We start from the raw sequence: 57,671 nt of genomic DNA, 5'->3' as shown, positions 1-57,671 counted from the left end.
CCCGAGTCCAAGGCGTCCGGCGTCCACGACACCGGCCACCACCCGGTGGTCTGGTACCGCCGCTCCCTCGATCTGCGCCGGCCCGCCTCCGGCCGCCTGCTGCTGCACTTCGGCGCGGTGGACTACCGCGCCGAGGTGTGGCTGGACGGGCGGCCGGCAGGGCGGCACGAGGGCGGGCACACCGGGTTCACCTGCGACCTGACGGACGTTCTCGACGGCGACGGCGAGCATGTGCTCGTGGTCCGCGCGGAGGACCAGCCGCTGGACGCGGCGCAGCCACGGGGCAAGCAGGACTGGCGGCGCGACCCGCACGTCATCTGGTACGAGCGCACCACCGGGATCTGGCAGCCGGTGTGGCTCGAAGAGGTCCCCGAGGAGCACGTCACCGTCCTGCACTGGCTGCCCGACGTCGCCCACGCCCGGGTCGGCTGCCGGGTCCGCCTCAGCCGCTGGCCGCGCGGCCCGCGCGACCTCACGGTCCGCCTCACCGTCGGCGAGCGGGTGCTGGCCGAGCAGCGGATCCGAACCGAGGGCCAGGAGACCGCCTTCGACATCTCCGTCCCCGCGCTGCGGCACGGCCAGGACCTCGACGACCTGCTGTGGCGCCCGGAGAAGCCGCACCTGGTGGACGCCGCCGTGACGGTCACCGACCCCGCCGACGGGACCCGCCTCGACCAGGTCTCCTCCTACCTGGGCCTGCGCGACCTCGGCTGGGACGACGGCGTCTTCCTGCTCAACCACCGGCCGTACTTCCTGCGCATGGCGCTCCAGCAGGGCTACTGGCCCGAGTCCCACCTCGCCGCGCCCGGGGAGGCGCTGCGCCGGGACGTGGAACTCGCCAAGGAACTGGGGCTCAACGGGCTGCGGATCCACCAGAAGATCGAGGACCCGCGGTTCCTGTACTGGGCCGACCGGCTCGGCCTGCTGCTCTGGGAGGAGATGCCGTCGGCCTACGTGTTCGGCGCGCCGACCGTGGAGCGGGTGGCGCACGAGTGGACCGAGGCGATCCGCCGGGACCTCAGCCATCCCGCGATCGTCGCCTGGGTTCCGGTCAACGAGTCCTGGTCGGTGCCGAATCCGGCGCTGGTGCCGGAGCAGCGGCACTTCATGGACGCGCTGTACCACCTGACCAAGGCGCTCGACCCGACCCGGCCCGCCGTCTCCAACGACGGCTGGGAGCTGTCGGCGGCCGACATCTGGGGCGTCCACGACTACACCCAGCACGCCTCGGTCCTGGCCGACCGCTACGGCCACGCGGCCCTGCGCCAGGGCGCGTTCACCGAGCGGTGGCCCGCGGGCAAACGGCTCACCCTGGAGGGCGTACGCCACCAGGGCCAGCCGGTGGTGCTGAGCGAATTCGGCGGCGCCACCTTCGAACCGGCCGACGGCGAGAACTGGTTCGGGTACGACACGGTGGCCACCGAGGAGGACTTCACCGCGCGCCTCGACGCCCTGGTGACCGCCGCCGTCGACTCCGGCCTGGCCGGCTTCTGCTACACCCAGTTGACCGACACCCTCCAGGAGACCAACGGCCTGCTCACGGCGGAGCGCGAGCCGAAGGTGCCGACGGAGACGGTGCGCGCGATCGTGGGACGGCCGCGGACGCTCGGATGAGACGGAGGGCGCCGCCCAGACGCCGCCCCGACGCCGCTCAACCGGAGCCGGGGCGGCGTCGGGGCAGGCGTCGGGTGCGCCACCGCTCTGCGGCGTCGGTCAGCCGCCGGTCGTGAAGACCGGTTCCAGATCGGCCCACCGGTCGGCGGTCGCGTACACGGGAATGAGGTCCACCGGCGCGGCCCGTTCGACGACCCGGCCGCCGGTGTGGGTCCGCCCGGTCCAGACGTCGACCCAGTCGCCCTGCGGCAGATAGACCTCACGGCCGGTGGCGCCCGGCTCGGTGACCGGGGCGACCAGGAGCGCGGAGCCGAGCCGGAACTGGTCGGGGAAGTCCCAGATGCGCCGGTCCCGGGGATCGTCGAAGAACAGCCCGCGCATCAGCGGCTTCCCCTGCGCCAGACCGGTGCGGGTCTCCTGCGCCAGGTACGGCACCAGCCGCTCGCGCAGGTGGGTGTACGTCCGGGAGATCTCCAGCACGCGCGGGTCGCCGGAGCGGTCCGCGATGTTCCACGGCGTACGGTCGCGCAGCGGCAGCCGGTGGTGGTTGTACTCCGAGTGGTACTGCATGATCGGCATGAAGCAGGACGCCGCGAGGGCCCTGACGTACAGCTCGGCGTCCGGGACGTCCCCGGAGAACCCGGCGATGTCCCAGCCCCAGTAGACGATGCCGCAGGCCGAGGCGGTGATGCCGGCGGTGAGGGAGTGCCGGTAGGCGTCCCAGGTGGAGTCCTCGTCGCCCGCCCAGAAGACGCCCGCGTTCTGCGAGCCGGTGAACCCGGCACGGCTGAAGGTGACCGGCGCCTTGCCGCACTCCCGCAGCAACTCGCCGTACGCGCGCGGGTATTCGACGGTGAACAGATTGTTGGTCAGCGCGCCCGTCGTGCCGTCGTCGTACCGCAGGTCGTCGCCCCAGGCGTGTTCGCCGCCGTCCGTCTTGAAGCCGTCGACGCCGACCTCCTCCACCAGATAGCGGCGCTTGGCGAGCCACCACTGGCGTGCCTTGGGGTGGGTCAGGTCCGGCATCAGCGCCTGGGGGAACCACCAGCCCCTGTTGCGGTAGGGCCGCGTGCCGCCCTCCTCCATGACGGTGTACCCGTGCTCGATCATCGCGCGGGCGTCGGCGGCGGCCTGGCCGCGCGGCGCCGGGCGCGTCTTCATCAGCGGGATCTGCCAGAGCAGCACCTTGATGTCGCGGCTGTGCAGCTCGTCGACCATGCCCTTGGGGTCGGGCCAGGCGCCGTCCGGCGGGAAGGTGAAGTCGGCCAGGCGGTGCGGAGCGCCGTCCTCCGTGACCGGGTACCGCGCGTCCCGGAAAGCGGTGAAGGTCGCCTCGTCGCTCCACGCCTCGATGACCAGCGCTCCGACCGGGATGTCCTCGTCGCGGTGGCGGTCCATCTCGGCCATCACCCTTTGCTGGGTGTTCCATTCGTTGCCGCTGGCCCACAAGCGGAAGACCCAGTCGGGCAGTTCCTCGGGACGTCCGGCCTCGTCCAGGAAGGCGGACAGCAACTCGTGGGGCGCGCCGCCGAAGCAGACCGTCTCGACCGCGCCGTCCGGCGGGGTCTGCGCCTCGATCCACAGCAGGTCCGGGTCGCTCGCCGCGATGTCGTACCAGGTGCGTCGCGAAGTGCGGACGTGGAAGGCCCAGTTGTCCGCGCCGTCCCCGCCGAGCACCATCGCGAACGGCATGGGCAGGTACGTACGGGTGGTGAAGCCCTGCCCCTTGTACTGCTCGAAGACCTGGGCGTCCAGGGTGTGTCCGCGTTGGTCGACGGCGTTGTAGCGCTCGCCGAAGCCGACCACATGCGCGTCGGGCGCCAGCCGCAGCGCGAAGCGGACCCGCAGCACCGTGCCGTCGGCGGCCACAAGCCTGGAGGCGGACCCCTCGACCAGGCGGCCGGTGTCCGCCGTGACCCGCAGCAGCGCGGCCCCCTCGCGCCACACCGCGGGGGCGACGGTGTGCCAGGACGTGGCACGGGTGCGGCCGTCGCGGTGCCTGGCCACGAAGCGGTAGCGGGCGGCCGTGCCCTCGGCGAGCGGGGCGGGGCGGACGACCCAGCGGGTACGGTCGCCGCGCCCGCTCGCGGCCGCCGCGAGGTGACTGTCCGAGTCTCCGCCGTTGTCACCGGCCGGGTCGGTGCCGCCTTCGACGGCGGCGGTCAGCGCGGTGACGCCGTCACCGGCGTCCCACTCGCACACCACGGCCTCGACATCGGCTCCGGTGGAGGCGCGTACCTCGAACGGCTCACCCGCCGACGGGATCACGGGCACGCGCTGGTCGTCGGTCGGCTCGTAGGGGTGGCCCGAGCCGTGCGGACGGTGGCGGATCATACGGAGACTCCGAGTTCATGGGCGAGGATGAGGTACATGGCGTGGGACCAGAGCAGCGGGGTGGCGTTCGGCCCCCACCGCTCCTCCCACTGCGCGAGGTGTTCCGGCGCCAGCAGGCGTACGCCCGGGGCCTGTTCCGGCAGCAGTCCGTCGGCGGTGGACCGCGAGGCGATCCACTCCAGCTCGCGCAGGGCGTCGCCGGTACGGCCGACGCGTGCGTAGTGCCACCCGAGCAGCCCGGCGAGCACGGGCCACTGGCCGCCGCCGTAGAAGACGTCCTGGAGGTAGCGGTGCACGCCGCCTTCGGGCTCCACCAGGTCGCGCTCGATCGCGGCGAGCGTCGCGCGCGCGACCGGTCCCGCCGGGTCCACGGAGCCGAACGGGGTCAGGCAGGCCAGCAGGCTCGCGTCCACCGCCGCCCCGCCCAGCCACTTCGCCAGGCCGCCGCCGTACAGGCCCTGTTCGCGGACGAGGGTGTCGATCCGGGTGACCGTGGGTCCGCAGCGCCCCGCCGTGTCGAGCCCTGCCGCGCCGACTGCCGCGAGGCCGCCGCGGATGGCGCCGAGGGTGGCCCCGTGCCGGTGCTCCTTGGACTCCTCCCACCAGTCGTAGCAGGGCAGGTCCCAGGTCGCGGCGAGGTAGCCGACGGTGAGGCGGATCGCCTCGCGGTAGGGGGCGGGGTCGCCGCCGTGCCGGCGCAGGTGCTCGGTGAGCGCCCACAGCCAGGTGCCGTAGCCGTCGGTCTGGAAGTCCCACCAGCCGACGTCCCCGGTGTCCGCGCCGTCCAGGGTGTACCGGGTGGGCAGCAGATCGGCCTCGGCGGGCTGTCCTCCCGCCGCCCGTACGGCGATGATCCGCTCGATACGGGAAGCGCGGTCCGTGATCACCTTGGCGCACCACCGGTGGAAGGCGTCGGCGGAACCGGTCGCGCCGTACCGCGAGGCGGCCTCCGCGACGAACGAGCCGTCGCGGAACCACGAGTAGCGGTAGACCTCGTAGCCGGGGCAGGCCGGGTACGCCCCGGAGGCCGCCTGATGGGCGGTGATCACCTCCAGGCTGCGGCGGGCGAGGCGCGCGTGGCCGGGTGACTGCGTCGTGGAGGTGGACAAGGCTGGTGTCTCCTAAGCGGGCGATACGGGTGTCGCCGGGTGTGGCGGAGGGGTGCGGGGAGCGGGGGGTTCGGGCGCCCGCGTGAGTGTCAGGTCTCCCGCGGGCGCCCGAAGTCTCACTTCAGCAGGGCGGTGACCTGCGCGGCCGCCTGCGACAGCGCCTTGGCGACGTCGGTCCGGCCGGCGGCGGCGTTGATGAGGGCGTTGTTGATGATGTCCTGCATCTGCTGCTGCTTGGCGATGACGGGCGAGGCGGCCTGGTTCTTCAGGGAGTCGAAGACGGCCTGGCGGTTGGCCGGCTTGCCCGCGGTGAGGTATCCGGCGACCTTGCCGGTGTCGGACAGCGGCGGGAGCTCCCAGGAGGAGTCGACGCGGGTCTTCGCGGTGATGTCGGACGTGGTCAGGTAGTTCAGCCACTTGAAGGCCGCGCCGGAGTGCGCGGTGGCCTTGGAGACGGCGACGGAGTTCTGGAAGACCGCGCTGGCCTTGTGGGTGTCACCGGGCTCGACGGCCACGTCCCAGCCGAAGGGGACGTCCTTCAGGGCGCTGAACTGCCAGTTGCCGTTGTGCCACATGGCGAGCTTGCCGGCCTTGAAGAGGTTGGTGTCGAAGTCGGGGGTGCTCGCGCTCTTCGCGGCGTCGGGCATCGTCCGGTTGTTCTTGCCGATCAGCCATCTCGCGGCGGCGACGCCCTGTGGGCTGTCGAAGGTCGCTCTCGCGCCGTCGGCGGAGAAGAAGGAGCCGCCCGCCTGGTCGAGGGCCTTGGTGAACTCGTTGAAGCTGATGGGCTGGTAGTCGCCCCATACGCCCTTGGCGCGGTCGGTGAGCTTGAGCGCGGCGGCCTGCTCGTCCTTCCAGGTCCAGTCCGCGGTGGGGACGGGGACGCCGGCCTTGGCGAAGAGGTCCTTGTTGTAGATGAGGACCACGGTGGAGAAGGACTCCGGCAGCGCGTACTGCTTGCCCTTGTACTGTGCCGCTTCGAGGTTGGCCGGGGCGTACGCCGACGCCTTGTAGGCCGGTTCCTCGGCGGCGGGGTCCGTCAGGTCGAGCAGGGCGCCGGAGGAGGCGTAGGTGACCAGGCTCTGCTGGTCGAGTTCGAAGGTGTCGGGCGCGGTGCCGCCGGCGATCGAGGTCTGGAGCGTCGTGGCGTAGTTGGCGTAGGGGACGGCCTGGACCTGGATCTTGATGGTGGGGTACTGCTTCTCGAACGCGGCGACGATCGTGTCGAGGTCCTTGGTGTGGTCGGGGGCGGAGGAGAACGTCATGTAGCGGACGGTGGTCACACCGTTGTCCGAGGTCGTTCTGGTGGCGGAGCCCTGGGAGCAGGCACTGGTCAGGGCCAGTGCCGCGAGACCGGTGGCGAGGGTGATGTGGCGGGTGCGCATGGCGGATTCCTCGGGGTGGTGGCGAGTGGGAGGGTGTTCGGGAGGTGCGCCGGGGGGCGGGGCCGCTCGGGCGGCCGGCTACTTCAGGCCCGACTGGGCGACGCTCTGGACCACGTGCTTCTGGGCGAAGAGGTAGATGGCCATGATCGGGAGGGTGCTGAGGACCGATCCGGCCATCACCACGTTCCACTGGGTGCCGAACTGGCCCTGGAGGTCGGCCAGTGCCAGCGGGAGGGTCTTGAACTCCGGCGAGCGGATGATGACCAGCGGCCACAGGAGGCTGTTCCAGCTGGCCATGAAGGCGAAGACGGAGAAGGTCGCGAGCGACGGGCGTACCAGCGGCAGCACCACAGAGCCGAAGATCCGCAGGTGTCCCGCGCCGTCCAGCCGGGCCGCCTCGTCCAGTTCGCGGGGTACGGCGTCCATGGCCTGGCGCAGCAGGAAGACTCCGAAGCCCGAGGCGAGGGTCGGGGCGAGCAGGGCGAAGTAGGTGTCGACCAGATTCAGGGCCTTCATCTCCGCGAAGAGCGGGACGATCAGGACCTGGAGCGGGATCATCATGGTGGCGAGGTAGAGGGCGAAGACCAGGCCCCTGCCGCGGAAGCGCAGCCGGGAGAAGGCGTACGCGGCCATGGAGCTGGTGATCAGCTGCACGACCGTCGAGACCAGGGCCAGGCAGAGGCTGTTGACGGCGACCCGGGTGAAGGGCATCGCGCGGAAGAGGCTGCGGTAGCCGTCCGCGCTGACGGTGTCGGGTATCAGGGAAGGGGCGGAGATCCCGCTGCCGTGCGGTTGCAGCGAGGTGATCAGCACCCACAGGAACGGGAAGAGCATTCCGGCCGCCCCGAGGACGACCAGGGCGGTGACGCCGGCGGCCCGCAGCCGTCGGCGGGTGCTCGTGCGCGGGCCCCGGTCCGCGGTACGGGACGGCGGGACGCGAGGGAGGTCCGCCGCGGGCACGGGCTGTCGGGCGGGGGTCGTGGTCAGTTCAGGCATGGGTCACCCACCGCCGCTGGACTCGGGTCATGACCGCGGTGACGGCCATCATCACGGCGAAGAGCAGCCAGGACAGGGCCGAGCCGCCGCCGACCTGCCCGTACCGGAAGGACAGGTCGTAGACCTCCTCGACGACGGTGCGCGAGGACCCGGCGGGGCCGCCGCCGGTCATCACGAAGACCTGGTCGAACACCTGGAAGCCGTTGATCAGGGAGATGAGGACGACGAAGTAGGTGGAGGGCGAGAGCAGCGGAAGCGTGATGCGCCGGAACCGCTGCCAGGCGTTCGCTCCGTCGATGGTGGCCGCTTCGTACAGCTCCCGCGGGATCGCCTGGAGCCCTGCCAGCAGGATGACCATGACGAAGCCGAGGTCCTTCCACGCCGAGGCGAGGATCACCGAAGGCAGCGCCCAGGTCGGTGAGGCCCACCAGTCGGGGGTGGGCAGGCCCACGCCGCCCAGGACCCGGTTGAGCAGTCCCCCGTCGGGGCTGAGGATCCACTTCCAGGTCAGCGAGACCATCACCCAACTGGTGATGACCGGCAGGAAGTAGACCGACCGCAGGACGCCGCGGCCCCGCATGCGGCGGTTGAGGGCGAGCGCCAGGACCAGGCCGCCCACGTACACCAGCGGGAGGTAGCCGGCGATGAAGTACACGGTGTGCAGGAACGCGACCCGGGTGTCGCCGTCGCCCAGCAGGTGGCGGTAGTTGGCGAATCCGACCCAGCGCATCGGGGAGATCAGGTCCCAGGAGTGGAGGCTGATCCACAGCGAGGAGACCATCGGCGCGAAGGTGAACAGCAGCAGCGGGACGGCGCTCGGTGCCAGGAAGAACAGCACCGCGCCGCGGTTGCGCCACCTCCGCCGTCGGGCGGCGGCGGCCGCCGGGACGGACGCCGGGGCGGACACCGGTCCCCGGCCAGGGCGTACGGAAAGGGGGCCGATGGTCATCTGGCGCTCCGTTCGACCGCCGCGCCGCCGAGCCCGTGGATCCGTCGACGCGGATCGACGCTGCCGACTCCGCCGTCCAGGGACGCGGCGAGCACCAGGGCGGCGGCGCCCTGCGCCCAGATGGTGTCCGTGTACGGCTCGACGGTGATCGCCAGTTCCCGGGCGCGGCGGGGTGCGTGACGTTCGAACGCCTCCCGGACGCCCGGTTCCCACCAGGGCCAGGAGCGGGTCCCCTCCCCCATGACCACGATCTCCTGCGGGTCCAGGAGCGTGGCGAGTCCCGCCAGTTGGCGGCCCAGGAGCTGTCCGGCCTCGCGCAGGATGCGACGCGCCGTCGCCGTACGGTCATCGGTGCCGCCCGAGTCGTTGGTGCCGTCCGCACCGTTGGCGCCGCCCGAGCCGTTCGCGAGGTCCGCGAGGTCGGCGGGCGTGGCGCCCTCGCCGAGGATGCCGGCCGAGTGCGCCGTACGGAGCAGGACGTCATCGCTGATCAGGGCTTCCAGGCAGCCGCGATTCCCGCAGGTGCACGGCGGCCCGTCCGGATCGACCGGGACGTGGCCGAAGTCTCCGGCGCCCCCGTGGGCGCCCCGGTAGACATGCCCGCCCGCGACGACGGCCAGGCCGATGCCGCGGCCGATGGTGACCACCAGGAAGTCGTTGAGGCTGCGTCCCCGCCCGTACAGGCGCTCACCGCTGCCCAGGGCGTTGACGTCGTTCTCCACCAGGACGGCGAGCCCCAAGGAGGCGCCGAGCATGGTGCCGAGCGGCACGTTCTCCCAGTTCAGCATCGCCGCGTCCACGACCCCGCTGTCCGGGCGGTCGACGGTGCCCGGCACGCCCACTCCTATCCCCAGCAGCGGGGGCACCCCCTGCGCGGACTCGGTGAACGGCCGCAGGAGTTCGGCGATCGCGGGCACCGCCTCCAGCGCCGTGGCGTCGAAGGGGACCGTCATGGTCTCCGTGACCCGTCCGTCCAGCCGCATGTCGACCAGCGCGACGTGGTCGACGGCCACCTTGACGCCCAGCGCCCGGCCGGCGCTGCCGACCAGACCGATCAGCCGACCGCGACGGCCGCCCCGGGAGGGCTCCTGCCGGTCGAGCTCTTCGATCACTCCTTGCGTCAGCAGCCGCCGCGTCACCTGGGTCAGCGTCGCCGGACTCATCCCGAGGTCCCGCGCGAGCGCGGCCCGCGACATCGGCCCTGCCCTGCCCAGCAGTGCCAGCACGGCGGTACTGGTGAGATCCTCGCCCGACGACCCGTTCATTCGCACTCTTTCTTTACTGGATAAATAAACTGCCTGAACGTTAGAGCGGGCTCACGACCACGTCAACCCCCGGTTTCCATGACGTTTCGGCCACCGCCGGGCGCGCGTCCGCCGCGGCCCGCGCACCGGCGCGCCCGGTGGGACGCCTGGGGCGTCAGTGCTGCCGGAGTGCGGGCTGTCGGACGGTGTTGGCGCGGCCTATAGTGCGGTTGCGACGATGCGACGCGGAGGAAACCACGACGTGAATCGCAGTCGTGGAACCGCGCGCGTGCCGTGCGGGGCCGGGGCACCGCCTCCTGGGAGTTCCGTGATGGACAACGGTCGTCTGAGGGTTGAGACGCTCGGGCCGCTGCGCGCGTACGCGGCGGGACGGGAACTCGCTCTCGGCCCGCCGAAGCAGCGCGCGGTCTTCGCCGTCCTCGCGCTGAGCGGCAACGCGGTCGTCTCGCGCGACCGTCTGATCGACGGGGTGTGGGGCGAGTCGCCCCCGACCACGGCCGTCGGCAGCCTGCACACCTACGTGTCCGGTCTGCGCCGGGCGCTGGACGGTCTCGGTGAGGCGCTGACGAGTTCGGCGGCGGGTTACTCGCTGCTGCTCGACCCCGACGGCCTCGACGTCACGGTGGCCGAGCGGCTGGCGGCGCGGGCCAGGTCCCTGGCCGCCGGGCGGGAACCGGCCGCCGCGGTCACCGTCTTCGAGGAGGCGCTGGCCCTGTGGCGCTCGGGCACGGCGCTCGGCGGTCTGCCGGGACCGTTCGTTGCGGAGCACCGCGCCTGGGCGGCCGACCTTCGGTTACGGCTGGTGGTGGAGCACGCCGAACTGCTTCTGGAACTGGCCCAACCCGCCGCCGCGGCCGACCGGTTGGCGCTCCACGTGGCCGACCATCCCTACGACGAGCGGCTGCGCGCCCTGCTGATCACGGCCCTGAGCCGCAGCGGCAGGACCGCCGACGCGCTCGCCCGCTATCACGATCTGCGCAAACTCCTCGCCGAGGATCTGGGCATCGACCCGTCGGCCGAACTGCGGTCGCTGTACGCGTCGTTGCTGGCCGACAGCGCCGGTGCGGACACCGCGCCCGCCGCCCCCGCTCCCGCCGCGGCCCCGGTGCGCCCCGCACAACTGCCGCGCGAGGTCGCCGACTTCATCGGCCGGGAGGACGCGGTGCGCCGGGTGCTGGACGCGGCGCGGGACGCCGCGCCCGACGGCGGGGGCGCGGCCGCGCCCCCGCGGATCGTGATGGTCGTCGGGGTCGGGGGCGTGGGCAAGACCGCGCTGGCGGTGCGGTGCGCCCACTTGCTGGCCGACGCGTACCCGGACGGCCAGTTGTATGTGAACCTGCGCGGCTTCGACCCCAAGCGCCCGGCCCGCTCCCCCGCCGACGCCCTGCACCACCTGCTCGTCTCCTCGCACGCGGGGACGGTCCCGACCGACCAGGAGGAGCGGGTCGCGCTGTGGCGCAGCATCGTCCGGGACAAGCGCATGCTCATCGTGCTGGACAACGCCGAGTCGGCCGACCAGGTCGAGGACCTGCTGCCGGGCGACGGCCCCTCCTTCGTCGTCGTGACCAGCCGCAACCGGCTCAGCGGCCTCGCGGTGCGGTACTCGGCGCACCGCGAGACGCTCTCCCCGCTCACCGCCGACGAGTCGCTGAGCATGCTGCGCACCTCGATCGGGGACGCGCGGGTCGGCGCCGAACTGCCCGCGGCCCGGCGGCTGGCCGAGCTGTGCGACCGCCTGCCGCTGGCCCTGCGGATCGCCTCGGAGCAGGTGACCTCCGGGTCGTCCCAGGTGCGGATCGCCGACCTGGCGGCCGAGTTGGAGGACGTGCGGTACCGGCTCGACGCGCTCCAGATCCCGGACGACGAGCTGTACTCGGTGCGCGGCGTGCTCTCCTGGTCCTACGCCCGGCTGGACGCGCGGGCGGCGCACGCCTTCCGCACGCTGGGGCTGTTCCCCGGGGTGAGCATCCGCGCGGAGGCGGCCACCGCGCTGCTGGACGTCCCGGCGCCGGTGGCCGCCGCCGCGCTGCGCAATCTCGCCGCGCAGCACCTGATGGAGACCACCGGCAACGGCTACTGGATGCACGACCTGACCCGTATCTACGCCGAGGAGGTCTCCGGCGACGGCGAGAGCGCCGAGTCCCGCAAGGGGGCGCTGCGCAGGGTGCTGCACTGGTATGTGCGGACCCTCACGCAGGACTACAAGTCCAACGCGGTCAAACTCCCCTTCACCCTCGACCCGGTGGCCCCGCACGCGCCGCTGCGCTTCGCGGACCAGAAGGAGTTGGTGACCTGGTGCGTGCAGGAGTGGGACAACATCTCCCCGCTCCTGCGCACCGCGCAGCGCATCGGCTGCCACGACGAGGCGTGGCAGTTAGCCTATCTGCTCTTCGACTACTTCTACGCGGCCGGGCAGACCAAGGACTGGGTCGAGGTGCTGCGGCTCGGGGTGCGCAGCACCGAGATGGTCGAGGACCGGCGGGCCCAGGCGGTGCTGCTCAACCATCTGGGCGTGGCCTACTCCCGGTTGGGGGACAACGAGGCCGCGGTGCACGAACAGCGGCGCGGTCTGCGGCTGTTGGAGGACCTGGGCGACGACGTCCTGCGCACCAGCCTGCTGGGGAATCTGGCGTCCACGCTCCGTGAGGCCAAGGAGTACCGGGCCGCGCTGTCCTACGCCAGTCAGGCCCTGGACCTGGCCCGCCACAGCGGCCACGAGTACTACGAGGCGGGCTGCCTGGACGTGCTGTGCGAACTCCACGCCGAGCTGGGCGAGTTCGAGGACTCGCTCTGGTACGGCACCTTCGGCCTCGCGGTGTCACGGCGCTGCGGGAACGTCCTGCTGGAGGCCAACATCCTGATCAATCTGGGCGGCGCCGAGTACGGGCTCGCCCACGACGAGAAGGCGCTGCGGTACTTCCAGGAGGCGTTGACGCTGTGCGAGTCGAGCGGCGACCACTACCACGAGGCGCTGACGCTGTTCGGTCTCGCCAAGGTGAAGCGGGCCAGGGCGGAACCGGACTCCGCCCGCGCCCTCGCGGACCGGGCGCTGTCGCGCCTGAGGGAGCTGGGCGCGGAGGAGGTCGGCGACGTCACGGAGTTCCTGCGCGCTCTGGACGCGGGACCGCGGGAAGCTCCGGCCGAGCAGCCAGGACCGCGCGCCGGTCGGTACCGTCCCACGGTCCGCGCTGTCCCCGCTGCCAGATCAGCACCGCCTCGACCCGGCTCTCGGCACCCAGCGACCTGAAGATCCGGTTGATGTGGTTCTTCACGGTCTTCTCGCTCACGTGCAGGCGCGCGGCGATCTCGGCGTTGCGCGCGCCTCGGGAGACCAGGGCCATCACTTCGTGCTGACGGCGGGACAGGGCCGGGGCCGGGTCCTCGGGGGCGGTGTCCTCGGGGGCCGCGGGCGCGTGCGGCCGTACATCCAGGGCCGGTGGTCCCGCGGGCGGCAGGCTCTCCACCGCGACCGCGCTCAGCCGGTACTCCGCGCACAGCCGGCGCGGGTCCTGCCCAATCTGAGGGACCGCGGGCGCGGCGGCGGGGGCGACGGCCACCTCGACGTAGGGCATCCGCAGGAATTCCACGTCGAGGTTCTTACGGGCGAAGACCTGGCGGATCTGGGCGAGGATGTCCGGGCTCACGATGGCGATCCGCACCCGGGTCGGGCTGATCGGCGCGGAAGTGGCGACGACTGTCATACGACCAGCGTGGCCGGGGCCGCTTCATACTTTCTTCGCGTTCGGTTCACGCGCCGGAGGCGTCGGCCGACGGCTCGCTCCGCGCGGAGGCCGACGAGCCGGTCGGCTGCTGATCCGGTGCGGGCCGGTCCATCTCGGCCAGTTGGGCCAGCACCTCGTCCTGGGTGGGGACGTCGACGCGGTTCGCCCAGCGCAGAGTCGTGACGATCATGTCGAAGAGCAGCACGACGGCCTGTACGGGTTCCGCGTCGATGTCGCCGTCGGTCAGCACGGTGAAGGTCAGCAGCCCCCAGGTGCCGGGCGCGTCGGGGTTCGAGACGTAGTACGAGACCCGCCAGGACGGCGCCTTGCGGCCGACCCGGCTGCTGTCCACCACCGAGGCGACCCGTACCGCCGGGGCTCCGCCGATCTCCAGATAGGTGCCGTCGGCCCCGGCGTCGGCGAGGAGGGAGGCCAGCAGCTTCTCCGGGTCCTCGGTCTCGTCCTGGCTCTCCAGGACCGTCACCAGCATCGATCCGGGCAGCCGGACGCCGCTGAACTCCTGGAGCGGGAGCAGCACCGAGCGGGCGTTCTGCCGCGCGGCCTCCTCCGTCGCCTCCGTCAGCTCCTTGCGCAGCATCCGCCGCCACGGGCCCGCCGAGTCGCGCGGCAGCGAGTCCGGCACATGGTGGCGGATCACCGCGTCGACGGTCCTGCGGCGCAGCGCGGTCGTGTCGGGCGTGGTGGGAATCTGCACCCAGCCGTCGGGGAGGACGAGTTCGAAGTCGATCACCGCTGGCTCCCCTCGGTGGTGGTGGCGAACCCGAGCCTGGCCGGGCCCCCGTCGGCCGGGGGCGCGCAGTCGTGGGCGATCTGCTGCATCAACTGCTCCACGCCCGCGCTGATCAGCGCCATCAGCCCCATCTCGAAGACGACCGTGGTCAGGACGACGTCGGAGCTGACGCTCGCGGCGCCGCCGACCGGCGGCACGTCCAGGCGCATCGCGGCTTCGGCGCGTCCGAACGCCGCGCCCTCCGGGGTCCGTCCGAGGGCGAAGACCTGCACTCCGTCGCCGATCGGGGTCGTCACGTAGTCGATCGTCGGCTGCCGGGCGTCGCCGTCGCGGCCGGAGGCGCCGACGACCTCCATCAGGTAGTTGGGGTCCTCCTCCCGGGGGCGGCGGAATTCCACCACCACCGGGACCGGCGCCCAGCGCGCGCTGCCCTGCACGAATGCCGCGCCCCAGGCGAGCCGGGACCACGCGGGCAGTTGGCCCGCCCGGTGCAGCAGCCATGCGGCGGCGCCCTGCCCCACCATGTCGGACGTGAAGGGGAATTCGACGCCCGCCTCGGCGGGCCAGGCCAGCCGCGCCGCGTCCAGGCCCTCGGACGTCCAGTCGGCGAAGAGCGCCACGATGTGCGCGGTCCAGGCCGCGTACTCTTCGTCGTCCGGCCGGATGTCGGGCACCCATTCCCAGTGCCAGGGCAGTCCGTCCGGCGCGGCCAGGTCGTCGCTCATGTCGTCTCCCCTGGTCATGAGGCGGCCACACCGGGCGGGTTGACCGCGGGAATCCAGCCGACCAGGCGTCCGCCGGTGTAGATCAGACCGCCCATGCCGAAGGCGCCGTTGAGGCCGCCCCAGACGTACCAGAGCGGGGAGATCTTGCCGCCGATGGCCGCCATGACGGCCGACAGGTCGCGGAAGCCGCTCAGACCGCCGATGACACCGGCCCAGTCCTTGGCGAAGTTCAGCGGATCGGTGAACAGCTTTCCCCACATCGCGCCGGCGCCCTTGAACTGAAGTCCCGCCGACTCCCAGAAGCCCAGTTCGGGGGTGATGGCCCCGAATTTGCCCAACAGCCAGTTGGTGGCGGGGTTGTTGAACCAGTCCGACATGTTCGTCCAGCCGGTGGCCGGGTTGATCGGCATGACGAAGTCGCCGGGCACGGTGTTCACCCCGCCGATCACGCTCGGCCCGGTGCGGGTGCCCGCGCCCGCCGCGGGCCCCATCGGGGTCAGCTCGATCGGCGCACCGGGACCCCAGTGCAGTTGCGGGGGGTTGGTCGTCACCGGGCGGGGCCGGCCGGCCAGCTGGCCGAGCGTCTTGGCCGCGTTGGCCAGGCCCTTGGCGGCCAGCGAGGCGATGGCGCCGATGCCCGCGAGGCCGAGACCGACCGCCCCGAGGATCACGTCGACCAGGCTGCCCTTGCCGTGGGCGTACAGCACGATGTTGGCGACCAGGGTGATCGCGCCTGCCACCACTCCGGCGATGATCAGCGCGTTCACGCCGGGGATGAGGATCGCGAGGACTCCGAGGATCATGCCGATGATGGCGAAGATCTGGCTGATCTTGGCCATGACGGCGTCGAGCTTGTCCTTCCAGGAGTCGGTCAGGCCGTCGTCGTACTTCTTGCAGTTGACCGCGTCGCCGAAGCGCTTGCCCGCGACGTTCAGCGCGTCCATCGCGTTGGTCAGCCGCGTCTTGGCCGCCGCCAGCTTCCCGTCCGCGTCGGCGTTCGCCTTGTCCTTGTCGGAGCCCTTCTGCTGCTCCTCGGGGGTGGTGGTGCCGTCCGACTGCTTCTGCGGGTCGGGCATGGCGTGCGCCTTGGTCTGGTCGTTCTTGGCATCTTCGGCGTCGGTGCGCGCGGCGGCCGTCTCGTTCAGCCCCTGTTCGAGGTCGGGCTCGTACTTCTTGATCTCCGCGGCGACGTCGTGGTAGCGCACCGCGGCCTTGGTGAGGCTGTCCTTGACGCTGGTCGCCTCGGACCTCAGGCCCTCCACGTACTGGCCCGCCAGGCTGTCGCTGTCGGTGTCGACGATCCGCTGGAGCTTGGTGATCGCGTCGTCGATGGTGTCGGCGATGTGCTGGTAGCGCGTCTGCGCGCCGCTCACCACGTCGAGGTCGGTGTGGATCGGGTCCGAGTGCCGGTCCAGTGGCGACCAGTCGAGGTTTCTGATGGACATGCGGTTCTCCTTGTGACGCTCGTCAGCCGTCCTGGCGCTCAGCCGTAAACCCAGCCGTGGGCCCGGCCATGGACCCAGTCATCGGCTCAGCCGTCCTCGAACGAGTCCAGCAACTGCTGGTCCGCCTGCGCCCACGCCTCGTCGACCTTGTTGACCTTGTCGCGCAGGCTCTTCATGGACTTGACCATCGCGTCACGGTGCACGGTCCAGTTGTCGGCGAAGTCGCCCATCGACAGGTTGGCGTTGAGCTGACCCCACAGGCCCTTGTCGTCGTTCTGGAAGTCCAGCGCTCCCTCGAACTGACCGATCAGCTCGCTGAGGTCGCTCGCGAGGCTCTGGAGGTCCTTCACCACGAGGTCCGCCATCACTGCTCCCTGTTGTCGTGTGCGGAGTTGTCGCGTGCGGGCTCGCCGGCGGCCGGCGGCAGCGGGATCTGGGCGGGCAGCAGGCTGCCGCTGCCCAGGTGCACCAGGGCGGCGCCCGGTACGACCCTGGCGGCGAGCTGGGAGCGGGACAGCCGCACCCCCACCAGGTCGCCGTCGTTCAAGGTGGGCGGCGACAGCAGGACGCCGCGCCGGTTGCGCTTGACCTCGGACTGCCAGCCGGAGAAGCCCATCGCCACCGAGGCGACGTCCCCGCCGAGGACCACGCCCCGCCTGCTTCCCGACGCCTTCTTCACGAACGCCTTCAGCCAGTCGCGGCACGGCAGGTCGCGCCAGGTCTCGGCGTCGTCGACCACGAGGACGACGGGCCCGTCACCGGGGTTCAGCAGATCGGAGAACTGCTGCTCGGTGGGGGCGTCCGCGGTGATGACACCGCGCACCCCGGTCCTGCCCTCGAAGGCCCGCAGCGGTGAGTTCATGGGAGCGCCGATGACGATCTCGACGCCGCCGCGCAGCAGCGACTCGGTCATGACGGTCAGCGCGGTGCTCCGCCCCGACCTGGACGGTCCCGCGACCAGGAAGGTCGGCTGATCGCCCATCAGGTCGGCGCCGACGGGTTCGAGGTCGTCGCCCGCGACGCCCACCAGCGCCCACATGGGCTTCGGCGTCTCCTCCACCATCTCCCACGCCTGGTCGAAGGAGAGTTGGGTGGGCAGCACCGCGATCCGGTTGGGGCGGGCCGATTTGGGGACTCCCGCCTCGCGTTCGGTGAGCCGGGCCGCCAGCGCGTGCACGGCGGCGGCCTGCGCGGGGCCCGCCGGGTCGTCCGCCACGAGCCCGACCTGGGTCTCGATCGCGCTGGGCGCGCGGTAGCCGCGGCCCGGCGGCAGATTCTCCGGGATCTTCCGCGAGTTCAGCCCCGCCAGGCCCATGTCGCTGCGGTCGGAGAGCCGCAGCACCAGCTTGTCGTCGCACAGCGAACTCATCCGGCCGCTCAGCAGCATGTGGTCGCCCGCGATGACCAGGTGCACCCCGGCGCTCGCGCCTTCCCGGTGCAGGGTCTGGATCAGATTGGTCAGCGACCCGCTGTCGTACTCGCTGAGGGTACCCATGAACCCCTCCCAGCGGTCGAGCAGCAGCACGATGTGCGGCAGCCGTTCGACCTCGGGCCGGGCCGCCCGCTGCTCGGTCACATCGGCGAACCCGCCTTCGCCGAGCAGTCGTTGACGGTTCTGCACCTCGGCGTGCAGCCGCCTGAGCAGCCGGGCTGCGCGGTCGGTCTCCGAGCGCTGCACCACCGCGCCGCAGTGCGGCAGCCGGGTGAGCGGCAGCAGGGCGCCGTTGCCGCAGTCGAGCCCGTACAGGTGCAGGTCGGCGACGGTGGACTGGCTGGCCGCCGCGGCGGCGAAGGTGCGCAGCGCCATGGAGCGGCCCGAGCGGGGCGCGCCGACGATGTGCAGGTGGCCGAAGGTGGCCAGGTCCACCGTCACCGTCTCCTGGCGCTGCCGCATCGGCAGGTCCTGGATGGCCCACGAGAAGGACGGGTCCTGCCGGGAGCCGCGGACCGGGTCGGCCGTCAGGTCGACCACCGCGGACAGCGGCAGCGGCGGCAGCCACGGGCGGCGCTGCGCGGCGATGCCCAGCATGGCGTTGGCCTGGCCGATGGCCGACACCAGGACCGACAGGTCGGTCACCTCGTCGGTCTCGGCGACGGTGCGCGGACGCTGGGGCGCGGGCAGGCCGAGGTCGAGCCAGGAGACCGGGCGCAGGAAGGGCGCGGCCGTCGCGGCGGTCCTGTCGGCCATCGGACGGCGGCCCCCGACCCGGCCGGTCTGGAACGGGATCAGCGAGCTGTGCCCGAGCCGCGCGTACGCCCGTCCGGGCGTGGCCGTCGTGATGGCCGCGGCCTCCCGGGCGTCGATGACGTCGGTGCTCTCCCCCGCGTCGGTCACCCGCAGGGCGACCCGCAGGTTGGTGTTGGCGCGGATCTCCGCCGACACCACGCCGGACGGGCGCTGCGTCGCCAGGATCAGGTGGATGCCGAGAGAGCGCCCGCGCTGGGCGATGTTGACCAGGCCGGTGACGAAGTCGGGCAGTTCACGCGCCATCGAGGCGAACTCGTCGATGACGATGACCAGTCGGGGAATGGGGGGCAGTTCCGGCCTGCGGCCCGCGTAATCGAGGTAGTCCTCCAGGTCCTTGGCGCCCGCCGCCGCCAACTGGTGCTCGCGGTGGGTGAGTTCGGCGCTCAGCGAGGTCAGGGCCCGCTCGACGAGGTGCGGGTCGAGGTCGGTCACCAGGCCGACGGTGTGGGGCAGGTCGACGCAGTCCTTGAACGCGGCGCCGCCCTTGTAGTCGACCAGGACGAAGGTCATGGCGTCCGGGCGGTTGGCGACGGCCAGCGAGGCCACCAGGCTCTGCAGGAACTCGGACTTGCCCGAGCCCGTGGTGCCCGCCACGAGTCCGTGCGGGCCGTGGTTGACCAGGTCCAGGGCGAACGGCCCGTTGAGCGAGTAGCCGACGACGGCCTTGGTGCCACGGCCGGAGGAACGCCAGCGGGCGGCGATCGCCGCGGGGGTCGGCTCTTCGAGGCCCAGGATCTCCAGCAGCCGCGCGGAGGCGGGCAGGGCGGCGTCGCCCTGGTTCTCGCTGACGTCGCGCAGCGGCGCCAGTCTGCGTCCGGCCGAGGCGTACCAGCTCTCCGGGACCTCGTCGGAGACGATGCCGTCGACCTGCGCGGCGCGCTGTCTGCGCAGGGTGGCCGGCCGCGAGCCGCCGCCGATGACGACGGTCGCGCACTCCTCGGGCAGTGTCCGCTCGTCGGCGTCCACGCAGATGCTGTAGACGCCGACCGCGGGGCCTTCCTGGAGGATCGCCACCACTCCGGGCAGCGCCCGCAGCCGCCGGGCGCCGTCCATCAGCACGACGACGTCGGGATCCGCGAACGCGGCGCCGACCCCGGCGTTGAGCCGGGCCTGCTGGCGTACGTGGATGAGTTCGCTCAGTTCCGCGACCCGGCGGCCGAGGGTCTCGGCGTCGGCGCCCATCAGGGACAGGGCCTGCTGGCCCAGCAGCGGCCGGGAGTGCGGCAGCCAGGCGGCCCACTCCCACAGGGACTCGCCCGCCGGGTCGGTCAGGATGTACAACTGCACGTCGCGGGGGCTCTGGAGGACGGCGAGCTGTCCGGTCAGCCAGCGCGCCATGTGCCGCGGCCAGCCCTCGGGTCCCACGACGCCGACGACTCCGGCCTCCGCGATGGAGAAGGCGGCCGGTACGTCGGGGGCCGCGCGCAGGTCCCGGCCGCGCCGCGTGCCGTCGCCCTGTTCGACGGCGATGGCCGTGGGCAGGTCGGCGATGCCGACCCTGACCAGCAGGTGGTCGGGGTCGGTGCGGCGGCGTTCCCAGAGCCGGGACCGCGGGCCGGTGGCGATGACGAGCAGTTCGGCGGGGTCGGGGCTCGCGGCGCGGCGGTCGCGGCGCTCCTGTTCGAGCGCCGTCGCGATCTCGGCCTCGGTCGCCTCCAACTGGGCTCCGTACTCGGCCACTTGGCGGCGGTGGCTGATCCGGCCCTGCCGCCGTCCGGTGAACCAGCTCCCGAGCATCATGACCGGCGACATCGCCGCCATCATCAGGAACATCGGGTTGTGGAACATCACCGCGATGAGGCTGCCGAGGACGGCGGGCAGGGCCGCGGTCAGCCACGGCAGCGCGTTCAGGGAGGGCGGCCTGGGCTGGGACGGCAGCCGGAACACGGTGTGCTGCACGGGGGGAAGCAGCCGGGGAGGGCGGTTGTAGTCGAGGTACTCGCCGTCGGGCGAGGGCTCGACGACGGCGTCGGGGCGCAGCAGGGGGTGCGCCTCCAGGAAGGTCTCCCCGACCAGGAGTTGGACCGTCTCCGGCCAGGCCATGTCGTGGTCGGGCAGGGCGACGCGGTCGAGCAGCGCGGAGTGCCCGACGGCGCGCACCCGTACCGAGGCGTCGAGGGAGATCCGGACGACGGCGGCCACCGGCGGCCCGCCGCCCACGTCGACCTGGCAGTCGGCGCCCGATCCGACGCGGTACTCGCCCGCGCCGAGGAACCAGATCCGTCCCGCGCCCGCGCCCGCGACGGCCCGGACGGTCACCAGGCCGACGGGCGGGGTCTCCGCGGGTCCGGGCCGGTCGAGCCAGAGCACGGTGCCGTCGTGGATGCCGCTGCCGGCCAGGGGCAGCGAGAGGTCGAGCGGCTGGTCGGCGAGGTAGACCGCCGCCTCCGCCGGGCCACCGAGCGTCGGGGGCCGCGACCCGTCGAGACTGTCCAGCAGGTTCTTGACGACATCGCGGAGCGGGGTGGTGGGATCGGCGTCCACCGCGACGTCGGCCGACCAGTCGGGGGATCGGGCGATGGTGATCATCATGGGCATGGTTCCCCCCTCGTGGATCGGACGCCCGCACGCCCGGCGCGGGGTGCGGGCGGCGCCGGTGGACCGGCCGCGGCCCGCTTACTTCTGGTTGAGCGAGCTGGCGAGCTGGGTGTCCATGTCCTGCATCGCGTCCACGGCCTTGTCGAGCCACTGCGACAACTGGTCCAGCGTCTCCATGGCCTGGTTGGCCGACGTGACGAATTCGGTGTGCACCTCGTCGAACCTGCCGGACGCCTGGTCGGTGACGAACCCCGAGCCGGTGAGGTTGTCGACGATGTTCTTGCACTCGGTGAGCTTCTGGTCGATGTCAGCCTTGTTGTTGCGCATCTTGCTCGCGCTGTCCGACATCTCCTGATACGTGATGTTCAGATTCGTCATCGTGCGTCCCTTCTGACGTTGCCGGGCTTGCCGGTACGCGGCGGCACGCCGGGCCCGGACGCGGTCGATGCTAGGAACGGCTCCGATGCCTGGTCCAGGGCTCGCGGGCGACCTTGGGCCCCTGGGCCCAAGGGGGCGCCGCCGCCCCGCGCCCGGCGTTGACACCCCCGTGGCGGGCTACCACCGTTCACAGGACACAGCGTGCGCGGCACACCGCGGGCGCGGCGCGACCGTCCCTGTGACGACGTGAGTGAACGTGCTGACGGCGTGGGCGGACGCGAGTGAAGACGTGAGTGAAGGAGACACAGGTGACACCCCCGTCCCGATCCGCCGATCGCCTTCCTCGCCGCACCGACTGGAGCGCCCGGCTGCGCCGGTCGCGAAGGTCCGGGCAGCGACCGGGTTCGGCGCCGCGTGCCGATCACGGTCTGTGGACCGTGGACCGGGTCATCCGCGTCCTGGCCACCGCCTGCGACCGCGAGAACCGCGCCGTTCCGGTGGCCCATGTGGTGGTCGTCGGGCCCGAGACCGTCTGGTTCCACCTCAGGACGCCCGATCAGCGGCCACCGGCCGGGTGGACCGCGGACCAGGACGGGCGGACCTGGCACGCCCAGTTGCGCTGGCTCCAGAGCGCGAGCGTGGCGGAGTCGCTGCCGGAGCCGTATCCGCGGCTGGTCCCGCTCGGCAACACCGGCAAGGGCTTCGTGCTGCTCAACCTCGGCGAGGTCGGCGGGCTCATCGGTCTGGAGGGCGACGCCCGGCAGGCGCGGGCCCTGGCCCACGACTGGGCCCGCGAACTGGCCGCCAGCCCCTGGTCCCGCGAGGTGCGCGTGGTCCGCGTCGGCTTCAAACCGGTCCCCGGCGCGGGGGCGCCGGCCGAGCCGCAGGAGCCGGCCGACACCGACGCGGCGCTGGAGGACGAGGCGGGCGGGGTGCTGCTGCTGGGCGGCTCGCCCGGCGGCCGGGACCGCGAACGCTTCCAGCGGCTGGCCGACGACCCGGACGGCCGGTGGACGGTCGTCGTCGTCGGCCGCACCGATCAGCCCCGCTGGCGCTTCACCATCGACTCGGCCGGCGTCGTGGACACCGGGCTGCTGGACGAGCGGGTCGCGCACCGGCTCGACCCGGACGCGGAGTTGCCCCCGTCCCAGGAAGGCGACGACATTCCCGTCGGCCGCACGGCCGGGAGGCCCGCCGAGCCCGGCCCGCGGACCAAACCCGTCGTCACCCGGGGCCGGGTCGTCGTCGCGTCGGTCGCCGTGCTCTGCCTCGCGGGGATCGGGCTCGGGCTCGCGCTGCACGGCTCCTCCTCGCCCTCGACCACGGTCGCGCACGCCTCCGACACCACGACGGCGCCCGCGCCGACCACGGCCGGTCCGTCGCCGTCGGCGGCCTCGCCGTCCGGTGCCGCGCCGGGCTCGGCGCCGCCCGCGTCCGCACCGCCCGCGTCCGCGCCGGCCTCGGGACCGGCGTCGGCGGCCAACGCGCCGAAGCCGCCGGGGGCTCCGCTGAAGAACGCGGCGACCGGCAAGTGCCTCACCGCGGGCGCGGGTACGGACGGCACCCCGCTGGCGCTCGCGGCGTGCGACGACAGCCTCGTCCAGCGGTGGCACATCAGCCCCGACGGGACCATCCGCGCCAACGACCTGTGCATGGACGCCGCCTGGGGCGGGACCACCCCCGGCACGGTCGTCCAGGTCGCGAATTGCAGCGGCAACGTCGCGCAGAAGTTCTCACTGCGCGGCAGCACCGTCTACTCCGCTCACGCCGCCCTGTGCCTGAGCGAGGTCGACAACGGCACCGGCGTCCGTCTGGCCCCCTGCGGCGCGGGCGGCCCCGAAGCCTTCAAACGGCCCTGACCCGAACCTCGGCCCCTCTCCGCCGCCCGGCCGCCGCGATGGCCGGACGGCGGACAGGGGCCCTGTCACACCCCCGCTGTCGACCCTCCGCCTGTCCCGGCCTGTCGTCGGCGGGCGGGAAGAGGCAGGCTTGGCCGGACAGGACAAGATCGCCGCCGTCCGCCAGGAGAGAAGAAGCGATGAAGCACATCACCCTGCGTGACCTGGACGTTGCCCGGATCGGCCTGGGCGCGATGGGCATGTCCCACGCCTACACCGGCGCGGGAACCGACGACACGGAGTCGGTCCGTACGCTGCACCGCGCCCTGGAACTGGGCGTCACGTTCATCGACACCGCCGAGGTCTACGGCCCCTACACCAACGAAACGCTCGTCGGCCGGGCGCTGAGGGGCCGCCGCGACGAGGTCGTGCTGGCCACGAAGTTCGGGCTGATCTCGCACACCGGCCGCCAGGGCGCGGACAGCACTCCCGCGAACATCCGCGCCGCCGTCGAGGGCTCGCTGACCCGGCTGGGCACCGACCGCATCGACCTGTACTACCAGCACCGGGTCGACCCCGGCACGCCGATCGAGGACACCGTCGGGGCGCTCGCCGAGCTGGTCGCCGAGGGCAAGATCCGGCACATCGGCCTGTCCGAGGCCGGCCCGGAGACCATCCGCCGCGCCCACGCCGTCCACCCGGTCACGGCCGTCCAGTCGGAGTACTCCCTGTTCACCCGCGACCCCGAGGCGCGCGTGCTGCCGGTGCTGCGCGAGCTGAACATCGGCTTCGTGCCCTTCTCACCCCTCGGGCGCGGCTTCCTGACCGGCGCGATCCGCTCCACCGACCAGTTCGACGCCGACGACTTCCGGGCCAACAACCCCCGGTTCACGAAGGAGAACTTCCAGCACAATCTGCGGCTGGCCGACGAGGTCGCCGCCGTCGGCGCCGAGATCGACGCCACCCCGGCGCAGGTCGCGCTGGCCTGGCTGCTGGCCCAGGGCGACGACATCGCGCCCATCCCCGGCACTCGGCGCGTCACCCGCGTCGAGGAGAATTCCGCCGCCGACGCCGTCCGGCTCAGCGCGGAACAGCTCGACAGGCTCAGCAGCCTCCCCCCGGCCGCGGGAGACACCCACAACGAGGCCCAGATGCGCATGATGGAGCGCTGACCCCCGCCGCCGCACGACTGACGGGCCGCACGGGAGCGAGCGACACCCGGCCGGGGAGGCGACACCCGGCCGGGGTGCGACGGCCGCGCGGGGGTCCACGGCCGCGCCTCAGCCGTCCTCCGGTGACGGTCCGTCAGACTGGGCATGACGCGTCCCCGCGTGTCGTCCCCTGCACCCCGAGGTACCGATGACCTTCGGTCTGGCCCGCCGCGAACTGCGGCCGAGAGTCCCCCTGCGGCCGGGCGAGGGGGACAAGCAGCACCTGACCAGCATCGAAGGGCTGGCGGCACTGTCGCTGGACGCGCTCAGCTCGGTCGCGTACGGCCCCGAGGCGATCGTGCTGGTCCTGATCGCCGCCGGTTCCGGGGCGCTCAGCGCGACACTGCCGGTGACGCTGGTGATCGCCGGGCTGCTCGCGGTGCTGGTGGTCTCGTACGGGCAGGTCATCGCCGTGCACCCGGACGGCGGTGGCGCGTACGCGGTGGCGAAGAAGGACCTGGGGCAGGGCATCAGTCTGCTCGCCGCCGCGAGCCTCGTCGTCGACTACGTGCTCACCGTCGCCGTCAGCCTCGCCGCGGGCGCCGCGAGCCTCGCCTCCTCCTACCCCTCCCTCGCGCCGCATCTGCTGCCGGTGTGTCTGCTCGGGCTCGCCGTGCTCACGGCCGTGAATCTGCGTGGTGTGGCCGAGAGCGCCCGGGTGCTGATGCTGCCGACGGCGCTGTTCATCGCGAGCGTCCTCGGGATCATCGTCTTCGGCCTGGTGCGCTCGCACCCCGTGGCCGTCGTCGGCACTCCCCAACCCGTGCACATCACCGAGTCGTTGGGGCTGCTGCTGCTCCTGAAGGCGTTCTCGGCCGGCTGCTCCTCGCTGACCGGCGTGGAGGCCATCGCCAACGGGGTGCCCGCCTTCCGCGACCCGCGGGTCAGGCGGGCGCAGCGCACCGAGCTGATGCTGGGCGGCCTGCTCGCGCTGATGCTGGTCGGGCTCGCGGTGCTGATCCGCCGCGACCATGTGGCGCCGCGCGGCGACGTGACCGTCCTGGCGCAGCTCACCGCGGGCTCCTTCGGGACCGGCTGGCCGTACGACGCGACGAATCTCGTCGTCACCCTGGCACTGGCGCTGGCCGCCAACACCAGCTTCGGCGGGCTGCCGGTCCTGATGAGCCTGCTGGCCCGCGACCACCGGCTGCCCCACCTGTTCGGTCTGCGCACGGAGCGCCCGGTGTACCGCTGGGGCGTGGGCGCCCTCGCGCTGCTCGCCGCGCTGCTGCTGATCGCCGTGGACGCCGACACCCACCGCATGCTGCCGCTGTTCGCGATCGGCGTGTTCATTGGCTTCACCATCAGCCAGATCGGCCTCGTTCGGCACTGGCGCGGGGAGCGTCCCCGCGGCTGGCGCCAGCGCGCGACGCTCAACGGCTTCGGCGCGGTGCTGACGGCGATCGCCGCCGTCGTCCTGCTCGCCGACAAATTCCTCGCCGGGGCCTGGGTGGTGGTGGTCACCGTGCCGCTGCTGATGCTGCTGTTCGCCCGTATCCAGCGCTACTACACCGAGGTCGGGAAGGAGTTGGGGCTCGGTGAGGTCCCGCCGCCGGTCCGGCGCACCGTGTCCCTGGTGATCGTGCCGGTCGGCGAGGTCAGCAGGCTCACCCAGCAGGCGCTGACGGCGGCCCTCAACCTCGGCACCGCCGTCGTCGCCGTCGCCGTGCAGGGCGACCCCGACAAGGCCCGCGCCCTGCGGGAGAGTTGGGACCGCTGGAATCCGGGCGTACGGCTGGACATCGTGGAGAGCCCGCACCGCTCGCTGGTGCAGCCGATCGTCTCCTACGTCGAACGCGAGGTGGCCAAGGGTCAGCACGTCTCCGTCCTCATCCCCGAGGTGGTGCCGCGCCACCGGCGCTACCAGATCCTCCAGAATCAGCGGGGCCTGCTGCTGGCCTCCGCGCTCAGAGCCCGTACCGACGTCGTGGTGTGCACGATTCCGTACCGGCTGAGCCTGTGAGCGGCCCCTGTCGCCCAGCCGGGGCTGTTGCGAGGGCATCGCACCTGGTCACAGGTGGTATTTCGGGAGTGGCCGCAAGGGGTTCCGTGTGCCACGGTGTCCGACATGGCGGGGACTGAGCACACCCACGGCGAGGCGCACGGCGCCGGTCACCCACACGACCACGACCATGCCGACGACCACGGCCACGGCCATCACCGGGCGCACGGCCACGCACACGCGACGGGCGGTCGTACGCACCCCGGATCGCGGCTGCGGCACCGGCTCGGGCATCTCCTGCGGCCCCATTCGCACGAGGCGGCGGACAGCGTGGACGCGGCGCTGGAGTCGTCGGCGCGCGGGATGCGGGCGCTGTGGGTGTCGCTCGCGGTGCTGGGCGCGACCGCGCTCGTCCAGGCGCTGATCGTCGCGGTGTCCGGGTCGGTGGCGCTGCTGGGCGACACCGTGCACAATGCGGCGGACGCGCTGACGGCGGTGCCGCTGGGCATCGCCTTCGTCCTCGGGCGCCGGGCCGCCAACCGCCGCTATACGTACGGCTACGGGCGGGCCGAGGATCTGGCCGGGGTCGCCGTCCTGCTGGCCATCGCCGCGTCGAGCGCCTTCGCGGCCTGGACGGCGGTGGACCGGCTGCTCGATCCGCGTACGGTCACCCACCTGTGGGCGGTGTCCGGTGCGGCGCTGGCCGGATGCGTGGGCAATGAGTGGGTGGCCGGATACCGGATTCGCGTCGGGCGCGACATCGGCTCCGCGGCCCTGGTCGCCGACGGCCTGCACGCCCGTACCGACGGGTTCGCCTCCCTCGCGGTCCTGCTGGGCGCCGCCGGTACGGCCCTGGGGTGGCGCCTCGCGGACCCGGTCGTGGGGCTGCTGATCACCGTGGCGATCCTGGCGGTGCTGCGGGACGCGGCGCGCGGGGTGTTCCGGCGGCTGATGGACGCCGTCGACCCCGAGCTGGTCGACCGGGCCGAGCGGGCGCTCGGCGCGGTGCCGGGGGTGGAGGGGGTGGGGCCGGTCAGGATGCGGTGGATCGGGCACGCGCTGCGGGCCGAGGCGGCGGTCGTGGTCGACCCCGGCATCAGCGTCGTCGCGGCGCACGCCGTCGCCGTGCGGGCCGAGCACGCGCTGCTGCACGCCGTGCCGCGGCTGCGGGCCGCGACCGTCCACATCGACCACGCACCGGCCGGTGCCCACGCCCACGTCCACGGCGCCGGGGACCCGCACGCGCTCCTCGCCCACCACCAGCCCGTCTGACGCCCGACGCCGGGCGCGGTCCCGTCCCTGGACGAAAGCCGTCGCGGGCGGGAGGCTGGTACGAGAACGCCGACGCATCCGGCGGTCGGCGGATGGGAGCCCCCGTGATGGACGCCACCAGGTCCGATACCGCACGGTCCGACACGGCCTTGCCCGGCCCCGCCTCGCCCGGACGTCCCGTGGGGCGCGTCGAAATGACCCCGGCCGCCGAAGCAATGGTCGACCAACTGGCCCGGCGGCACGGCCCCCTGATGTTCCATCAGTCCGGCGGCTGCTGCGACGGCAGCTCACCGATGTGCTACCCGCGCGGTGAGTTCCGGGTGGGCGGCGCGGACGTCCTGCTCGGCCGGGTCGCCGGGGACACCCCGTTCTGGATGAGCGCGAGCCAGTACGCGTGCTGGAGCCACACCCACCTCACCGTGGACGTCGTGCCCGGCCGCGGCAGCGGCTTCTCGCTTGAGGCCCCCGAGGGCGTCCGCTTCCTCCTGCGCTCCCGGCTGATGACGGACGAGGAGGTCGAGCGGATGGAGGCCGAGCCGCCGCTGCCCACCGGGAACACCGTGGACGCCGAGGACACCGAGACCGCGGGCTAGGACCGGCGCGGCCCCGGAACCGGGCCGGGCCCGAAGACGGCCGGACCGGAGCCGGGCCGCGCGTCCGGCACAACCTCCTGGTCTGCGCTCTCGACCGGACGATCACGTCTCCCTAGGATGGAAGTCGTCACCGCAGCTTTCGATCAACGAACCACCGTGAGGGGCCCGATGGAGCACCGGGACGCACCGCTTTCCGACAAGATAGATGTGACGGTGCCCGCTGTGGCACGCATGTACGACTACTTGCTGGACGGGAAGGACAACTACCCGGCCGACCGCGAGGCCACGGAGCAATTACTCCTCCAGGTCCCCAGCATGAAGATCCTGGCCCTGAACAACCGTCAGTTCCTGCGCCGGGTGGTGCGCAGGCTCGCGGAGGACTACGGCATCAAGCAGTTCGTGGACCACGGCTCCGGTCTGCCGACGCAGGACAATGTGCACGAGATCGTGCAGCGCATCAACCCCGACGCCCGCGTGGTGTACGTCGACAACGACCCGATCGTGCTCGCCCACGGCCGCGCGCTGCTCCAGCAGAACGAGAACACCTCGGTGATCCAGGCGGATTTCCGCGACACCGAGAGCATCTGGCAGCACGAAGAACTGACGCGGCTGATAGACCTCAACGAGCCGGTCGCCGCGCTCTTCGTGTCGGTGCTGCACTGCATCCGCGACACCGACGACCCCGCGGGCGTCGTCCGGCGCGTCGCCGAAAAGCTGCCCAAGGGAAGCTTCCTGGTGGTCTGTCAGCTCGTCAGCGACGACCCCGAGACCCGCCGCTTCGTCACCGAGTTCATGGACCAGTCCACCGGCGGCCACTGGGGTGAGGTGCGCAAGCCCAGCGACCTCGCCGGTTTCCTCGAAGGCTACGAGATCATCGAGCCGGGCCTGGTGGAGGTCTCCACCTGGCGCCCCGACAGCGACCTCGGCCTCAAGCAGCCCAGCAAGGAATGGATCGAGTACGGCGGCGTGGCCCGCGTGTAGCAACGCCCACGGCAGAGCTTCGGCCCGCACCCCCGGCGAGGGGGATGCGGGCCGGCGTCGTTCTCGGGGGCCGCTCTACTTGTAGCGCTTCAGCGCCTCTTCCAGCAGCACGCGGCTCTCCACCGGCGTCGCCGCCAGCGCGCTCAACTCATCGAGCGCGGCACGGTACTTGTCCAGCTCTTCCAGCCGGTCCAGGTACATCGCGCTCGTCATGTGCTCCAGATAGACCACGTCGGGCAGGAAGCCCTGGGCGAACCGCAGATACGTGACCGCGGAACCGGGCGTCGCCGCCGCGCTCGCCGACCAGGAGGCGATCTGGAGCCGCACACCGGGCTGGCGCAGCACCACCAGCAGATACTCCAACTGCTCGCGCATCACCGCGGGACCGCCGACCGGGCGGTGCAGCACGCCCTCGTCGATCAGCGCCCACAGCACGGGAGCGCCGGGCTCCGCCATCCTGCGCTGGCGTTCCAGCCGCAACTCCACGCGCCGCTCGACCTCTTCGGGCGAGGCGAGCCGGTGGCCGCTGCGCACGACCGCCTGCGCGTACGAGGGCGTCTGGAGCAGGCCGGGCACGAACTGCGTCTCGTACGTACGGATCACGTGGGCGTCGCGCTCCAGACCGATCAGGCCCTGGAGCCAGTCGGGTACGACCTCGCCGTACGGCTGCCACCATTCGGGCTTGGCCGAGCGCTGGACCAGGAAGGCGATCTCCGCCCGTTCCTGCTCCGCGACGCCGTAGAGCGCGAGGAGGTCGTCGACGTCCCTTAACTTGAGGGAAACGTGCGCCGTCTCCATGCGGCTGATCTTCGAGGCGTGGCCACGGATACGCTCTCCGGCCTGTGCCGGGCTGACCCCGGCGGCCTCGCGCAGGGCACGCAGATAGTTGCCGAGCACACGTGCCAACGCCTTGGCGCCCATGTCCGGGCGGCGCTCCAGCAGTTGCAGCGGTGATACGAGTTGCGGCTGAGCGGACATGCGGGCTCCCGGTAGAAACTGGACGCACGCCAGTATTGCACTGCGAGGCGCGCTGTCGCGCCCCTACCGGAGTCACGAATTCCCGACTTCACGCCGTCGCGCTCAGCCGTCAACTGTTCTTGTCGTCATTCACTCAGACGGACGCGCCTGAGCGTAACCGCCTCACGCGGTGAGGAAGTCGAAGTCCCCGTCCTTGGCGCCACCGATGAAGGCGACCATCTCGTCGTGCGTGTAGACGAGCGCGGGACCGTGCGGGTCACGGGAGTTGCGGAACGCAACGCCGCCATCAGGCAGTTTGGCCGCCTCGACGCAGTTGCCGCTCTGATTGCTCCGCCCGCTCTTGACCCACTCGACACCCGGGATCTCGTCCGCCCGCACTCCGTTGTCGAACTGCTTCATCCGGCACCACTCCTCTGTGAGTTGTACTCGATCGCTCGCAGTCACAAGCATGCCCGCGACCGCAACTGCGGATGCAATTCCAGATGCAATTGCATCCAAAGTCGTCCCGCTGATGATACTGACAACGGAGGTGTGATCGAGACTCCTGAGCCCCACCAGTACGTGAAGAAACGGCGGAGGACGAGGCACGGACGCCCTCGTACGCGGACAAAACCGGTTGTCCGTCGCGTACGGCTCTGCTGTACTCCCGACGACAGTCCAACGGCCCCCGTACGACCGGACCGGCCGACCGTACCCAGGAGATGATCATGCGCGGAACTTCAGTCCCCACCCAGACGGCAACTCCCACCGATCTAGAGGACTTGAAGCGTCTTGCGTACGTTGAACCTGGGCATCCTGGCGCACGTCGACGCCGGTAAGACCAGCCTGACCGAGCGGCTGCTGTTCGCCGCCGGAGTCATCGACGAGGTCGGCAGCGTCGACGACGGCAGCACGCGGACCGACACCCTGGCGCTGGAGCGCCGACGCGGCATCACCATCAAATCGGCCGTCGTCTCCTTCGAGGTCGACGACGTCACCGTCAATCTCATCGACACCCCCGGCCACCCGGACTTCATCGCCGAGGTGGAGCGCGTGCTGAGCGTGCTCGACGGCGCGGTGCTGGTGATCTCCGCGGTCGAGGGCGTGCAGGCGCAGACCCGCGTCCTGATGCGGACGCTGCGACGACTGCGCATCCCCGTCCTGATCTTCGTCAACAAGACCGACCGCCGCGGCGCCCGCTGCGACGAGGTGCTGCGGAGCGTCCGGGGCAAGCTCGCACCAACGGCCTTCCCGATGGGCCGGGTTGAGCAATCCGGCACGCGGGGCGCGCGCAGCGTCCCGTTCACCGCCGCCGACCCGGACTTCGTCGCCGGTCTGGCCGGCCTGCTCGCCGAGCACGACGACGCGTTCCTCGCCGACTACGTGGCCGACGAGTCCGCGGTCTCGTACGGCCGGGTGCGCGCCGAGTTGGCGGCGCAGACCGCGCGCGGACAGGTGCATCCGGTCTTCTTCGGTTCCGCGATCACCGGCGCGGGCGTCGCCGCGCTGACGGCCGGTCTCACCGAACTGCTGCCCGCGGCGGCCGGTGACGCCCACGGCCCGGTCTCGGGGCGGGTGTTCAAGATCGAGCGCGGCCCGACCGGTGAACGGACCGCGTACGTAAGGCTGTTCTGCGGGACGGTACGCACGCGGGACCGGCTGCCGTTCGGCCCCGACTCCGCGGTGAGCAGCGAGAAGGGGCACAGGGACAACGGTGCCGACGGTCCCGACGGGGCCGCGTCGGCCGGCGAGGCCAAGGTCACCGGCATCAGCGTCTTCGAGCGGGGCGCCGCCGTGCCCGCCGCGTCCGTCTCGGCCGGGCGGATCGCGCTGCTCAAGGGCCTGGCCGACATCAGGATCGGTGACACGGTCGGCGATCCGGGCGCCGCTCCCCCGGACGGTCGGCACTTCTCGCCGCCGACGCTGGAGACGGTGGTCGTCCCCACCCGCGCGGCCGACAGGGGGACGCTGCATGTGGCGCTCGCCCAACTCGCCGAGCAGGACCCGCTGATCAATCTGCGGCTGGACGGAGTACGGCAGGAGATCTCGGTCTCGCTCTACGGCGAGGTGCAGAAGGAGGTCGTCCAGGCCACGCTGGCCGACGAGTTCGGGGTCGATGTCACCTTCCGCGAGACCACGACGATCTGCGTCGAGCGCGTGGTGGGTTCCGGGGAGGCCGTCGAGTTCAACAAGAAGGACGCCAATCCGTTCCTCGCGACGGTCGGGCTGCGCGTCGAGCCCGCGCCGCCGGGGTCAGGCGTGGCGTTCCGCCTCGGGGTCGAACTCGGCTCCATGCCCTACTCGTTCTTCAAGGCCGTCGAGGAGACCGTGCGCGAGACGCTGCGCCAGGGCGTCCACGGCTGGGAGGTGATCGACTGCGTCGTGACGATGACGCACTCCGGCTACTCGCCCCGGCAGAGCCACGCGCACGCCGTGTTCGACAAGAGCATGTCCAGTACGTCGGGCGACTTCCGCGATCTGACGCCGCTGGTGCTGATGGACGCGCTGCGCGGGGCCGGGACCAGGGTGCACGAGCCGATGCACCTCTTCCGGCTCGACGTCCCCGCCGACACCTTCGGCGCGCTGCTGCCCGTCCTGTCCCGGCTCCGCGCCGTACCGCGCGCACCCGAGCCGCAGGGCGACTCGTACGTCCTGGAAGGCGTGGTCCCGGCCGCGCGGGTGCATGAACTGGAGCAGTCGCTGCCGACGCTCACGCACGGCGAGGGCGTCCTGGAGTCGGCCTTCGACCACTACGAGCCGGTGGTCGGCGCGGTGCCGGAGCGGCCCCGGACCGACCTCGACCCGCTGAACCGCAAGGACTACCTGTTGCAGGTGCGGCGCCGGGTGAGCGCGGGTCGGGAGGAGGCATGAGGCGTGTCCCGGGCGCGGCGGGGCGCGGGACGGGTACGGCGGGGCGCGGAACGGGCGCGGTGGGGCGCGGGACGGGTACGGCGGGCGGGTCATGACCGCGGGCGCGCTCGGGACGGCCCGGCAGGCGGCGCCGACGATTCGGGCGGGCCCGTAGGCTGAGACCGGCGGAGCCGCCGACCGGCAGGCGCGGCACGGTGGATCGGCCACGGGTCCGGCCCGGCCGCCGCCCGCCCCACACCCGCCGCACCCGCACCCGCACCCGCACCCGCACCATCGGATCGGACACCGCGCATCGTGAAGCCCCGCCCGGCACGTCGTACCGCCACGCCCGACCGCGCGTCGGCACGTCCGCCCGGACGTACGGCGGCGGACGGCGCGCCGGGCGCGGAGCCCGGCGGGGAAGCCGGTGTCGGCCGGCGGTCGGCGCCGCGTCGCAGGCGGCTCGTCGTCACGGCCGTCGTGGCCGCGCTGCTCACCGGCGCCGCGACCGCCGTCGACCTGGCCGTCGAGCACACCGCGCGCGGCCGTATCGCCGAGGCGGTGGCCTGCCGCCTGAAGCCCACGGGGCCGGTGACCGCGGAGCTGACCAGCGCCTTCGCCGGGCTCCGGGTGCTCACGGGGAATCTCGGCAGCGCGCACATCGCCGCCGACGGTGTGCGCAGGGGCGACACCGAGGTGAATGTGGCGGTCGACCTGCACGACGTGTCGACCGACGGCACGACCAGCGGCGGCACGGCGACCGCGACCATCGCCTACGCCGAGTTGCAGAAGCGGCTGGCCGCGCGGGACGGCAAGGTCGCGGGGCTGGCCGTGGGCGGCGACGGCGGCGGGCTCGTACTCACCGGCAGCATCGGCGGTCTGCGCCTGCCGATCACCGTGCACACCCGCGTCACGACCGGGAAGGACGGTCTCACGGTCACCCCGACCACCGTCCGCGTGCTCGGCCGGGACGTCGCCGTCGCCGATCTGGCGTCGCTGCCCGGCGGCGGCGATCTGGCCGGGCAGCTGGGCCCGCGCACCGTGGCGCTTCCCGAACTGCCCGACGGCGTACGGCTGACCGGCGCGCGCACCGACGGTACGGGGCTCGCGCTCTCCCTGGAGCTCGCGCGGGGCGCGGCGGGCAAGGACAAGGACGCCGCCTGCGCGTGAGCGCCTCGGTGCTCAGTGCGCCAGCGCCTCGACGCCGGGCGGGACCGCGCCTCGTGAGCCGCCCACGACACGTATCCGGCGCGCGGAAAATCCCTCGCGGGGCGGCCTGGTCCGCGCGGTACGGTGCCTGGCATGCCGGAAACCGCTGACCACACGACCGGGCCCGTCACGGCCGACGACCTCGACCGCTCCGTCCAGCTCGCCGTCGCCGCGCTGCGCGAGGCGCCCGCATCGGCGTGGGAGGACCGCAAGGCCGGGTCGCTGGAGTGGGACTGCTGGGAGACGGTGGAGCACCTGGCCGACGACCTGTTCGCGTACGCGGCCCAACTGGGCCCGAGGCAGCCCCCGTTGAGCACGGACGTGCCCTTCTTCTGGTCGCCGCGCAGGCCGGGCGGCCCGCCCAACGCCATCCACGCGGACCGGAAGGCGGGCCCGGAGGGCCTGTTGCAGGTGCTGGAGGCGACCGGCGCGCTGCTGGTGGCCATGGCGCGTACGGCGTCGCCCGAGGTCCGCGCCCACCACAGCTACGGCGTCTCCGACCCCGAGGGCTTCGCCGCGATGGGCATCGTGGAGACCCTGGTCCACACCTACGACCTGGCGGCCGGGCTCGACCTCGCCTGGAATCCGCCCGCCGATGTGTGCGCGAGGGCGCTGGCCCGGCTGTTCCCGCACGTCCCGCTGACCGCGGACCCCTGGTCCACCCTGCTGTGGGCCACCGGCCGGATCGACCTCCCGGACCACCCGCGCGTCACGTCCTGGCGCTGGTACGGCGCGCCCCGGCCGTAACCCGCCGCCCCGTACCCGGCGGCGCCTCTCCCCCTGCCCGAACCCCGAAACAGACATATCGTGCATCCTGTCGCCCCACGCCACTAGGAGGCCCGTGATGTCCGAACTCATCGTGATCGGTTACGAGGACCCGACCGTCGCCAAAGACGCCTACACCGCCGTGCAGAATCTCCAGAACGACTACGTGGTCAATCTGACCGGTCTGGCCATCGTCTCGGTGGACGAGGAGGGCAAGACGCACGTCGACACCCCGAGCAAGATCGTCGGTGTGTCCGCCGCGTCGGGCGCGCTGTGGGGCATGGTCTTCGGCATCCTCTTCCTCGTCCCCGGCCTGGGCCTGCTCATGGGCGCCGCGATGGGCGGGCTGCTCGGCAAGCTGGGCAAGTCCGGGATCGACGACCAGTTCCGCGGCCAGGTGCAGGCGCTGCTCACGCCGGGCACGACCGCGGTCGTGATCATGGCCTCGAAGATCACCGAGGACAAGTTCGCCGACGCCATGCAGGCCTACGGCGGCACGCTGCTCAAGACCTCGCTCTCGGACGAGGACGAGGAGGAGCTGTCGGAGCACCTGGCGGGCGCCCAGCAGAAGTGACACCGCCCCGCGCGGCCCCGCCTCCGTTCAGTGCGGCGGCAGCGGGGCCGCGCGGGCGGGGTCGAGGAGCGGCGCGAGCAGGTCGCCCTCGACGCTGAGCCGCGCGGGCAGGTCGGCCAGGGTGAAGGTGAGGTCGTCCGGGGTGTGCGCGGCGGCGATCTCCGGCCAGGACAGCGGCGCGGAGACGGTCGGCGTCGGGCGGGCGCGGACGGTGTACGGGGCCGCGGTGGTCTTGTTCCCCGAATTCTGCGACCAGTCGATGAAGACCCGGCCGGAGCGCGCGGCCTTCGTCATCCGGGAGATCACCCGGTCCGGGTGCCGGGCCTCCAGTTCCTGCGCGACCCGTTTGGCGTAGGCGGTCGCCGTCGCCGGGGTCGCGTCCCGCAGCGCGGCGAGCAGGTGCAGGCCCTTGGAGCCGCTGGTCTTGGCCCAGATCTCGATGCCGTCCTCCGCCAGCCGTTCCCTGAGCAGCAGTGCCACCCGGCAGCAGTCCACGACCGTGCAGCCGTCGCCGGGGTCGAGGTCGAGGACCAGCCGGTCGGCGACGCCGGGCTCGTCGGCGCACCACTGCGGGGTGTGCAGTTCGACGCAGGCCAGATTGGCCGCCCACATCAGCGTCGGCAGGTCGTTGACCTGGACCTGCTCCATGAATTCGCCGCTGCGCCTGACGGACTGCGAGACGGTCACCCAGTCGGGCGTACCGGCGGGCGGCCGTTTCTGGAAGAAACGCTTGCCGTCCACACCGTCCGGGGTGCGGACGAAGCTGACGGGACGGCCGCTGACGTACGGCAGCAGGCCGGTGGCGACGCTCGCGTAGTAGTGCAGCAGCTCGCCCTTGGTGGTGCCGGTCTCCGGCCAGAGCACCCGTTCGAGGTGGCTGACCTTGATCCGACGACCCTCGACTTCCGTGATCGGCATATCATAAAGGTCCCATAGCCTGACAAAAAGGACTCGCTATGCGCAGTGTCTGGTCGGGGAATCTGGCCTTCGGGCTGGTTTCCATACCCGTGAAGCTCGGTTCCGCCGTGTCCAGCCACAAGATCAGCTTCCGGCAGGTCCACCTCACCGACCAGGGCCGGGTGCGGTACCAGAAGACCTGTGAGCTGGACGAGGAGGTCCTGACCGCCGCCGACATCGGCCGCGCGTACGAGACGCCGGACGAGCAGCTGGTCGAGATCACCGACGCCGATCTCAGGGCACTGCCGCTGCCGACCGCGAAGACCATCGAGGTGAGCGGTTTCCTCGACGCGGCCTCCGTCGACGCGATGCAGCTCGACACCCCGTACTTCCTGGCCCCCGCCTCCCCCGCCGCGAACAAGCCGTATGTGCTGATGCGGGAGGCGCTGGCGCGCGCGGGCAAGGCCGCGGTCGGCAAATTCGCCATGCGCAACTCCGAGCATCTGGCGCTGATCCGCGCCCACGACGACGTCCTGCTGCTCCAGACCCTGCGCTGGCCCGACGAGTTGAACTCCCCCGCGGAGGCCGCCCCCAAGGGCAGTGTCAGCATCAGCGATTCGGAGCTGAAGCTCGCCGACACCCTCATCTCGGCCCTCGGCGAGGCGGATCTGACGAGCTATCACGACGAGTACGCGCAGGCCGTGGAGGCACTGGTCACCGCGAAGCTGGAGGGCTCCGAGCTTCCGGCGGCCGAACAGGCCGGACCGGGCAAGGTGGTCGACCTGATGGCCGCGCTGCGCGCGTCGGTGGAACAGGCGAAGGGCGGGCGCGGCGAGGGCGCGGGGTCGGGCACCTCGGGGGCTTCCGGTGCGTCCGGCGCTTCCGCTACGGACGAGGCGGCGGACGGCGACGACCGCAGCGGGCACGCCAGCGTCACCGAACTGAAGTCGTCCCGCAGGTCCGGCGCGAAGAAGACGGCGGCCGGGAAGAAGGCGACCGCCTCGAAGTCGAGCGGTACGCGATCGAGTGGCACGGGGTCGAGCGGTACGCGGTCGGCCGGGGCGAAGTCCGCGAGCGCCAAGTCGGCGGGGACGAAGTCGACGGCGTCGAAGACGGCCGCCGCGAAGGGCGGCACCTCGAAGGCGGGCGCGCGGAAGACCGCGGCCACGAAGAAGACCGCCGCCGCGAAGAAGACGGCCGCCTCCCGGCGGAAGGCGGGCTGATCCGCCGCCGGGGCGCGAACCCCGTCCCCGGTCGGCCCCTGATCCGCCCTCCGTCCGCGAGGCGCGCCCGGCCCCGGCCTCCCGCGCGCCTCCGTACGGCCCCGCGCGCCTCCGGACGGCCTCACTCCCCTCCCCGCATGATCTTCCTCTGCGCAAGTCGCGTCATTTTCTTGCGTTACTGATCTTTGTTTTTGCGCACCATCCTGTAGATTGCCTCTGTGACGAAACGACTCTCCCAAGTGGCCAGGTTCGCGGGTGTCAGCGAGGCGACGGTCAGCCGCGTGCTGAACGGCAGCCCTGACGTGGCGCAGTCGACGCGGGACTCCGTGCTCACCGCACTGGACGTCTTCGGGTTCGAGCGGCCCGCGCGGATGCGCAGCGCGCGGGCGCCGCTGGTCGGCCTTGTCGTCCCTGACCTGCAAAATCCCATCTTCCCGGCGTTCACCGAGGCGCTGGCGGGGGCGCTGAACAAGCGGGGCCTGATCCCGGTGCTGTGCACCAGGACCGCGGACGGCGTCTCGGAGGCGCACTACATCCAGATGCTGCTGGAGCAGAACATCGAGGGGATCATCTTCGTCGGCGCGAGCTACGCGGACGCAGGCCCGGAGCACGGGCGGGACCTGCGCGAGCGCCAGGTGCCGATCGTGCTGATCAACGCGGCGGACGAGAACCGGCAGATATCCCAGGTCTCGGTGGACGACGCGGCGGCCTCCGAGCAGGCGCTGACGCATCTGACGGGGCTGGGCCACGAGCGGATCGGCCTGGTGCTCGGACCGGTGGGGCATGTCCCCTCGGCCCGCAAACTCGCAGGTTACGCGGCTTTCTGGGAGCAGCGGGGGCTGTCGCCCGCGGACTGGCGGCCCCTGGTGGCGCACGCGATGTTCTCGATGGAGGGCGGGGCGACGGCGATGCCCCGGCTGTTCGCGGAGGGGGTCACCGCGGTGGTGTGCGCGAGTGACGCGCTCGCGCTGGGCGCGATCCGGGCGGCCCGGCGGCACGGGATGAAAGTCCCGGACGATCTGTCGGTGATCGGTTTCGACGACTCGCTGTACATGGTAGCGACCGATCCGCCGCTGACCACCTCGCGCCAGCCGGTGCAGGCGATGGCCGCCGCGGCCATCGCGTCGCTCGTCACACAGATCGACGGCCACGCGGTCACCGACGAGGTGATGCTCTTCGAACCGGAGCTGATCGTGCGCGGCTCCACCCGGATGCGCAAGGTCGTGAAAAGCGGCTGACCTGCACCGTCGTCCGTAGGGCGACGGCTTTCCGACTCCGCGCGAGGGCGGGGCGCCAGGACCGGTTCACGGTCCCGGAGCCCCGCCCTCCGCGTATGCGCTCGCGCCCTCGGCCGGTCCCGCGCCGGCCCGCGTCCGGCGACGGGCGGACGCGTACCGCCGCCCGTCGGGACACCCCGGCCGGCCCGCGTGTCGATGACACTGCGTTACGGACACAAATCCTCCGGATTACTTTCTTGCGCAGATTGATTGACATCTTGCGTGACCCGATCCTACTGTCGGCGCCAACGCCAGGCGGCCGGACGTCCTGGTAACCCCGCCGTTACGCAAGCGGACGCAAGCGCACTCGCCCCTCGGGACGGGTACGTCCGCTGCCGTTTCCCAGGAAGGTCCGATCCCCATGGACGGCTCCAGAACCCGCCCCGCCCTCGGCGTCACCGCCCTCGCCATCTCGCTGGTCCTCGGCGTCACCGCATGCGGCGGCGGCTCGTCCCACTCCTCCGGGGCGGATAAGAACGGCGTGGTCACGATCAGCGTGAACGGGCTGCCTCCGGCCACCCAGACCGTCGACCGGAAGAACTTCGAGGACGACATCAAAGCCTTCGAAGCGAGCCACCCGAAGATCAGGATCGACGCCCGTGAGGGTCTGATGGACCCGAAGACCTTCGCCGCGAAGCTCGCGGGCGGGCAGTTGGAGGACGTCTACTACGTCTACTTCACCGATCCCGCGGGGCTCATCCAGCGCCACCAGGCCGCCGACATCACCGCGCAGCTCAAGGACTTCCCCGCCCTGAACGACGTGCGGCCCGAATTGCAGAGCGTCTTCAAGGACGCGGGCGGCAAGGTCTACGGCCTGCCCACCGGCAACTACTCGCTCGGACTGGTCTACAACCGGGCGCTGTTCACCAAGGCCGGGCTCGACCCGGACAAGCCGCCGACCACCTGGGACGAGGTCCGCGCCGACGCCAAGAAGATCAGCGCGCTCGGCGACGGCACCACCGGCTACGCCGAGTTCAGCAAGAACAACCAGGGCGGCTGGCACCTCACCTCGTGGATCTACTCCGAGGGCGGCGACGTCGCGGTGAAGGACGGCGGCGCCTGGAAGGCCGCGTTCAACAGCGACGCGGGCCGCAAGGCGCTCCAGACGCTGCACGACATGCGCTGGACCGACCGGTCGATGGGCACCAGGCAGCTCCTGGAGATCCCCGACGTGCAGAAGATGATGGGCGCGGGCAAGCTCGGGATGTACATGGCGGGCCCGGACAACATCCCCACGATCGTCAAGCAGTTCGAGCGGAAGTACGACGACTACGGGCTGGCCGCGCTGCCCGGCACCGCGACGCTCGGCGGCGGTGACGGCTTCATGTTCAACCCGAAGGACAGCCCGGCGAAGATCAAGGCCGGTCTCACCTGGATCCAGTGGAAGTACCTCGACCCGGACCGCGAGGAGGAGATCACCAAGAAGTCGGCGGGCACCGACATACCGATCGGCCTGCCGCAGCCGAACCTGTGGAGCGGGGCCGGCCAGGCGAAGGTCGACGCGGCGCACAAGAAGTACGCGAACGTGCCGCAGAAGAACTACCAGCCGTTCGTGGACCGCAGCGGCGAGGTCGCGGTGAAGGTCGAGCCGCCGAACGCCCAGCAGATCTACACCGTGCTCGACGGTGTCATGCAGGCGGTGCTCACCAAGAAGGACGCGGACATCGACCAGCTTCTCAGCGACGCCGAGAAGAAGGTCAACACCATCCTGGCCACGGTCAAGTGACAGCCGAACCGCTGACGTCGGCCCGCGCCGCCACCGCGCGGACGCCGAAGGCGCCTGCCGGGGCGGGGCGGTCCGGCCGGTCCCGCCCCTCGCGGGACCGGCTGCGCCGGGCCGTCGTCGACAACCTGGTGGCGTATCTCTTCCTGGTCGCGGGCGTCGCCGCCTTCGCGGTGTTCTCCTGGTACCCGATCGTCCGCGGTGTGCTGCTCAGCTTCCAGCAGGTCAACTACGCGGAACCCGCGCGGTGGGTGGGCCTGGACAACTTCCACCGCCTGTTCGCCGACCCGCTGTTCGTCACCGCGTGGCGCAACACCGCGTATTTCAGCCTGCTGGCCCTGGTCTTCGGCTTCGCGGCGCCGTTCGTGACCGCGATCGTGCTCAACGAACTGCGGCACGGCAAGGCGTACTTGCGGATGACGGTCTATCTGCCGGTGATGCTGCCGCCGATCGTCACGATGCTGCTGTGGCGCTGGTTCTACGATCCGGGGCCCGGCCTGTTCAACAACGTGCTGCGGATCGCGCACCTGCCCGCGCAGTCGTGGCTGGAGTCGCAGAATCTGTCGATGATCTCGCTGGTCCTGGTCTCCACCTGGGCCAACATGGGCACCACCACGCTGATCTACCTCGCGGCGCTCGGCGGCGTGCCGGGCGAGCTGTACGAGGCCGCCGAGCTGGACGGCGCGACGGTACGGCAGCGGCTGTGGCATGTGACGATCCCTCAGATGCGGTTCATCCTGATGATCACGCTGCTGCTCCAGGTGATCGGCACCATGCAGGTGTTCATCGAGCCGTTCGTGCTGACCGGCGGCGGACCCGACGACGCGACCGTGACCGTACTGCTCCTGCTGTACCGCTACGCGTTCGTCTACAACGACTTCGGCCTGGCCAGCGCGATGAGCACGGTGCTCTTCGTGGTGCTGGGAATCTTCGCCGGGGTGTACCTGCGGCTGACCCGCAGCAAGGGCTGAGAGGGGAACGACCATGGCCGCACAGACCGCTGTCCGCACGCTGATCGCGCCGACCGAGATGAACCGCCGCACGGGGAGGTTCCTCTACCGGTTCGTGCTGGGCGCGACGCTGCTCGGCTTCACCGCCGCCTTTCTCTTCCCGCTGTACTGGATGGCCTCGGGCGCGCTCAAGTCGTCGTCGGAACTGGCCCAGCCGAGGCCGACGATGGTGCCGCACTCCTGGCATCCGGAGGCGTACTCCGAAGCCTGGTCGTCGGTCGGGCTCGGCCACTACTTCCTCAACACGCTGCTGCTGGCGGCCGGGGCGTGGACCTGTCAGCTCGTGGTCGACGTGGCCGCCGCGTACTCGCTGTCCAAGCTGCGGCCGGTGCTGGGCAATGTGGTGCTCGCCATGATGCTGGCCACGCTGATGCTGCCGGTGTCGGCGCTGCTGGTGCCGACGTATCTGACCGTCGTGGACGTGCCGGTGATCCACGTCAATCTCATCAACACGCCGATGGCCGTCTGGCTGCCGGCCTGCGCCAACGCCTTCAACATCTTCATCCTCAAGCGGTTCTTCGACCAGATCCCCACCGAACTGCTGGACTCCGCCCGGATCGACGGCGCGGGCACGGTACGGATCCTCGTGTCGCTGGTGCTGCCGCTGTCCCGGCCGGTGCTCGCGGTCGTGTCGATCTTCGCGGTGGTCGGCGTCTGGAAGGACTTCCTCTGGCCGATGCTCGTGCTGCCCGATCCCGCGAAGCAGCCGATCACGGTCGCCCTGAACCGGTTGGCGGACGACATGCCCGCCAACCAGTTGCTGGCCGGAATGGTGATGGCGAGCATTCCGCTGCTCGTCCTCTTCCTCATCTTCCAGCGCAGCATCATCAACGGCCTCACCGCGGGCAGCCTCAAGGGCTGACCGGGCGCGGGCCCGCGCTCACCCCCCACGCATGGCAACCCCCGCCGCACGACGTCGTGCGGAGCTCAGGGAAGGATCACCCATGTCTCCAAGCGCCCCAACCCACCGCGCCAGAACGCTCGCGGCGGTGCTGCCCGCGGTGCTCGCGGTGCTGATCGCACTGCTGGTCTGGCAGGCGTCGCCGTCGGCGCACGCCGCGACCACGGTCGTCGAGGCGGAGTCCGCGACGCTGTCCGGCGGCGCGGTCGTCGCCACCGACCACACCGGCTACACGGGCAACGGTTTCGTCGGCGGCTACACCGACGCCAACAAGGGCACGGCCTCGACCGGCTTCACGGTCAGCTCGGCCGTCGCAGGCGCCGGAAGCGTCACCATCCGTTACGCCAACGGCACCACCGCCACCATGACACTCAGCCTCTACGTCAACGGCGCCAAGATCCGCCAGATCAGCCTCCCCGCCACCGCCAACTGGGACACCTGGACCACCACCGACCAGGCCATCACCTACACAGCGGGCACCAACACCATCGCCCTGACCTTCACCACCGCCGACAGCGGCAACGTGAACGTCGACAACATCACCGCGACGACGCCCAGCGGCAGCACCACACCGCCCGCCGCGACCGGTCAACTGGAGGCGGAGTCCGCGTCGTTGAGCGGCGGGGCCGTCGTCAGCAGTGACCACACCGGCTACACGGGCAGCGGATTCGTCAGCGGCTACACCGACGCCAACAAGGGCACGGCCTCGACCGGCTTCACGGTCAGCTCGGCCGTCGCAGGCGCCGGAAGCGTCAGGATCCGTTACGCCAACGGCACCACCGCCACCATGACACTCAGCCTCTACGTCAACGGCGCCAAGATCCGCCAGATCAGCCTCCCCGCCACCGCCAACTGGGACACCTGGACCACCACCGACCAGGCCATCACCTACACAGCGGGCACCAACACCATCGCGCTCACCTTCACCACCGCCGACAGCGGCAACGTGAACCTGGACAACGTCGTGGTGACGACACCGACGACGAGTACGACGCCGCCGACCACACCTCCCACGACGCCGCCCACCACACCCCCGGCCGGTTCGCTCACGCACCAGGCGGAGGACGCGTACTTTTCGGGCGGGCCGAGCGTGGTCACGACCGCCTCGGGGTTCAGCGGCAGCGGGTATCTGACGGGCTTCGGCGCGCAGGGCGCGCGGGTGGTCTTCGCCGTCAGCGCGCCCGGCGCGGCGAGCTATCCGGTGGCGGTCGCGTACCGGACCGGGAGCGGTTCCGGCGCGTCGATCACGCTGACGGCCAACGGGCTGAAGGTGGCGCAGGTCGCGCTGCCGGGTACGGGCGGGGCGTGGTCGACGGCCACGGTCAGCGCGCCGCTGCGGGCCGGGCTCAACACGCTGACGCTGCGCACCGAATCCGGTGACTCGGGCGCGCCCGACATCGACGGCGTCGCGGTGACCGGCTCGGTCGCCAACGCCACGCGCGGCGCCACGGTGCCGTACACGTCCTACGAGGCGGAGAGCGGCACCACCAACGCGAGCACGATCGGCCCCGACCGCACCTATCTGACGGTGGCGTCCGAGGCGTCGGGACGGAAGGCGGTGGTGCTCAACAGCACCGGCCAGTATGTGCAGTTCACCCTGACCAAGCCCGCCAACGCGATGACGCTGCGCTACTCGATCCCGGACAACGCGGCGGGCACCGCCACCTCGGCGCAGCTCAGCCTCTACGCCAACGGCAGCAAGGTCCGCGACCTCGACCTGTCGTCGAAGTACGCCTGGGTGTACGGCGGTTACCCGTACAACAACGACCCCTCGCAGGGCTCGGCGCACCACTTCTTCGACGAGTCGCGGTTCAAGATCGGGGACTTCCCGGCCGGGACGGTGCTCAAGCTCCAGAAGGACGCGGGCAGCACCGCCGCCTCGTACACCCTGGACCTGATGGAGACCGAGCAGGTCGCCGCGGACCAGGCCATGCCCGCGACCGGCTTCGTCTCCGCGACGACGCTCGGCGTCACCCCGAACGACGGGAGCGACGACACCTCGGCGCTCAACAACGCGGTGGCGACGGCCAAGTCGCAGGGCAAGGGCCTGTGGCTGCCCGCGGGCACGTACAACATCTCCGGGCACGTCAATCTGACCGGGGTCGCGCTGCGCGGCGCGGGCGAGTGGGCCACCGTGCTCCAGGGCCTCAACGGCAAGGGCGGGCTCTTCGGGCAGGGCGGCACCAACACCGTCCAGGACCTGACGATCTCCGGTGACGTGTCGTACCGCGACGACGCGAATTTCGACGCCGCGATCGAGGGCGACTTCGGCAACGGCTCGACCATCCAGGACGTGTGGATCGAGCACACCAAGGTCGGCCTGTGGATCGACGCGCCGACCAACGGCCTGTACGTGGGCGGCCTGCGAATCCGCGACACCGCCGCCGACGGCGTCAATCTGCACAAGGGCACCGCGAACACCGAGGTGTGGAACACCAGCGTTCGCAACACCGGGGACGACGGTCTCGCGATGTACTCCGAGGCGAGCGCGGTCACCAACTGCGCCTTCCGCTTCGACACCGTGCAGATGCCGCTGCTGGCGAACGCCGCCGCGATCTACGGCGGCAACGGCAACCGGATCGTGGACAGCGTCGTCGCCGACACGGTGACCGGGGCCTCGGGCATCGCGGTCAGCACCCGCAACTTCAATCCCGCGCCGGTCCCGTTCAGCGGCACCACCACCGTCGCGCGCAACACCCTGCTGCGCACCGGCGGCTACGAGCCGAACTGGCAGAGCAAGCTCGGCGCGCTGTGGATCTACGCCGACGGCTCCGACATCACGGCGCCCGTCGTGGTCAAGGACCTCGACATCACCGACAGCACCTACAGCGCGGTTCTGATCTCGTATCAGAAGACCGTCACCGGGCTGACGTTGAACAACGTCAAGATCCAGACGGCCGGCGCGTACGGCCTGGAGATCGACTCGAAGGGCTCCGGCACCTTCGGCGGCGTCACGGTCAGTGGCGCGGCCTCCGGCGGGCTCAGCACCACCGGGACCTTCACCATCAACCGGGGCTCCGGCAACACCGGCTGGTAACGCCCCCGCACACCCCGGTCCGCCCCGCACCCCTGACGGGGCGGACCGGCCCCCGCGCATGCCCTGCGGCCCTCCGGGCCCTGGCTCTCCACGACCGTCAAGGAGACTCCCGTGACACTGCCCGCCTCCCCCACCGCACCCGCCTGGTGGCGGCACGCCGCGATCTACCAGATCTATCTGCGCAGCTTCGCCGACGGCAACGGTGACGGCATGGGAGACCTCGCCGGGGTCCGCGAGCGCCTCCCCTACCTGCGGGATCTCGGGGTCGACGCGCTCTGGTTCAACCCCTGGTACGTCTCCCCGATGGCCGACGGCGGCTACGACGTCGCCGACTACCGTGACATCGACCCGATGTTCGGGACGCTCGCCGAGGCGGAGCGGCTCATCGTCGAGGCGCACGAGCAGGACCTGCGGGTCATCGTGGATCTGGTGCCCAACCACGCGTCCGACCAGCACCCCTGGTTCCGGGCCGCGTTGGCGGCGGGTCCGGACGCGGCCGAGCGGGAGCGTTTCTGGTTCCTGCCGGGCCGGGGCGCGGACGGCGAACTCCCGCCCAACGACTGGCAGTCGTACTTCGGCGGCGCCGCCTGGACCCGGATCACCGAGGCGGACGGCACGCCCGGCCCCTGGTACCTGCACATGTTCGCGCCCGAGCAGCCCGATCTGAACTGGGAACACCCGCAGGTGCGGGCGGAGTTCGAGAGCATCCTGCGGTTCTGGCTGGAGCGCGGCGTGGACGGCTTCCGGATCGACGTGGCGCACGGTCTGGCCAAGAAGCCGGGGCTGCCCGACGTCGGCCGAGACCCGGACGTCACCGACCTTCCCTACCAGGACTGCGACGCGGTGCACGAGATCTACCGCGACTGGCGGAAGATCGCGGACGGCTACGCGCGCAGCCCCCGGCCCGGCGGGGCGCCCGGCGAGCGGGTGTTCGTCGGCGAGGTGTGGCTGCCCACGCCCGAGCAGTTCGCCCGCTATCTGCGCCCCGACGAGCTGCACTCCGCCTTCAACTTCGAGTTCCTGTGCTGCGCTTGGGACGCGGCCCGCCTGCGCGAGGTCATCGACGCCACGCTCGCCTCGCACCGGCTGGTGGGCGCGCCGCCCACCTGGGTGCTGTCCAACCACGACACGATCCGGCACGTGACGCGGTACGGCCGCGAGGACACGTCCTTCGACATGGGCGACAAGCGGCTCGGCTCGCCGAGCGACACCGTCCTCGGCCGCCGCAGGGCCCGCGCCGCGGCGCTGCTCACGCTGGCCCTGCCGGGCGGTGTGTACGTCTACCAGGGCGACGAGCTGGGCCTCGCCGAGGTCGAGGACATACCCGACCACCTGATCCAGGACCCGACGTATGCCCGCTCCGGGGGCCGCGACCGCGGCCGGGACGGCTGCCGGGTGCCGCTGCCGTGGTCGGCGGAGCCGGTCTCGCTGGGCTTCTCGCCGGACGGCGCGAGCGCCGGTCCGTGGCTGCCGCAGCCCGCCGAATGGTCGGGGCGGTCCGTCGCGGCCCAGCAGGGCGATCCGCACTCCGTGCTCGCCCTGTACCGGGCCGGTCTCGCGCTGCGCGGGGAGTACCTCCGGTGGCTGCCGGAGACGCTGGAGTGGGTGGACGCGGGTCCCGGCACGGTGGCCTTCCGCCGGGACGGCGGCTTCCAGTGCCTGGTCAACCTGTCCGCCGAGCCGGTCGCGCTCCCCGCCGGGCTCCGGGTGCTGCTGGCCAGCGGCCCGCTGGAGGACGGCCTGCTGCCCTCCGACACCTGCGTCTGGCTGACCGCCGAATGACCGGCGTGCCCGCGCGCTGATCCCACGAGCCCCGGCCCGTCCCCGCTGATCGCGTAGAAGACCGCGTCCCCCGCCGATCCCGCGGAAGACCCCCTCCCCGCCGATCCCCGTGTCCCGTCCCGGCCGACCGCCGGGGGACGCGGGGATTTGTGCGTGGCGGTCGGCGGACCGCGCGTCCCACCTGGCGGAATTCACAACGCGTTCATTGACGTGGCACGCGCCACCTGGCTGACTTACGCCCAGGCCGGACCGCTGTCCGGCCCGGACTCACGACGCGAGGCCCCTACGGGCCGGCACAAGGGGAGGTGACCAGGGTGTACGCAGCTACGAGGACGGCCGCCGCCTGGCGCCGTCATCTCCGGGACGACGCGTACCGCAACCGGCACATCGACCTGCTGCGTGTCAGCAGCGCTCTGTGTCGACGCTGAATCCCGGGCCCGCCGCACGCTTCTGACGCGTCGTCACATCGGGCCCCCGCGCACTCCACCGCCCCTTCTCATGGGGCGGCTGCCGACGTCTCCCTTCGCGCTGGAGTTCCCCGATGAGCGAGCCACCACGCCCCGCCGTGCCCGCGGGCGCGACCGACACCGCCGTGCCGGAAGGCACGACCGACACCGTCACCACCCCTGCTCCACCGCCGCCGCGCACCCCGCCCGCCGACGACAGACGCGTCGGCCGGTCGGCGCAGCGCGTCGTCCCGCTGCGGCATCCCTGGCGCTGGGCGCTGACCGCCGTCGCCCTGGTGCTCGTCGCGCAGATCACGCACGGCCTGGTCACCAACCCCTTCTTCCAGTGGGACCGCTTCCGCTACTGGTTCCTGCGGCCGGTGATCCTGGACGGGCTGCTGGTCACGCTCCAAGTCGCCGCCTGGAGCGCCCTGTTCGGACTGCTCGGCGGCATCCTGCTCGCCCTGTGCCGACTGTCCAGGAGCCCGGTGCTGCGCTCGGTGAGCTGGATCTACATCTGGCTGTTCCGCTCGGTGCCGCTGATCGTCATCCTCCTGTTCCTGTTCAACTTCTCCTCGCTGTACGCCACATTGAGTCTGGGCGTGCCCTTCGGTCCCGGCTTCGTGCACTTCGACGAGTCGCGGCTGGCCACCGACATGGTGGTGGCCGTGGTCGGCATCAGCCTCAACGAGGCCGCCTACGCCGCCGAAGTGGTGCGCGCCGGAGTGCTCTCGGTGGACCAGGGACAGCACGAGGCCGCCGCCGCGCTCGGCCTGCCGCGCGGCTACCAGTTCACCCGGATCGTCTTCCCGCAGGCGCTGCGGGCGATCGTGCCCTCGTACGTCAACCAGTTGATCGGGCTGATCAAGAGCACCTCGCTGGTCTTCTACGTCTCCCTGCTCGACCTCTTCGGCAAGGTGGAGAGCATGGGCAGTACGTATCCGGGCGACGTCGTCCCGCTGCTGCTGGTGGCGACCGTCTGGTACGTGATCCTGACCAGCGTCGTCTCGGTGGTCCAGTTCTACGTCGAGCGGTACTTCTCACGCGGCGCGCTGCGGACCGTACCGCCGACGCCGTTGCAACGGCTGCGTACGGCAGTGCGCGATCTGCGGGCGCGCGCCGAGATCGGATCGATCGCATGAGCGCCGACCGCGTCCCCGCCGACACGTTGGTCACCGCGGTGACCGCGCGCCCCGCCGCCGTGACCGTCCACGACGCGCACAAGTGGTACGGCACGCACCAGGTGCTCTCCGGTGTCGATCTGACCGTGCAGCCCGGACAGGTGACGGTGATCCTCGGCCCGTCGGGCTCCGGCAAGTCGACGCTGCTGCGGGCGATCAACCACCTGGAGAAGCTGGACATCGGCTACGTCAGCCTCAACGGCGAGCCGATCGGCGTACGGCACCACCGCGGCCGGCTCAAGGAGATCAGCGAGCGGGCGATCCTCGCCCAGCGCCGCCGGATCGGCTTCGTCTTCCAGGGCTTCAACCTCTTCCCGCACCTCAGCGTGCTGGACAACGTGGCCGCCGCGCCGGTCGCGGCCCGGCAGAAGACCAGGGCCGAGGCGGAGGAACTGGCCCGCGCGCTGCTCGGCCGGGTCGGGCTCGCCGACAAGGTCGACGCCTATCCCCGGCAGCTCTCCGGCGGCCAGCAGCAGCGGGTGGCCATCGCCCGCGCGCTGGCCCTCGAACCCGGCGTCATCCTCTTCGACGAGCCGACCTCGGCGCTCGACCCCGAACTCGTCGGCGAGGTACTGGCCGTCATCAGGGATCTCGCCACCAGCGGTACGACGCTGATCGTCGTCACGCACGAGATCGGCTTCGCCCGCGAGGTCGCCGACACCGTCGTCTTCCTGGACGGCGGCCGGATCGTCGAACAGGGCCCGCCCGACCAGGTGTTGGACAACCCCCGGCACCCCAGGACCCGCGAATTCCTCAGCAAGGTCCTCTGAACCCTCCTCCGAACCCCCGTACGCCGCGGGCCAAGGCGCGGACACAGGCGCCTTCCACAGCGACGGCCGCCAGCCCGCGGGCGCCCGATACGTCACCCCCCGCACATCCGCTCACCATCAGCGAGGTTCACCATGCCCGACATCCGTACCACCGCCACCAGACGCGTCGCCGCGGGCATCGCCGTCGCCGCCCTCACCTTCGGCCTCGCCGCCTGCGGCAGCGACAGCGGCTCGGACGCCGCGGCACCGGCAGCCGCGGACGCCAAGGGCACCGTCGTGGTCGGCGCGCAGTCCAACGGCGCCGCCAAGGAGATCACGCTCACCGTCCCTGAGGTCGCCGCCATCCGCGCCGAGCTGCCCAAGTCCGTGCTCGACAGCAAGCAACTCGTCATCGGCCTGGGCTTCCTGCCCGCCGGCTCGCCGCCGATCGGCTACGTCGGCGCGGACCAGAAGACCATCACCGGTTCCGAGCCCGACCTCGGCCGGCTGATCGCCGCCGTCTTCGGCCTCAAGCCCGTGCTGTCCAACGCCACCTGGGACAACCTCTTCGTCGGCATCGACAGCGGCAAGACCGATGTCGGCTTCTCCAACATCACCGACACCGAGCAGCGCAAGGAGAAGTACGACTTCGCCAGCTACCGGCAGGACAACCTCGGCTTCGAGGTGAAGAAGAGCGACACCTGGAACTTCGACGGCACCTACCGCAGCCTGGCGGGCAAGACCGTCGCGGTCGGCGCGGGCACCAACCAGGAGAAGATCCTGCTGAAGTGGCAGAGCGAGCTGAAGGCCGACGGCAAGAAGCTCACGATCAAGTACTTCCAGGACTCCAACAGCACCTATCTGGCGCTCAACTCCGGCCGGATCGACGCCTACTTCGCGCCCAACCCGAGCATCGCCTACCACGGCACGCAGACCGCGGGCTCGCCGAACGCCACCCGCAGCGCGGGCAAGTTCTCCGGCGCCGGGGCGTCCCTGCAAGGGCTGATCTGCGCCACGGCGAAGAAGGACAGCGGCCTGGCCAAGCCCCTCGCCGACGCGATCAACCACCTGATCAAGAATGGTCAGTACGCGCAGTGGCTCGCCGCGTGGAATCTGGCCAACGAAGCGGTGCCCGCCTCGCTGGTCAACCCGCCGGGGCTGCCGCTGACCAACTCCTGACCCCGTACCGGCCGCGGCACGGCCCCGCACCGACCGAAAGGAAGTCGACCGCCATGACACGCAGGAAAGTCGTCGTCGTCGGAGGCGGGGCCATGGGCTCGTCCGCGGCCTGGCACCTCGCCTCGCGCGGCGCCGAGGTCACGCTGCTCGAACAGTTCGCGCCCGGCCACGACCGGGGCAGCTCGCACGGCAGCTCCCGGATCTTCCGGCTCGCGTACGCCGATCCGTTCTACGTCGGCCTCGCCGTACGGGCGCTTCCGCTGTGGCGGCGGCTCCAGGACGAGACGGGCAGCACCGTACTGACCCTGACCGGGGCCGTCGACCACGGGCCCGCGCGGGCCGTCGCGGCGCTGCGGGACGCGCTGCGCGGGGCCGGGCGGCCCAGCCAGGAGCTGACCGCGCGGGCCGCCGCCGAGCGCTGGCCGGGGCTCGTCGCGGACACCACCGCGCTGTTCCACCCCGAGGCCGGGCGGCTGCACGCCGACGACGCGGTGGCCGCCTTCCAGCAGGCCGCGCGGGCCAAGGGCGCGACCGTACGGCACGGCGTCAAGGTCGGCGCGCTGCGGCGGCGCGGCTCGGGCGCCGAGGTGGTCACGGCGCGGGACGAGGTGATCGCCGCGGACGCCGTGGTCGTGGCCGTCGGCGGCTGGGCGGCCCGCACGCTCGGCCAGGTCACCGAGGGCCCGCCGCCGCTGCGCGTCACCCAGGAGCAGCCGGTGCACTTCCCCGCCCCCGACGCGCCGGACTGGCCCGCCTTCATCCACCACGGCGGGGCCGGTATCGACGAGGCCGCGGGCGTGTACGGCCTCGGCAGCGCCGACGGGGTGAAGGCCGGATTCCACGGGATCGGCCCGGTCGTGGACCCGGACGACCGGGACCGCACGCCCGATCCCGTGGTCCTCGGCAGGCTCCAGGAGTACGCCGCCCGGTGGCTGCCCGGTGTCGATCACACCCGGCCCACCCCGGTGACCTGCTTGTACACCACGACCCCCGATCATGACTTCGTGATCGACCGTGTGGGACCTTTCACCGTCCTCGCGGGATTTTCCGGGCACGGATTCAAGTTCGCATCAGTGGTCGGCGAAATCGCCGCCGACCTCGTGGACGGCCGTCCGGGGTCAGGACGGTTCGCGATCGGCCGCCCCTACCGCCCGGCGACAGCGCAGTGACGGCGACGCGCCGTACGACAGCAGAACGGAGAGTCACGGCGACCATGTCGACCAGCCTTCAGCACCCGCAGCAGCAGCCCCAGAACCCCGGACCGACCGGCGACCAGATCTTTCCCGCGTCGCCGCACCCTCTGGACAACCCCGCCTGGGCCGCGCTGACCGGGGCGCACCGCCATCTCGCGCAGATCGTCGGCTCCGCCGCGCGCTACCCGGAGGACGTCTCGCCCTTCGTGGCGCTCGCCAACCCCGCCGATCCGGCCGCGTGGGCGGACCTCGCCGCCCTCATGGGTCCCGGCGCGACCTTCGCGCTGGCCGGCGTCCCGGCCACGCCCGACGGGTGGCGCAGCGAGTGGGGAGCCGAGGGCGTGCAGCTCGTCGGGACCGACGCGCTGCTGGACGAGGCCGATCCGGAGGCGCGCCCGCTCGGCCCTGCGGACGTACCGGAGATGCTGGACCTGGTCGAGCGGACCAAGCCGGGTCCGTTCAGGCAGCGCACCATCGAGCTGGGCGCCTACTACGGCATCCGCCGCGACGGAAAGCTCGTGGCCATGGCCGGTGAGCGGCTGCGGCTCGACGGCTGGACCGAGATCAGCGCCGTGTGCACCGACGACGCGTTCCGCGGCCAGGGCCTGGCGTCCCGGCTGGTGCGGCACACGGCGGCCGGGATCCGCGGCCGGGGCGACCGCCCGTTCCTGCACGCGGCGGGCAGCAACGTCAACGCCATCCGGCTCTACGAGTCGATCGGCTTCGCGCTGCGCCGCACCACGCACTTCCGGGGCGTACGGGTGCCGGGCGGCGACGGCGACGCGGAAGGCACCGGCGGCGCGGGCGAATGAACGCCGGTGACGGACACCGGTGACGGACGCCATTGCGCGGGACGGTATCCGCGAGATAGCGTCGAATTCAGGTGATGAGTGTCAGCGACAAGCCCTGGCTGGCTGACCGGCAACCCTCCCTCGCGGCGGGGTGCTCCAGGTGACAACCAGGCGGGTCCCGACCGGACCCGCAAGCGCGACTCCGGTACGGCCCCCGGCCGTACCGCCCGGACGGGGGTGACGACATTGCGAGCGGACTTCGACCGCGCCGACGTGCGCACCCTCGTCCCGCGCGGACCCGTCGTGCATCTGTACGGGCGCCAGCACATCGATCTCCAGCGCGTCGCCGGCGCGCTCTGTTGCGCCTGATCTGACCCCGCCGACGCGACCGCCATGGGGCGGCCGTGTCCTCCTCCGGTCGATCAGGAAGGCACTTCGCCGTGTCCGCACACCCGTCATCCCTGTCCTCCTCCGCCTCCCCCGAGCCCGCTTCATCACCTTCGTCCGCTCCGTCGGCGTCCGCCGCCCGTCCGCCGCTGCACCTCGCGGTCGCCCTGGACGGCGCGGGCTGGCACCCGGCCGCGTGGCGGGAGCCGGACGCGCGACCCGGCGAACTGTTCGACGCCGCCTACTGGGCGGACGCCGTGACCGAGGCCGAGCGCGGCCTGCTGGACTTCGTCACCATCGAGGACTCCCTCGGGCTCCAGTCGACCGGGTACGGCGACCCCGACGAGCGCACCGACCAGGTGCGCGGCCGGCTGGACGCCGTGCTCATCGCGTCCAGGGTCGCCCCGCTGACCAGCCACATCGGTCTGGTGCCGACCCTGATCGCCACGCACACCGAGCCGTTCCACCTGTCCAAGGCCATCGCCACCCTGGACTACGTGAGCGGCGGCCGGGCCGGGCTGCGCATCCAGATCTCCGCCCGACAGCACGAGGCCGCGCACTTCGGCCGCCGCGAATTCCCGGCGTTCCGCATCGAGGAGTACGACCAGCCGCACGTCCAGGACCTGGTCACCGACCTCTTCGACGAGGCCGCGGACTACGTCGAGGTGCTGCGGCGGCTGTGGGATAGCTGGGAGGACGACGCGGAGATCCGGGACGTGGCCACCGGCCGTTTCGTGGACCGCGACAAGCTCCATTACATCGACTTCCAGGGCCGCCACTTCGGCGTCAAGGGCCCCTCGATCACACCGCGCCCGCCGCAGGGCCAGCCGCCGGTGACCGCGCTCGCGCACGCGACCGTGCCGTACCGGCTGGTGGGGCGCGCCGCGGACATCGGCTATGTGACCCCGCACGACGCGGGGCAGGCGGCGGCGATCGTCGCGGAGATCCGCGCCGAGCAGCGGGCCGCGGGCCGGGAGGCCGAACCGGTCCATGTCTTCGGCGATCTGGTGGTCTTCCTCGACACCGACCGCGCTGCGGCCGAGGCCCGCAGGGACCGGCTGGACGCGCTGCTCGACCAGCCGTACACCAGCGACGCGACCGTCTTCGCCGGGACGCCCGCCGAACTGGCCGACCTGCTGCTGGAGTGGCAGGACGCCGGGCTGACCGGTTACCGGCTGCGGCCGGCGGCGCTCGGCCACGACCTGCCCGCGATCACCCGCGGCCTGGTGCCCGAGTTGCAGGCGCGCGGCGCCTTCCGGCGCGCGTACGAGGCCGGCACGCTCCGCGGCCTGCTGGGGCTCGCGCGCCCCGCGAACCGCTACGCCACCACCAGCGCCTGAGCCGGAGGATCCGACCGTCATGAGCAAGCCCCTGAAGCAGATCCATCTCGCGGCCCACTTCCCCGGAGTCAACAACACCACCGTGTGGAGCGACCCGGCCGCGGGCAGCCACATCGAGTTCAGCTCCTTCGCCCACTTCGCGCGCACCGCGGAGCGGGCCAAGTTCGACTTCCTCTTCCTCGCCGAGGGCCTGCGGCTGCGCGAACAGGGCGGCCATATCTACGACTTGGACGTCGTCGGCCGCCCGGACACCTTCACCGTGCTCGCCGCGCTGGCCGCGGTGACCGAGCGGATCGGCCTGACCGGCACGATCAACTCGACGTTCAACGAGCCGTACGAGGTGGCCCGGCAGTTCGCCAGCCTCGACCACCTGTCCGCGGGCCGCGCCGCGTGGAACGTCGTCACCTCCTGGGACGCCTTCACGGGGGAGAACTTCCGGCGCGGCGGCTTCCTTCCGCAGGACGAGCGGTACTCCAGGGCGCGGGAGTTCCTGGCCACCGCCAATGAGCTGTTCGACTCCTGGCACGGCGACGAGATCGTCGCCGACCGGGAGACCGGGACGTTCCTGCGGGACGCGCGGGCCGGGGCCTTCGTCCACAAGGGCCAGCACTTCGACATCCAGGGGCAGTTCAACGTCCCGCGCAGCCCGCAGGGCCGCCCGGTGATCTTCCAGGCGGGGGACTCGGAAGAGGGACGCGAATTCGCCGCGTCGAGCGCGGACGCGATCTTCAGCCGGTACAGCACTCTCAAGGAGGGGCGGGAGTTCTACACGGACGTCAAGGGGCGCCTGGCCCGGCACGGCCGCCGGGCGGACCAGTTGCTGATCCTGCCCGCCGCCACCTTCGTGCTCGGCGACACCGACGCCGAGGCGGAGGAGCTGTCCCGCGAGGTGCGCCGCGCGCAGGTCAGCGGTGCCACCGCGATCAAGCACCTGGAATTCGTCTGGAACCGCGACCTGTCCGGGTACGACCCGGAGGGCCCGCTGCCCGAGATCGACCCGGATCTCGGCGAGCACACCATCGCCCGCGGCCGGGCTCAAGTCCGGATGTACCGCGACCCGTTGGCGACCGCCCGCGAGTGGCGGGAGCTGGCGGCGGCCAACAAGTGGTCCATCCGCGACCTGGTCATCGAGACCGGCAACCGCCAGTCGTTCGTCGGCTCCCCCACGACGGTCGCGGAGACCATCAACTCCTTTGTGCAGGCCGACGCGAGCGACGGTTTCATCCTCGTCCCGCACATCACCCCCGGCGGTCTCGACGTCTTCGCCGACACCGTCGTGCCGCTGCTCCAGGAACGCGGTGTGTTCCGCACCGAGTACGAGGGCGGCACGCTGCGGGACCACCTCGGCCTGGCCCACCCGGACGCCGGGGGCGACGCCGCGGACGTACGGGAGTCGGTGGCATGAAGTTCCTCGCCATCACGCTGATCGTGCACCGGCCCGACCCGGTCACCGGCGTCCTGAAGTCCACTCATGAGCGCTTCAGGGAAGTCCTCGACAACGCGGTGCTCGCCGAGGAGTTGGGCTTCGACGGGTTCGGGGTGGGAGAGCGGCACGAGCGGCCGTTCATCTCCTCCTCGCCGACGGTGGTGCTCAGCCATGTCGCGGCGATCACCCGGCGCATCCGGCTCTTCACCGCGGTCACCACGCTGAGCCTGCTGGACCCGGTCAGGGCGTACGAGGACTACGCGACGCTCGACCATCTCTCCGAGGGCCGCCTGGACCTGATCATCGGTAAGGGCAACGGCACGGCGCAGCGCGAGCTGTTCCACGTCACGCCCGAGGACCAGTGGGACCGCAACGCCGAGAGCTACGAGGTGTTCCGGCAGATCTGGCGGCAGGACAAGGTGACCGCGCGGACCCGCTTCCGCCCCGAGCTGAAGGACGCGGAGGTCTGGCCGCGGCCGTACCAGCGGCCGATCCGGGTCTGGCACGGCAGCGCGACCAGCAAGGAGTCCGTGGACCTCGCCGCCCGCTACGGCGATCCGCTGTTCTCGGCGAATGTCACCAACCCCATCGAGCCGTATGCCGAGTTGATCCGCTACTACCGGGAGCGCTGGGAGCACTACGGGCACGATCCGGCGGACATCGCGGTGGGCGCGGGTTCCGCGGGGTTGTACGTGGCCCGCACCTCGCAGGAGGCGCTGGAGGTCTACCGGCCGATCTTCGAGAGCAATCTGGCGTTCCAGAAGGAGGTGGGCCTGCCGGTGGTCTTCGGGACGCTGGAGGACTTCGTGGAGCGCAGTTCGGCGCTGATCGGCAGCCCGCAGCAGGTGATCGAGAAAGTGCACCGCTATCACGAGGAGTTCGGGCACACCGTGCTGCATCTGCACGCGGACGCGAGCGGGCTCGGCGAGGCCGAGCACCGTACGTCGCTGGAGCGTTTCCAGTCCGAGGTCGCGCCCGTGCTCCGCGCGGAGATACCCGATCCGCCGTGGGACTGGGGGCCGGTGAACACGGCCTCTCCGCGTAAGGACACCGTCGGCGCAGGCACCATCGCAAAGGAGGGCGACGCCGCATGAGCGTTCCCGCAGCTTCCGGCTCATCGAACCCCTCACGTCCGTCGGACCCTTCGAGTTCCCCGGACCCTTCCGCCTCTTCGGCTTCCTCGAACTCGGCGTCGGTGCCGCTGTCGATTCTCGACCTGTCGCCGATCAGTTCGGGCTCCACCGCCGCGCAGGCGCTGCGCAACACCGTGGACCTGGCACAGCGCGCGGAGGCCGCCGGATACGCGCGCTACTGGCTGGCCGAGCACCATCTGACGACCGGGGTCGCCGGGGTGTCGCCCGCGCTGGTGATCCAGCTCGTGGCGGCGGCGACCGCACGAATCCGGGTGGGCGCGGGCGCGGTGCAGCTCGGGCACCGCACACCGCTGTCGGTGGTCGAGGAGTTCGGGCTGCTCGACG

The 57,671-nt window shown here is 71.8% G+C and carries 44 protein-coding genes, 1 pseudogene and 1 riboswitch (2 of these 46 cut by a window edge); of the genes and pseudogenes, 29 read left to right on the top strand and 16 right to left on the bottom strand.

The features are described 5' to 3' along the window. Positions 1-1,614, top strand: the 3' portion of a protein-coding gene (locus ACFZAM_RS32620; protein WP_391051242.1) for a glycoside hydrolase family 2 TIM barrel-domain containing protein. It extends 186 nt beyond the left edge of the window; only the last 1,614 of its 1,800 coding nucleotides appear in the window; its start codon lies beyond the left edge, outside the window; it ends in the stop codon at positions 1,612-1,614. A gap of 99 nt (positions 1,615-1,713) precedes the next feature. On the opposite strand, the gene ACFZAM_RS32615 is transcribed toward ACFZAM_RS32620, so the two are convergent. From ACFZAM_RS32615 to ACFZAM_RS32590, 6 genes are all read right to left on the bottom strand, one after another. After that, positions 1,714-3,948 carry a TIM-barrel domain-containing protein gene (locus ACFZAM_RS32615; RefSeq protein ID WP_391051240.1) on the bottom strand — a complete coding sequence of 745 codons (2,235 nt, stop codon included), beginning with the start codon at positions 3,946-3,948 and terminating at the stop codon, positions 1,714-1,716. Continuing rightward, positions 3,945-5,057, bottom strand: coding sequence for a glycoside hydrolase family 15 protein (locus ACFZAM_RS32610; protein WP_391051238.1), 1,113 nt, complete (start codon positions 5,055-5,057; stop codon positions 3,945-3,947). The genes ACFZAM_RS32615 and ACFZAM_RS32610 overlap by 4 nt, the downstream gene beginning before the upstream one ends. A 116-nt stretch (positions 5,058-5,173) precedes the next feature. Continuing rightward, positions 5,174-6,442, bottom strand: a complete 1,269-nt coding sequence (locus ACFZAM_RS32605) for an extracellular solute-binding protein (RefSeq protein ID WP_391051236.1) — start codon at positions 6,440-6,442, stop codon at positions 5,174-5,176. 78 nt (positions 6,443-6,520) lie between these two features. Beyond that, positions 6,521-7,438 (bottom strand): carbohydrate ABC transporter permease, encoded by a 918-nt coding sequence (locus ACFZAM_RS32600; RefSeq protein ID WP_355335528.1) that lies wholly within the window; start codon positions 7,436-7,438, stop codon positions 6,521-6,523. Continuing rightward, positions 7,431-8,387: an ABC transporter permease subunit gene (locus tag ACFZAM_RS32595; protein ID WP_391051233.1), complete on the bottom strand. Its 957-nt coding sequence runs from the start codon at positions 8,385-8,387 to the stop codon at positions 7,431-7,433. Before ACFZAM_RS32595 ends, ACFZAM_RS32600 begins: the two co-directional genes overlap by 8 nt. After that, positions 8,384-9,652: an ROK family protein gene (locus tag ACFZAM_RS32590; protein ID WP_391051231.1), complete on the bottom strand. Its 1,269-nt coding sequence runs from the start codon at positions 9,650-9,652 to the stop codon at positions 8,384-8,386. The genes ACFZAM_RS32595 and ACFZAM_RS32590 overlap by 4 nt, the downstream gene beginning before the upstream one ends. Before the next feature lie 217 nt (positions 9,653-9,869). On the opposite strand from ACFZAM_RS32590, the pseudogene ACFZAM_RS32585 reads away from it, so the two are divergent. After that, positions 9,870-12,704: pseudogene (locus ACFZAM_RS32585) on the top strand (BTAD domain-containing putative transcriptional regulator); the annotation flags it as partial. A gap of 40 nt (positions 12,705-12,744) precedes the next feature. On the opposite strand, the gene ACFZAM_RS32580 reads toward ACFZAM_RS32585, so the two are convergent. The 7 genes from ACFZAM_RS32580 to ACFZAM_RS32550 all read right to left on the bottom strand — a co-directional run bounded on the left by ACFZAM_RS32580 (position 12,745) and on the right by ACFZAM_RS32550 (position 21,459). Further along, positions 12,745-13,353, bottom strand: coding sequence for a LuxR C-terminal-related transcriptional regulator (locus tag ACFZAM_RS32580; protein WP_391051229.1), 609 nt, complete (start codon positions 13,351-13,353; stop codon positions 12,745-12,747). Between the two features lie 46 nt (positions 13,354-13,399). Beyond that, positions 13,400-14,125, bottom strand: coding sequence for a hypothetical protein (locus tag ACFZAM_RS32575; RefSeq protein WP_391051227.1), 726 nt, complete (start codon positions 14,123-14,125; stop codon positions 13,400-13,402). Beyond that, positions 14,122-14,850: a hypothetical protein gene (locus ACFZAM_RS32570; RefSeq protein WP_391051226.1), complete on the bottom strand. Its 729-nt coding sequence runs from the start codon at positions 14,848-14,850 to the stop codon at positions 14,122-14,124. Before ACFZAM_RS32570 ends, ACFZAM_RS32575 begins: the two co-directional genes overlap by 4 nt. A 14-nt stretch (positions 14,851-14,864) precedes the next feature. After that, positions 14,865-16,295, bottom strand: a complete 1,431-nt coding sequence (locus ACFZAM_RS32565) for a hypothetical protein (protein ID WP_391051224.1) — start codon at positions 16,293-16,295, stop codon at positions 14,865-14,867. Positions 16,296-16,381: 86 nt separating this feature from the next. Beyond that, positions 16,382-16,660, bottom strand: coding sequence for a hypothetical protein (locus ACFZAM_RS32560; protein ID WP_355335544.1), 279 nt, complete (start codon positions 16,658-16,660; stop codon positions 16,382-16,384). Continuing rightward, positions 16,660-21,081, bottom strand: coding sequence for an FtsK/SpoIIIE domain-containing protein (locus ACFZAM_RS32555; protein ID WP_391051221.1), 4,422 nt, complete (start codon positions 21,079-21,081; stop codon positions 16,660-16,662). The genes ACFZAM_RS32560 and ACFZAM_RS32555 overlap by 1 nt, the downstream gene beginning before the upstream one ends. Before the next feature lie 78 nt (positions 21,082-21,159). Next, positions 21,160-21,459, bottom strand: coding sequence for a WXG100 family type VII secretion target (locus tag ACFZAM_RS32550; RefSeq protein WP_188285763.1), 300 nt, complete (start codon positions 21,457-21,459; stop codon positions 21,160-21,162). 437 nt (positions 21,460-21,896) lie between these two features. On the opposite strand from ACFZAM_RS32550, the gene ACFZAM_RS32545 reads away from it, so the two are divergent. From ACFZAM_RS32545 to ACFZAM_RS32520, 6 genes are all read left to right on the top strand, one after another. Further along, complete coding sequence (locus ACFZAM_RS32545) at positions 21,897-23,318, top strand: ricin-type beta-trefoil lectin domain protein (protein WP_391051219.1); 1,422 nt, start codon at positions 21,897-21,899, stop codon at positions 23,316-23,318. A gap of 179 nt (positions 23,319-23,497) precedes the next feature. Beyond that, positions 23,498-24,469 carry an aldo/keto reductase gene (locus ACFZAM_RS32540; RefSeq protein ID WP_391051217.1) on the top strand — a complete coding sequence of 324 codons (972 nt, stop codon included), beginning with the start codon at positions 23,498-23,500 and terminating at the stop codon, positions 24,467-24,469. Between the two features lie 187 nt (positions 24,470-24,656). After that, complete coding sequence (locus ACFZAM_RS32535) at positions 24,657-26,471, top strand: APC family permease (protein WP_355335555.1); 1,815 nt, start codon at positions 24,657-24,659, stop codon at positions 26,469-26,471. Positions 26,472-26,576: 105 nt separating this feature from the next. Beyond that, positions 26,577-27,722, top strand: a complete 1,146-nt coding sequence (locus ACFZAM_RS32530; protein WP_391051215.1) for a cation diffusion facilitator family transporter — start codon at positions 26,577-26,579, stop codon at positions 27,720-27,722. Positions 27,723-27,916: 194 nt separating this feature from the next. Then, positions 27,917-28,315: a DUF779 domain-containing protein gene (locus ACFZAM_RS32525; RefSeq protein WP_391051286.1), complete on the top strand. Its 399-nt coding sequence runs from the start codon at positions 27,917-27,919 to the stop codon at positions 28,313-28,315. 168 nt (positions 28,316-28,483) lie between these two features. After that, the gene (locus ACFZAM_RS32520) at positions 28,484-29,296 is read left to right on the top strand and encodes an SAM-dependent methyltransferase (protein WP_355335559.1); all 813 of its coding nucleotides are present in this window, start codon (positions 28,484-28,486) and stop codon (positions 29,294-29,296) included. 75 nt (positions 29,297-29,371) lie between these two features. On the opposite strand, the gene ACFZAM_RS32515 is transcribed toward ACFZAM_RS32520, so the two are convergent. Both ACFZAM_RS32515 and ACFZAM_RS32510 read right to left on the bottom strand, forming a co-directional pair. Further along, entirely contained in the window at positions 29,372-30,274 is a 903-nt protein-coding gene (locus ACFZAM_RS32515) for a helix-turn-helix transcriptional regulator (protein WP_355335562.1), read from the bottom strand. 162 nt (positions 30,275-30,436) lie between these two features. Beyond that, positions 30,437-30,673, bottom strand: coding sequence for a DUF397 domain-containing protein (locus tag ACFZAM_RS32510; RefSeq protein WP_355335565.1), 237 nt, complete (start codon positions 30,671-30,673; stop codon positions 30,437-30,439). A 372-nt stretch (positions 30,674-31,045) separates the two neighbouring features. Here ACFZAM_RS32510 and ACFZAM_RS32505 point away from each other — a divergent pair, with 372 nt between their 5' ends. The 4 genes from ACFZAM_RS32505 (at position 31,046) to ACFZAM_RS32490 (ending at position 35,651) form a co-directional block, all read left to right on the top strand. After that, positions 31,046-33,124, top strand: coding sequence for a GTP-binding protein (locus ACFZAM_RS32505; protein ID WP_391051211.1), 2,079 nt, complete (start codon positions 31,046-31,048; stop codon positions 33,122-33,124). A 294-nt stretch (positions 33,125-33,418) separates the two neighbouring features. Continuing rightward, positions 33,419-34,273 (top strand): LmeA family phospholipid-binding protein, encoded by an 855-nt coding sequence (locus ACFZAM_RS32500; protein ID WP_391051210.1) that lies wholly within the window; start codon positions 33,419-33,421, stop codon positions 34,271-34,273. Positions 34,274-34,405: 132 nt separating this feature from the next. Continuing rightward, the gene (locus tag ACFZAM_RS32495) at positions 34,406-35,059 is read left to right on the top strand and encodes a hypothetical protein (protein WP_391051208.1); all 654 of its coding nucleotides are present in this window, start codon (positions 34,406-34,408) and stop codon (positions 35,057-35,059) included. A 97-nt stretch (positions 35,060-35,156) separates the two neighbouring features. Then, positions 35,157-35,651 (top strand): DUF1269 domain-containing protein, encoded by a 495-nt coding sequence (locus ACFZAM_RS32490; RefSeq protein WP_355335575.1) that lies wholly within the window; start codon positions 35,157-35,159, stop codon positions 35,649-35,651. A 27-nt stretch (positions 35,652-35,678) separates the two neighbouring features. Here ACFZAM_RS32490 and ligD read toward each other — a convergent pair whose 3' ends face one another. Continuing rightward, a complete protein-coding gene (ligD, locus tag ACFZAM_RS32485) occupies positions 35,679-36,569 on the bottom strand; it encodes a non-homologous end-joining DNA ligase (RefSeq protein WP_391051205.1) in 891 nt (296 codons plus the stop codon). A gap of 38 nt (positions 36,570-36,607) precedes the next feature. Between ligD and ACFZAM_RS32480 the strand changes: the two genes are divergently transcribed. From ACFZAM_RS32480 to ACFZAM_RS32400, 17 genes are all read left to right on the top strand, one after another. After that, positions 36,608-37,771: a Ku protein gene (locus tag ACFZAM_RS32480; protein WP_391051203.1), complete on the top strand. Its 1,164-nt coding sequence runs from the start codon at positions 36,608-36,610 to the stop codon at positions 37,769-37,771. Positions 37,772-37,989: 218 nt separating this feature from the next. Then, on the top strand, positions 37,990-39,009 hold the full coding sequence (locus ACFZAM_RS32475) for a LacI family DNA-binding transcriptional regulator (RefSeq protein ID WP_355335582.1): 1,020 nt from the start codon (positions 37,990-37,992) through the stop codon (positions 39,007-39,009). A 400-nt stretch (positions 39,010-39,409) separates the two neighbouring features. After that, positions 39,410-40,774, top strand: a complete 1,365-nt coding sequence (locus ACFZAM_RS32470; protein ID WP_391051201.1) for an extracellular solute-binding protein — start codon at positions 39,410-39,412, stop codon at positions 40,772-40,774. Continuing rightward, positions 40,771-41,742 (top strand): ABC transporter permease subunit, encoded by a 972-nt coding sequence (locus ACFZAM_RS32465; protein WP_391051199.1) that lies wholly within the window; start codon positions 40,771-40,773, stop codon positions 41,740-41,742. The genes ACFZAM_RS32470 and ACFZAM_RS32465 overlap by 4 nt, the downstream gene beginning before the upstream one ends. A 13-nt stretch (positions 41,743-41,755) precedes the next feature. Then, the gene (locus ACFZAM_RS32460; RefSeq protein ID WP_391051197.1) at positions 41,756-42,643 is read left to right on the top strand and encodes an ABC transporter permease subunit; all 888 of its coding nucleotides are present in this window, start codon (positions 41,756-41,758) and stop codon (positions 42,641-42,643) included. Positions 42,644-42,725: 82 nt separating this feature from the next. Beyond that, positions 42,726-45,719, top strand: a complete 2,994-nt coding sequence (locus ACFZAM_RS32455) for a carbohydrate-binding protein (RefSeq protein ID WP_391051196.1) — start codon at positions 42,726-42,728, stop codon at positions 45,717-45,719. Positions 45,720-45,830: 111 nt separating this feature from the next. Further along, positions 45,831-47,501, top strand: coding sequence for an alpha-amylase family glycosyl hydrolase (locus ACFZAM_RS32450; RefSeq protein WP_391051194.1), 1,671 nt, complete (start codon positions 45,831-45,833; stop codon positions 47,499-47,501). A gap of 541 nt (positions 47,502-48,042) precedes the next feature. Continuing rightward, positions 48,043-49,089 carry an amino acid ABC transporter permease gene (locus ACFZAM_RS32445; protein WP_355335595.1) on the top strand — a complete coding sequence of 349 codons (1,047 nt, stop codon included), beginning with the start codon at positions 48,043-48,045 and terminating at the stop codon, positions 49,087-49,089. Then, entirely contained in the window at positions 49,086-49,898 is an 813-nt protein-coding gene (locus ACFZAM_RS32440; RefSeq protein WP_391051191.1) for an ATP-binding cassette domain-containing protein, read from the top strand. The genes ACFZAM_RS32445 and ACFZAM_RS32440 overlap by 4 nt, the downstream gene beginning before the upstream one ends. A 132-nt stretch (positions 49,899-50,030) precedes the next feature. Further along, positions 50,031-51,056 carry a transporter substrate-binding domain-containing protein gene (locus tag ACFZAM_RS32435; RefSeq protein WP_355335599.1) on the top strand — a complete coding sequence of 342 codons (1,026 nt, stop codon included), beginning with the start codon at positions 50,031-50,033 and terminating at the stop codon, positions 51,054-51,056. 53 nt (positions 51,057-51,109) lie between these two features. Next, entirely contained in the window at positions 51,110-52,225 is a 1,116-nt protein-coding gene (locus ACFZAM_RS32430) for an FAD-dependent oxidoreductase (protein WP_355335602.1), read from the top strand. Between the two features lie 44 nt (positions 52,226-52,269). Further along, positions 52,270-53,061, top strand: a complete 792-nt coding sequence (locus ACFZAM_RS32425; RefSeq protein ID WP_391051188.1) for a GNAT family N-acetyltransferase — start codon at positions 52,270-52,272, stop codon at positions 53,059-53,061. 70 nt (positions 53,062-53,131) lie between these two features. Continuing rightward, positions 53,132-53,243, top strand: a riboswitch (SAM riboswitch). 34 nt (positions 53,244-53,277) lie between these two features. Beyond that, the gene (locus ACFZAM_RS32420; RefSeq protein WP_391051186.1) at positions 53,278-53,409 is read left to right on the top strand and encodes a putative leader peptide; all 132 of its coding nucleotides are present in this window, start codon (positions 53,278-53,280) and stop codon (positions 53,407-53,409) included. Between the two features lie 167 nt (positions 53,410-53,576). Then, positions 53,577-54,767 (top strand): LLM class flavin-dependent oxidoreductase, encoded by a 1,191-nt coding sequence (locus ACFZAM_RS32415; protein ID WP_391051284.1) that lies wholly within the window; start codon positions 53,577-53,579, stop codon positions 54,765-54,767. Positions 54,768-54,786: 19 nt separating this feature from the next. Then, positions 54,787-56,172 carry an NtaA/DmoA family FMN-dependent monooxygenase gene (locus ACFZAM_RS32410; protein ID WP_391051185.1) on the top strand — a complete coding sequence of 462 codons (1,386 nt, stop codon included), beginning with the start codon at positions 54,787-54,789 and terminating at the stop codon, positions 56,170-56,172. Next, complete coding sequence (locus tag ACFZAM_RS32405; RefSeq protein ID WP_391051183.1) at positions 56,169-57,287, top strand: LLM class flavin-dependent oxidoreductase; 1,119 nt, start codon at positions 56,169-56,171, stop codon at positions 57,285-57,287. Before ACFZAM_RS32410 ends, ACFZAM_RS32405 begins: the two co-directional genes overlap by 4 nt. Positions 57,288-57,388: 101 nt before the next feature. After that, positions 57,389-57,671: the start of an LLM class flavin-dependent oxidoreductase gene (locus tag ACFZAM_RS32400; protein WP_391051181.1), read on the top strand. 848 nt of this gene lie beyond the right edge of the window; the window shows 283 of its 1,131 coding nt (coding positions 1-283); the start codon lies at positions 57,389-57,391; its stop codon lies beyond the right edge, outside the window.

This window comes from Streptomyces sp. NPDC008079 (assembly GCF_042957385.1).
GTDB lineage: Bacteria > Actinomycetota > Actinomycetes > Streptomycetales > Streptomycetaceae > Actinacidiphila.
Note: the sequence above shows the minus strand (reverse complement) of the source record. Positions and strands in the feature narration are given on the sequence as shown.

Excerpts from the sequence above, each read along its gene's own strand:
- ACFZAM_RS32615 (WP_391051240.1), bottom strand. The coding sequence starts at position 3,948 with ATGATCCGCCACCGTCCGCACGGCTCGGGCCACCCCTACGAGCCGACC.
- ACFZAM_RS32605 (WP_391051236.1), bottom strand. The coding sequence starts at position 6,442 with ATGCGCACCCGCCACATCACCCTCGCCACCGGTCTCGCGGCACTGGCC.
- ACFZAM_RS32600 (WP_355335528.1), bottom strand. The coding sequence starts at position 7,438 with ATGCCTGAACTGACCACGACCCCCGCCCGACAGCCCGTGCCCGCGGCG.
- ACFZAM_RS32595 (WP_391051233.1), bottom strand. The coding sequence starts at position 8,387 with ATGACCATCGGCCCCCTTTCCGTACGCCCTGGCCGGGGACCGGTGTCC.
- ACFZAM_RS32590 (WP_391051231.1), bottom strand. The coding sequence starts at position 9,652 with ATGAACGGGTCGTCGGGCGAGGATCTCACCAGTACCGCCGTGCTGGCA.
- ACFZAM_RS32580 (WP_391051229.1), bottom strand. The coding sequence starts at position 13,353 with ATGACAGTCGTCGCCACTTCCGCGCCGATCAGCCCGACCCGGGTGCGG.
- ACFZAM_RS32570 (WP_391051226.1), bottom strand. The coding sequence starts at position 14,850 with ATGAGCGACGACCTGGCCGCGCCGGACGGACTGCCCTGGCACTGGGAA.
- ACFZAM_RS32565 (WP_391051224.1), bottom strand. The coding sequence starts at position 16,295 with ATGTCCATCAGAAACCTCGACTGGTCGCCACTGGACCGGCACTCGGAC.
- ACFZAM_RS32560 (WP_355335544.1), bottom strand. The coding sequence starts at position 16,660 with ATGGCGGACCTCGTGGTGAAGGACCTCCAGAGCCTCGCGAGCGACCTC.
- ACFZAM_RS32555 (WP_391051221.1), bottom strand. The coding sequence starts at position 21,081 with ATGCCCATGATGATCACCATCGCCCGATCCCCCGACTGGTCGGCCGAC.
- ACFZAM_RS32550 (WP_188285763.1), bottom strand. The coding sequence starts at position 21,459 with ATGACGAATCTGAACATCACGTATCAGGAGATGTCGGACAGCGCGAGC.
- ACFZAM_RS32540 (WP_391051217.1), top strand. The coding sequence starts at position 23,498 with ATGAAGCACATCACCCTGCGTGACCTGGACGTTGCCCGGATCGGCCTG.
- ACFZAM_RS32535 (WP_355335555.1), top strand. The coding sequence starts at position 24,657 with ATGACCTTCGGTCTGGCCCGCCGCGAACTGCGGCCGAGAGTCCCCCTG.
- ACFZAM_RS32530 (WP_391051215.1), top strand. The coding sequence starts at position 26,577 with ATGGCGGGGACTGAGCACACCCACGGCGAGGCGCACGGCGCCGGTCAC.
- ACFZAM_RS32525 (WP_391051286.1), top strand. The coding sequence starts at position 27,917 with ATGACCCCGGCCGCCGAAGCAATGGTCGACCAACTGGCCCGGCGGCAC.
- ACFZAM_RS32520 (WP_355335559.1), top strand. The coding sequence starts at position 28,484 with ATGGAGCACCGGGACGCACCGCTTTCCGACAAGATAGATGTGACGGTG.
- ACFZAM_RS32515 (WP_355335562.1), bottom strand. The coding sequence starts at position 30,274 with ATGTCCGCTCAGCCGCAACTCGTATCACCGCTGCAACTGCTGGAGCGC.
- ACFZAM_RS32510 (WP_355335565.1), bottom strand. The coding sequence starts at position 30,673 with ATGAAGCAGTTCGACAACGGAGTGCGGGCGGACGAGATCCCGGGTGTC.
- ACFZAM_RS32495 (WP_391051208.1), top strand. The coding sequence starts at position 34,406 with ATGCCGGAAACCGCTGACCACACGACCGGGCCCGTCACGGCCGACGAC.
- ACFZAM_RS32490 (WP_355335575.1), top strand. The coding sequence starts at position 35,157 with ATGTCCGAACTCATCGTGATCGGTTACGAGGACCCGACCGTCGCCAAA.
- ligD (WP_391051205.1), bottom strand. The coding sequence starts at position 36,569 with ATGCCGATCACGGAAGTCGAGGGTCGTCGGATCAAGGTCAGCCACCTC.
- ACFZAM_RS32480 (WP_391051203.1), top strand. The coding sequence starts at position 36,608 with ATGCGCAGTGTCTGGTCGGGGAATCTGGCCTTCGGGCTGGTTTCCATA.
- ACFZAM_RS32470 (WP_391051201.1), top strand. The coding sequence starts at position 39,410 with ATGGACGGCTCCAGAACCCGCCCCGCCCTCGGCGTCACCGCCCTCGCC.
- ACFZAM_RS32460 (WP_391051197.1), top strand. The coding sequence starts at position 41,756 with ATGGCCGCACAGACCGCTGTCCGCACGCTGATCGCGCCGACCGAGATG.
- ACFZAM_RS32455 (WP_391051196.1), top strand. The coding sequence starts at position 42,726 with ATGTCTCCAAGCGCCCCAACCCACCGCGCCAGAACGCTCGCGGCGGTG.
- ACFZAM_RS32445 (WP_355335595.1), top strand. The coding sequence starts at position 48,043 with ATGAGCGAGCCACCACGCCCCGCCGTGCCCGCGGGCGCGACCGACACC.
- ACFZAM_RS32440 (WP_391051191.1), top strand. The coding sequence starts at position 49,086 with ATGAGCGCCGACCGCGTCCCCGCCGACACGTTGGTCACCGCGGTGACC.
- ACFZAM_RS32435 (WP_355335599.1), top strand. The coding sequence starts at position 50,031 with ATGCCCGACATCCGTACCACCGCCACCAGACGCGTCGCCGCGGGCATC.
- ACFZAM_RS32430 (WP_355335602.1), top strand. The coding sequence starts at position 51,110 with ATGACACGCAGGAAAGTCGTCGTCGTCGGAGGCGGGGCCATGGGCTCG.
- ACFZAM_RS32425 (WP_391051188.1), top strand. The coding sequence starts at position 52,270 with ATGTCGACCAGCCTTCAGCACCCGCAGCAGCAGCCCCAGAACCCCGGA.
- ACFZAM_RS32410 (WP_391051185.1), top strand. The coding sequence starts at position 54,787 with ATGAGCAAGCCCCTGAAGCAGATCCATCTCGCGGCCCACTTCCCCGGA.
- ACFZAM_RS32405 (WP_391051183.1), top strand. The coding sequence starts at position 56,169 with ATGAAGTTCCTCGCCATCACGCTGATCGTGCACCGGCCCGACCCGGTC.